Raw genomic sequence first — 57,671 nt, 5'->3', positions numbered from 1 at the left:
GGGCGGAACAAGAAGAAATCATTCGGAACTTTGAACGGCAATACGGTATCAAAGTACAGTGGTTTCAGGCGAGGCAATCTGAAACTAATACCCGCATTCGATCCGAGCAAGCTGCCGGCAGATATGTGGCAGACGTTTTGCAATCTGCAAAAGTAGTTGTTGACGGCCTCGCGGAAGAAGGCATCGTCTCAAGCCCGTCAGAAATTCCAAATCAACATCAGCTTCGTATTGCAGTTCAGCCTAAGCAGGGGCTTCCAACGCTGATGCTCACGCATGGTATTTTGGTCAATACTGATCTTGTCTCCGCCGATCATGTGCCGAAGAAGTGGTCTGACCTGCTTGATCCCTATTGGCGTGGCAAGGTCGTGATGGACGATCCCACAGCTGGAGGTGCAGCGATAGGTTTGTTCGAGGCCGCCTATGAGAAATTCGGTAAACAATTTTGGATCACCTTGGCCCAAAGCAAGCCAGATCTAACCGTAAACAATCGTGAGGCTGAGCGCCAAGTCGCCAGAGGTGAATATTCTGCATACTTCCCGCATATGCTTTCTTACGCACTCAAGCTTGATGGACTTCCGGTAAAGTGGGTGGTGCCAAGTGAGGGCGCAATTTTTGCACAGTTTGATGCTGCCGTTTTCAAAAATTCGCCGCATCCGAATGCTGCTTTGGTTTTTATCAACTATCTGCTCGACAAGAAGTCGCAGCTTGCATACGGAAATGGTGGATACGTGCCGGTAATCAATGGCTTGGAAAACGAGCTGAATCCGTCTGTTCGGGACTTAGTTCCCACGAAGTTTCTGGGAACAAGTACTCGTGAACGTTACCCCTTTATGATCTCCGAAGCGAAAGGACTCTTCGGGAAGTAAGCGAGACATTGCCTACCGAGTTATCTGAATTGATGGGTTAGCCCGTTGGAAGAGATATCTTTGGGCGTCGCAAGAAAAAAGTTGGCCGCTGATAAATGGCGACCAACTTTCTCTCGACTTGAGATCCGCCTCCCTGAGGCGGATCGTAAGCGCATAGCTGACGCCGTTCAAGGGCGATCATTCCACGGCATGAGAGCGTCGATCTCGCGGTTGGGCCATCCGTTGCCGATGCGCTCAAGAGTTTGGGTCAGCTAGGCATGTGGATCGACGCTGTTCATTTTGGCCGTGGCCAGAAGGCTGGCAATCGCCGCCCATGTGCGCCCGCCGCCATCGGAGCCGGCGAACAACGAGTTCTTGCGTGTGATCGTCTGAGGCCGGATCGCGCGATCACGCGTAAGCGGTAAGCTGACCGCGTCTGGCGCGGCATGACGGGATACACGATCTTTCCTGACACAGAAAAGGAGCTTTCGGTGTCAGTTTCTATGTCTGCGCCTATGCCTGATGATAGAAGTTTCCATGTCCTGGAAGCCATCCCCAACCGCCTGGAGGTTGCTCCCGACCGGCCCCGCCGGCGCTGGTCGACACAGGCCAAGACGGCTCTCATCGAGGAGATTCTTAAGCCTGGCGCCAATGCGTCGGCCATTGCACGGAAGGTCGGAATTGCACCGGCGCAACTGTTTGGCTGGCGCCGCACGGCGATGCAGGCTGGTGTCGTTCAAGGCGAACCCCAGGAGCGGCGGCTCGGATTTGTCGAAGTCACGCCAACGTCCGCCTCGATTATGGAGATCGTTGTCGCTGACGTGGTGGTTCGCGTTGCCGCTGATGTTGACCAGAACCACCTGGTCAGAATCCTCCGAGCGGTGCGTCAGGCATGATCCCGGCCGGCGTGAAGGTGTTCCTGGCCAGCCATCCGGTTGACTTGCGCAAAGGGCCAGACGGCGTGCTGGCGCTGGTGCGCGAGGCCGGATCCGATCCCTTCAGCGGCGCTCTTTACGTCTTTCGGGCCGAACGGGCGGATCGCGTCAAAATTGTCTGGTGGGATGGCACCGGCCTCGTCCTTTACAGCAAGCGCTTGGAGAAGGCGCACTTCTGCTGGCCGCGCATTGGTACGCATCTGGTTCAGCTCAATCATGCTCAGCTCCTCGCCCTGGTCGATGGCATTGACTGGACGCGGGTGCACGCTAGAGCATCGGCCTGAAAATTCGACTCCCGGGTTTTGGGCCGGCGCGATCCGTGATTCACTTCGTCGGACGGGAGGTGGATCATGGGTCATTGCTATTCTCTCGATCTTCGCGTGCGGGTGGCCGACTTCGTCGAGGCGGGCCATACCTGTCGGGCGGCAGCCGAGCACTTTGACGTCAGCGAGAGCTTCGCCATCAAGCTGATGCAGCGTCAGCGGCAGTCCGGCTCCCTCGCGCCGGCCCGCCAGGGTCGCCCGCCCGGAGGCGGCAAGCTGGTGCCCTATGAGAGCTTCCTGATCCAGACCGTCGAGGCAAGGCCGGCCATCACGATGCCTGAACTCGCGGCTCGGCTGCTGGAGGAACACGGAGTGATGGCGGCCCCCGCCATGCTCTCTCGCTTCCTGTGCCGATGCGGCTTCTCATATAAAAAAATGCCTGATGGCGGCGGAGTGCGCACGCGCCGACGTCCGGGATGAGCGTCGGGTCTGGCAGACCCACCGTCAGCCGCGCATGCGCCAACAGCCGCACCGCTTGGTGTTTCTGGATGAGACCTACGTCAACACCAAGATGACCCGCCTGCGGGGGCGCTCGCGCAAAGGCCAGCGGCTGCGCATGAGCGCTCCCTTTGGACACTGGAAAACGCATACCTTCCTGGCCGGGCTGCGCTGTCATGAGCTGAGTGCGCCCTGGATCATCGATGGCCCGATCACTCGATTGGCGTTCGAGGCTTACATCGAGACGCAGCTCGCGCCGACGCTGCACGAAGGTGACGTGGTGATCCTCGACAACCTGGCGGTTCACAAGAGTGAAAAGGCCGCGCAGTGTCTGAAGCGACGCGGAGCCTGGTTCCTGTTCTTGCCGGCTTATTCGTCCGATTTGAACCCAATTGAACAGGCCTTCGCCAAAATCAAAGCCCACCTGCGCAAGGCCGAGGCCCGAACGTTCGACGCGCTCTGGCGAGCGCTCGGGAGCATCTGCGATTTGTTTGAGCCGCAAGAATGTTGGAATTACCTCAAAGCCGCCGGCTATGCGTCCGTTTAACCGTCCGATGCTCTATGACGGTCAGGGCTCCGCAGTCGGTCGGATAGTTGTCCCTGCGGCATGACGAATCAGTGCTGGAGAGCCGCTTCGGCAGGCTCCTCGATCATGATCTGATGGGCGCAATGACGGCCTATGATTCCGCCCTTCTCGATGATATCGACACGCTCAAGGCGATGGTGCGGCCATGGCCGAGAAGACGGCGCTTCTGGAACAGCGCAATGCTCATCTTGAGCAGGTGAACCAAGGCGCCGAGGAGCGGATCGCGCGGCTGGTGGGGATCGTCAAGATGCTCGAGCGGGCCCGCTACGGCACCCGATCCGAGAGGCTCGGCAAGGATTGCCTGACGGACGACCAGTATGCCCTCGCGCTCGATGAGATCGAGACCGGCGTGGCCGACCTCGAGGCCGAGAGGGAGACGACAGCGGACGCCCGACGAAGAGGGCGCCGCGCCCGCGCAAGGGCTTTGCGGCGCATCTCGAACGGGTCGAGGTGGTGATCGAGCCGGACGATCCTGCGGGCTGCGACGGGCTGGAGCGGATCCGCATCGGTGAGGATGTCTGCGAGCGGCTGGATGTGACGCCGGCGAAGTTCCGGGTGAACGTCACGCGTCGGCCCAAATACGTCTACAAGGGCCGTGACGGCGTCATCCAGGCCCCGGCTCCTGCTCGGATCATCGCAAGCGGCGTCCCGACCGAGGCGCTTTTGGCCCAGATCGCGGTGGCGAAATACACCGATGGCCTGCCGCTGTACCGCATGAATCGGCCGCCTCCAGAAGGAAGGCGCCAATACTGAGCCGCGAGCTCGACCGTGTTCCATTGTGTCCGTCATACTGCCTTGATGCGTCACGCATCGCCTGGATTTAGTCAACCTTCCACGCGCGGTCGTAGGTTCGGCCCCCAGTACATGGGCCTATCCAACCCTTGCTGAACAGCTTGTGCGACGGCCGAAGCGCCCCCTGTCATCATTTACCTGTAAAACAAACACATCTGAACAGACCTCTGTCGTTAAGGATCGCGCCATGCTTGCGCTCACGGTCCGTCGTACAGTTTGAGCGACTAAGCCGATGAAATGTCTAGCGTTTTGCGGGGCCGTTTCCGCGTCCAATTGCTAACGCGTGGATCTAGTGCCTTGCCGCGCGACATGGGAAATCGCGCAGCAGTGCGTAATTTTGACTTGCGTCATTGGGCTTAATTGATATGGTTCATTCTCTAAATGACATAATTCATTTCTAACCGAGGGGACCTCGATGAACCGCTGGTATAACGCAATAGCTGCAGCCGTCCTGGGCGCGGCGACGTTGGTTGGCCCGGCTTCCGTGCCAGTACGGGCCGAAGATCCCTCCCTGGTGCTCGATCGCATCAAGTCGAGTGGGAAGCTCAAATTTCCAGTCATGGTTGCGGAGGAGCCGGGCTACATCAAAGATCCGCGCACCGGCGAATGGGGTGGCTTCTTCGTCGACTGGGGCAAGGACATTGCTGGACTGCTCGGCGTCAAGATCGAGTACGTGGAGACGACTTGGGGCAATCTCGCCGCCGACTTCCAGGCCGGCAAGGTTGACCTCGCAGTGGCGCTGAATCCCAATCCCCGTCGTGGTCTCGTCGTCGACTACGTGCCAGGCTCCATCGTCGACGGCATCTGGGCCCTGATCGCGCGTCAGGGCTACGCACCGAAGACCTGGCGCGAGATGGACACCAAGGAAGTCCGCATCGCCGTGCAGAAGGGTGGCACCATGCAGGTCATCGCCGAGTCGGTCATCCCCAACGCCACGATCGTCGTCGTTCCCACGCGCGACCAAGCGATCCTAGAGCTTCAATCAGGCAGGGTCGACGCCATCATCCTCGCCGACCAGGATGCCGCCCTGCTTGATTCCAAGGGCGTCGGGAAGGCCGTGGTGCCCATGCCGGTGTTGCGCAATCCCTCCACCATTGGCATCCGCCGTGAGCCGGGCAACGAGGGCTTTGCGAACTTCCTCGCCAACTGGATGTCGCAGCAGAATTCGCTGGGTCTCTCCTGCTCCCGCATCACGCGCTACATGCTCGAGCGCGGCATCGACATGAAGGTGGTCCCCCAGTCCGGCAAGTACTGCTGACCGTCATGCGCAAGAACCGTCGCTTCTCTGTCATCAACAGTCAGACCACCGGTCGCCCGACTTCTTCGATCAGGGTGGGGATTGCCCTGCGGCGCGGGCAATCCGTTCACGACCGGTGGTATGACTTCAGCGCCGTGGACGATGGATTGAGGACGCATCTGCTACTCGAGCCGCACGGGCAGGCCACCATGACGGTACCAAGGCCTGTGCCCTGCCACGCTGAGAACATTCTGGGTGTGCCCCTCGCAGTCACAGTCGCGTGCCCGGCTGAGGCCAAGGACGGCCAGCCCACCGTGAGCCGCGAAGTGCGTGGCATGACTCATGTCAGCGTCCTTTCCACCCTCGTGCTGGAAGCGGACGATCCGCTGCCCGCCGGCTTCCATCCCGGCTGAGGGAGAGCACCGTGAAATTCGACCCCTCCATTGTCTTCAGGAACTGGGACCTGCTGGCCTACGGCCTGCTCATCACCCTGCAATACACCGTCTATACCTGCGCGATCGGCCTCGTGATCGGCCTCTTCGTGGCGCTGCTCCAGCTCACTCCCTGGCGGCCATTGCGCTGGATCGGTCGCATCTGGGTGGAGTTCTTCCGCAACATCCCGCTGCTGGTGCTGCTCCTGTGGACCTACTACGCCATGCCGATCTTCCTCCAGATCCAGATCAGCAAGGAAATGGCTGGCATCCTCGGCCTCGGCTTCTATGCCAGCGGCTTCTATGCCGAGATCCTGCGCGCCGGTGTCCAGTCCATCGACCGTGGCCAGACCGATGCCGCCATGGTGCTGGGCATGAGCTACATCCAGCGCATGAAGCGGATCATCCTGCCGCAGGCGCTGCGCCGCATGGTACCGCCGTTGGTGGGCCAGACCATCATGCAGCTCAAGAACACCACGCTGCTCTCGGTGCTGACCATCCCCGATCTCCTTTACCAAGCAGGTTACATCTCCAGCACCACCTATCGGCCGATGGAGGTCTATACCGTGATCGGCATTCTCTTCGTCCTTATCCTGTTCCCCCTCAGCGCCCTTTCGCGGCGGTTCGAGCGCAAGGAGGCCGTATGATGACCGCAACATCCGAAGACGTCGTACTGAGCGTACGCGGCATCGAGAAGTCCTTCGGTTCCCAGCATGTGCTGCGTGGCGTTGATCTCGACGTGCATCGCGGCGAGGTAGTCTGCCTGATTGGCGCCAGCGGCTCGGGCAAGACCTCCCTACTCCGTTGCATGAACCTGTTGTTGGAGCCCGACCAGGGCGAGGCCGTCATTGAGGGCGCGCCGCTGTTCCGCCACACGAAGGCAGGGCGGCTGAAGCTGTCCAGCGCGCAAGTCAGCGCCGTGCGCATCAAGACTGGCATGGTGTTCCAGAACTTCAACCTTTTCCCCCACCGCACCGCGCTGGAGAACATCATCGAAGCCCCGCTCGTGGTGAAGAAAGAGCCCCGCGCCGCAGCCGAGGCGCGGGCGCGCGAACTCCTCGCCCGCATGGGACTTCCCGACGCCGGGCACAAATACCCATCACAGTTGTCGGGCGGCCAGCAGCAGCGCGTCGCGATCGCCCGTGCGCTCGCCATGCAGCCCACTATCATGCTGTTCGACGAGCCGACCTCGGCGCTGGACCCCGAACTGGTGGGCGAAGTGCTCTCCGCCATTCGCCAGCTCGCCGCTGAAGGCATGACCATGGTCATCGTCACGCATGAGATCGGCTTCGCCTATGAGCTGGCCGATCGGGTGGTCTTCATGGACCAGGGCGTGGTCGCCGCCAGCGGCCCTCCACGCGAACTCCTGCTGTCGGGTACCAACCCGCGGCTCGCGGCCTTCGTCAGCCGCTTCACGGAACAGGCTCGTCTCCTCAGCCCCCTCGTGGCTGCGGCGGCGGCACCTTCAACCACACCTCTAGCAAAAGGAATGTAGATCATGGCTAGCGTAAACTGGAGCGGGATCTTCCCAGTCCTCGTCACTCCCTTCGGCGCCGATGGCTCGATCAATGAGACCCGGTACAAGGAGCTGATCGACGACGCGATCGCCAATGGCGCGCAGGGCGTGGTGGCAGCCGGCAGCACCGGCGAATTCTATGCCCTTACCAAGGACGAGCGCGCCCGCCTCTACAAGCTGGCCGTCGACCACGCGGCGAGCCGCGTGCCCGTGCTGGCGGGCGTGGCCGACCTGCGGGTCGAGGACGTCCTGGAAGCGTGCCAGTCCGCCGTCGCGGCAGGTTGCGCAGGCGGGATGATCCTGCCGCCCATCTACGCCATGCCGAGCCCGCGAGAGATCGTGGCCTTCTTCGAGTATATCTCCCGCAACACCTCGCTGCCGCTGATGCTCTACAACAGCCCGCGCCGTGCCGGCGTCGACATCACCCCTGCGCTTGTGGAACAGCTTTCCGCCCTGCCGACCGTAGTTGCCATCAAGGACAGCTCCGGCGCCATTACCCAAGTGAACGAGCTCGTACAGCGCGTGGGTGACAGGCTCCGGGTGTTCGTCGGCTACGAGACCATGATCGTGCCCGCCCGCGCCGTCGGTGCCCATGGGGTCATCGCCATGGCGCACCAGATCGCCGGGCCCCTGATCCGCGACTACTGGGACAAGGCGCTCACCGGCGACAAGGCGGTGGAGGACCTCGGCCGCGACGTCTTCGCCTTCTACCGCTGCTTCCAGTCCGGGGCCTATTACGCGGCCATCAAGGAGACGATGAGCCAGCTTGGCCGTGACGCGGGTGGCCCGCGCCTGCCGCTCCTGCCGCTGGCCGACGAGCAGAAAGCCGCCATCGCCAAGATCATCGCCGACGCCGGTCTCGTCCGTTGGGCCAAGGGCTAAGGGAGAGGGCGCCCCATGCGGTCCAATCTCGTCATCCAAGGGATCGACGCCCACACCGAGGGGTGCCCCATCCGCGTCGTGACCTCAGGCGCGGGCTACCTCCCCGGCACCACGATGGTGGAGAAACGCGCCGCGTTGATGGCCCGCGACGAGTTCCGTCGCCTCGTGATCTTCGAGCCGCGTGGGAGCTTCAACATGTGCGCTGCCGTACTGGTCGAACCCACCAGCGAAGGCGCCGACATCGGCATGCTGATCATGGAGCCCGACACCTATCCGCCTATGTGCGGACACTGTGCCATCGGCGTCGCCACCATTGCGGTGGAGACCGGTCTCGTGCCGTCGCAGGAAGGTGAAAACATCGTCAGGCTCGACACGCCGGCTGGCGTCGTGCCGGCACGGGTGAGGGTGGAGCGCGGCCGAACCGTTTCGGTCACTTTGGAGATGCCGACCTCGTTCCTCTATCGGGACGACGTCGTGATCGAGACGCCGAACCGCGGCCCGATCAGGGGCGCCATCGCCTTCGGCGGCGATTTCTACTTCATCGCCGACGCAGGCCAGTTCGGCCTTTCCCTGAAGTCCGAGGAAGCCTGGGCCATCGTCGAAGCCGCCAACGAGATCCGCGCCGGCCTCTCGGCCGTCTCGGTAAAACATCCGGAACAGGCCCACATCAACGAGATCTACCAGATCGAGTTGACTGCACCGCCGCTGACCCCGGAGGGCGACGGCCGCAACGTGGTCATCTGCCCGCCCCAGGTGATCGACCGCTCTCCCTGCCGCACCGGCACGGCCTCGCGCATGGCCTATCTCGCGGCCACCGGGAAGCTCAAGGTCGGCGATACCTTCGCACATGAGGGCATCCTCTCCACCCGCATGATCGGCACGGTCGTCTCCGAGGCCGAGATGACCGGTGGCTACAAGGCCATCGAATGCACGGTTGCGGGCCGCGCCTACATCACCGGCTCGTTCCAGTATTACCTTGACCCAGAGGACCCGTTCCCGGCGGGCTTCCGCCTAACTGGCGTCTAAATGCACCTTCCACAGTCCAAGGATAAGATATGTACACCAAACTGGCTCTCCTCATCGACGGCGAATGGATCGAAGAAACCGCTGCGGGAAGCGAACCCGTTCTCAATCCCGCCACGGAACAGCCCCTCGGCACGCTGCCTCATGCCGGCAAGGCGGAGCTCGACCGCGCGCTCGCGGCCGCAAGCCGGGCCTTCGAGGGCTGGAAGCGCACCTCGCCTTATGAGCGTGGCCAGATCCTGCGCCGCGCGGCCGACCTGATGCGCCAGCGGCTCGACCACATTGCCACCGTGCTGACGCTGGAGGAGGGTAAGACCCTCGCGGAAGCGAAGGGCGAGATCACCGCTGCGGCCGAGTTCTTCGACTGGTTCGCCGAAGAGGGTAGGCGCAGCTATGGTCGGGTTATCCCGGCGCGCCTGCCCGACATGCGCCAGACCGTCACCCAGGAGCCGGTCGGCCCCGTCGCCTGCTTCACGCCGTGGAACTTCCCGGCCGTGACGCCGGCGCGCAAGATCGCCCCTGCTCTTGCGGCTGGCTGCACCTGTATCATCAAGCCCGCCGAGGAAACCCCTGGCACCACCCTGGAGATGGCGCGTGCGCTCACTGATGCCGGTCTGCCCAAGGGCGTGCTGAACGTGGTCTTCGGCGTTCCGCCGGAGGTCTCTGAATATCTCCTGCGCTCCCCGGTGATCCGCAAGATCTCGTTCACCGGATCGACTCCGGTGGGGCGTCACCTCGCTCGATTGGCAGGCGAGACCCTGACGCTGGCCACCATGGAACTCGGCGGCCATGCGCCGGTGATCGTGGCGAAGGATGCCGATATCGCGCGCGCGGCGGAACTCTCCATGAGCATCAAGCTGCGCAACACCGGCCAGGTCTGCACCTCGCCGACCCGCTTCTTCGTGGAACGTCCGGCCTACGAGGAGTACCTTGAGCACGCTCGCGCCTTCGTCGAGAAGCAGGTGGTGGGCGACGGGCTACAAGCGGGCACCACTGTGGGTCCGGTCGCCAACACGCGCCGCGTCGCCGCTATGGACGATCTGATCTCCGACGCCTTATCCCACAAGGCCCGGCTTGTTGCTGGTGGCGAGCGCCTGAAGGCACCGGGCCTGATGTACGGGCCGACCATCTTGGCCGACATGCCCGACCACGCGAAGGCCATGACGCATGAGCCATTTGGCCCGCTTGCGCTGGTGCAGCCCTTTGATGACATCGACCAGGCGCTCGCGCGAGCCAATGCGCTGCCCTATGGTTTGGCCGGATATGCTTTCACCCGCTCCGCCGCGACCGCCAATCGCATCTCGGAGGAGCTTGCGGTCGGCGTCATCGGCATCAATCAAATGGTTGTCACGATCCCGGAAACCCCCTTCGGCGGCATCGGTGACAGCGGCTGGGGCCGAGAAGGCGGTATCGAGGGGCTCGAGGCCTATACTGTCAAGAAGTACGTCGGCCACCTTCAGGTATAGCAGCGCTGTGTGGAACGACATGCAAAAGGGAAGGCAGGGTAACAGACGCGGACAGTCGGCCGGCGTCCCATTCCGGCAGTCCACATGCGAAGGCGGAGAATGATCCATTCTCCGCCTTCAACGAACCCTGCACCGCGCGGTTGGCCTGGAGTCCCTTGCAGACAGACGGGCGGGGCCACAGGTCGAAATCGCTTGAGATGTTGGCCCCAGGCGCAGGAAATCACGATGGCCACACTAGTCGATGACTTGGTCCTCCGCACCGATCGGGTGACCCGGCCCAGAGAGGAGATACCCCATGGCTGAACCGCGTACCGTCGCCGTCATCGGCGGTGGCGTCATCGGCGTCAGTTGCGCCCTCATGCTGGCGCGGGAAGGACACCGCGTCACCGTCATTGAGGAGGGGCGCATCGGCCATGGCTGCTCCTGGGGTAACGGCGCCCAGTACAATGTGGGCGCATCGTTCCCCATGGCCTATCCCGGCGTGATGTGGCGCGCGTTGCGCTGGCTCGCCGACGCGAACGGTCCAGTGCGCCTCGCCCCGCGTGAGCTGCCACGCACCCTTCCATGGCTGGTCCGCTTCCTGCGTACTGGCCGTCCGGGGGCCTGGGAGGCTGCGTATACGGCGCTGCACGCTCTCAACGCCCCCTGTGTCAAGCTCTATCAGGAGATGCTTGGCGATACCGAATGGAAACGGGTGTTCCGGCCGAACGGTGCCTTGCATGTTTGGCGCGACGGATCGCTCGGTGCGCTGGACGGTGTCATGGATAACCTACGGACTAGGTATGGCGTGGCCTTTGAGAGGCTTGACGCCGAGCAGGTGCGCGAGCTGGAGCTTGGCTTGTCCCCCGACTACCGGCGCGGGATCTTCTTTCCCGGCAGCGGTTCCGTGAGTTCACCAGTGGGGCTGGTGGAGAGCCTCATGCAACAGGCTGCTGCATTGGGCGTTGCAGTCGTGACGGCGGGGGTCAAGGCGATCGAGCCCGGCCCCAACGGAGTAACGCTACAGACAAGCACCGGGCCCCACCACTGCGATACGGTGGTCATTGCGGCCGGCATCGGCAGTCGCGACTTGGCGCGTTCCCTGGGGATTTCGCTGTCGCTGACCAGCGAGCGTGGCTATCACATCACCATGCCTGGCATTGCCGGCGCCATCAGCCGCCCCGTGACCGACGCCGCCTCTGCCTTCGTTGCCACGCCGCTGGACGAGGGGCTGCGCGTCGTCGGCATCGCCGAGTTTGATGCGCCTAACGTGCCGCCCGACAAGAGACAATGCGAAAAGCTGCTCGCCTGTGCGCGCACCATGCTGCGCGACAAGCCGGTCGGAGAGGTGAGCGAATGGATGGGTGTGCGGCCGTCGACGCCGGACAGCCTGCCGATCATCGGTCCGCATCCCAATCATGCCGACATCCTGTTTGCCACCGGCCATGGCCACATGGGCATCAGCGGTGCTCCCATGACGGCGGCCCTGATCAGCGACCTGGTCGCCGGTCGGGAGCCGCGGGTGTCGTGTGTTCCTTATCGCGTGCGATAACGACGGAGGGAGGAGCTTCAGTCGTGCGCCAACTCCAACGATAAATGTGGTTCATTTGAAGGTGACACAATTCAAATTGGCAAAGGAGAGTTCAATGAACTGCTCGACATCTGCGCCCATTGATGCCGCCATACATGTACCTCTCCGAGCTAGACCAGCCTCCGCGCCGGCGGGCGCCGAAGGACACCTTGTCGCTTTTGAGAGCTTCAAAGCAACCGGAAAGCTGAAACGTTCGGTCCTCGACAGCGGAACCCGAGCTACGAGCCTTCCTCATACAATCTCGCCACCGACTTTCAATGCCGGCAAGGACGGCCTCAAGGAGGCGCTCAACCCTGAGCCGCGACGAAACCTTCGTCAACTTGCCTAGGCGTCCATCATCATCTCAGTTCAATCGAGGCTTGTTCAATGACCAAAACCGATGTCGAAGGCGGCAAATGCTTCCCCAGTTTAAGCCTTATAGGTGCCGGAAGGCTTGGCTTGGCCCTGGAAAGTCGACTGAGGTTCAAGGGGGCCAATGTACCGCTTTGGAGCCGACGGTACGAGAGCGCCGCTCGGCCGTCACCGCCGAGCACTGGGGACGGCAACGTAGTTTCTTTCGAGACGGTCGCAAAGTCGGACGTTTTGCTTTCTGCTATTCCTAATCAAGCTCTACTCCGTCTCACTGCGCGTCAGCAATTGCGTACCTTTGACGGCGTCGTATTTGCGATGGGGATAGATACCTCCGTTCAATGTATCCGTGAGGTACTGTCACAAGCTTTGGTCATCCGGCTGAGCCCGGCCATTCCGGCAGGTGGCGGAGAGATCACTTCTGTCGGATTATTGGATGCAACGGCTTCGAATGACCCCCGGCTAGGTGTAGCAAAGGCAGCGTTAGAGTTGCTGGGGCCGGTGACTTGGATTGACGAAGAGGCCCTCTATGACCTTACGACGCTTCTTGCTGGCCCGCTTCTCACGCTCCTCAAGTCGGCCATTTCCCGAACGGTTGAGGCCAGCCTCGAGGCTCATCAGCTTCCGATTCAGGCCAAAGGTGAGCTAGAGCGCACAGTGTTCAAGGAATTGGTGCGCCGATCACTCGGCAGCAGCGAATCCACGCAACAAGCCGAAAAGGAGAGGGCGACGCCGGGTGGTGTAACAGAGATTGCACTTCGCCATAAAGAGCAGCTTAGTGGTCAGCTCCTGGGAATCGTAGAGTTGATGTTGGACCGCATGGCAAACTTGCGAGCTGAGCAGAGATCTCAATGAGGCCCGAAATTGGATATCAACCACATTCAGGTGCGATGACATCTTTGTGCGAGACATTGTAACTGTATCGATGAATGCGCTGCTAGCATGACAGGCGAACGTCCAATCCGCCCAGATGCCCGCGGCGCAATCCGCTTCATCATCTCTCCCTTTAGCAAAGGGAGAGATGATTGCCGAAATGCAGGTTTGACTTGAGCCTTCATCGGAGACGACAGAGCCCGGGCATTCAGACTGACAGGAGCCGGTCCCAATTGGTCTCGCTCCTTCCTGCGGCGCTGATCAGTGCGATGTAGACGCAGACGTTGCTTCTGGATTGAAAGCGGATCACGGCCTCTCGCCTGAGCTGATGGGTCGGAGCTGAAACCTAACAATGACCAGATCTATGTGGTGTCACCTCGTCGGCGCCGTGCCTCAAGGTTCGAGCATACCTCCGCTCTACGAAGGGCGGCGCTGCGTTTGATGGGCCTGGCGCGCCGCCGCCGAGCGTTGAAACGAGAAGCCCTCGCCCGCGCCCAACATCATTCTGCCGGACCTGCCAATTATCCAGGTGCGCAAATGGATAGGTATGCGGTCCTCGACGAAGGGCAGCCCACCAATCATTGACGCACGTCTCGACATGGCACCGCCCTGGTCTGTGGCGTCGTCGCGAGTCGGGCACCTTCGGCGTCCAGCGCTCCGAATTGCGTGCAATAAAGGCAGCAGACGCCGCAAGTTTAGCCTTGCGTTCATTTGCGCGATTGATATAGTTCATTCCCAAGTTGACATAAGTCATTACGACAGGGAGACTCAGTCTATGCGCACCAGCCGCCTTTTCTCCGTCATTGACTCTCACACGGCCGGTCACCCCACCCGCGTAGTCACGGCAGGCATCCCGCCGCTGCGTGGGCAATCCGTCCGCGAGCAGCGGGATGATTTCCGCGCCAATTATGACGGTTTGAGGACGCTTCTGCTTCACGAACCGCGTGGGCATGCGGCCATGGTAGCGGCGGTGCCCGTGCCCTCTCGCGAGGCGGATCGGGGGCTGTTCTTCGTTTTCTCGTATAGCTACGCCGATATGTGCGGCCATGCTACGATCGGCTATATCGCCAGTCTCGCGGCAATGGGCGCGCTGCCGTCAGGCTTCGAGAAAGACGGCATGTCCATCGAGACGCCAGCGGGCATCGTTCATGTGACAGGAACCTTTGAGGGTGACCGACTGACGTCCGTCGTGCTCCGCAATGTACCGGCCTATGTTGCGGCCTCCGACATTGTGCTTGAAGCCGAAGGGCTCGGCACGGTGACCTGCGACATCGCGTATGGTGGCATCGTGTATGCGCTGGTCGACGCCGACCAAGTCAATCTTCCCTTCGACATCGACCATGCCAGCCAGTGGTGTCGCGCGGGTATGGCCATCAAGGGAGCGCTCAATGGCCGAGGCGGCGAGCAACCGCAGGTCAGCAGTGTCCTGTTCCACCGCGCCGTCGAGGGTGGCGCCCGCCATCTCGTGGTTCTGGCCGGTAACAAGTTCGACCGTTCACCCTGCGGCACCGGCACCTCCGCGCGGCTGGCCCAACTCCATGCGCGCGGCAAGTTGGCGGTAGGCGCACCCTACCGCGCCGAGAATATTCTCGGTGTGCCCTTCGCGGCCAAGGTCATCGCCTTAGCCGAAGGCAAGGAGGGCCAACCCGCCGTGATCCCCGAGGTGCGTGGCATGGCTCATATCAGCGCATTTTCCACCCTCATGCTGGAGGCGGACGATCCTCTGCCCGCTGGTTTCCTTCCAGGCTGATGGAGAGTCCCATGAAGTTCGACCCGTCCGATGACGATAGGAATTGGGACATCAATGATGCCGAGCCTTCCTTTTGTGAGGGACATGTTTCCTTCGTGATGCCCCGCGCAACGTCTCATCGTCGCTTTTCTCTGCGCCCGCCGGCGCACCATTTGAGGTATCGTCATGTCTAGCTACTTGTTCAAGAACGCCCGTATTGTCGACGGCAGCGCGGCTGAGCCGACCGAGCCCATGCAGGTGCTCGTCGAGGGCGGCCAGATCCGCGACGTCGGTAGGGAGGTCACCGCCTCCGCGGAGCAGACGATTGATCTCGCTGGCAAAGTGCTGATGCCCGGCCTGATTGATTGCCACGTTCATACGATTGCTGCGGGCGCGTCGTTCGGACGGAATGCCGAGCTGCCGGACTCCTTGGTAGCTGCACGATCCTCTCGCGTCTTGCGAGGTATGCTGATGAGAGGCTTCACGACCGTGCGTGACGCCGGAGGCGCTGACTTCGGGATCAAGTGTGCTGTCGAGGAGGGGACTTTCTTAGGCCCGCGTCTCGTCATTTCCGGTAAGGCGCTAAGCCAAACAGGCGGCCACTGTGATTTCCGCGGACGCTTCAACAGCCGCCCCGAGATCCGTTCAGGTTTCCCTCTCGGTGCCCTGGGTCGGATTTGCGACGGCGTATCCGAGATTCGTCTGGCTGCCCGCGAGGAGATCAAGGGCGGCGCCGATTTCATCAAGATCATGGCGAACGGAGGGGCCGCTTCACCAACGGATCCGATTCACTTTCTTGGCTTCTCCCGTGAGGAATTGCTGGCAGTCGTTGAGGAGGCGAAAAACGCTGGAACGTATGTGGCTGCCCACCTTTACACGGACGCCGCAATCCGACGCGCCGCAGAGGCAGGTATTCATTCCCTGGAGCACTGCAATCTGATTCAGCCCGAAACGGCCAGGTTCGCGGCAAGCCAGGGCGCGATAGCGGTTCCGACCCTCGTCACGTTCGATAAGCTCTTGGCCGAGGGAGCCAGCAATGGCTATCCGGCTGACGCACTCGCCAAGGTCGAGGTTGTCCAAGCGGCCGGGACTGAATCGCTTTCCATCATGAGGGAGGCCGGATTGCCAATGGCTTACGGCTCCGATCTTCTCGGTGACATGCATCGCCACCAATCGGAAGAGTTCGTCATTCGCGGACGGGTTCTTCCCGCCCACGAAGTCATCGCTGCCGCCACCTCGGTGGCTGCCAAGCTGTGCCAGATGGAAGGCAAGATTGGAACCGTCGCCCCCGGTGCCTTTGCCGATCTGATCGTGATCGACGGTAACCCACTCGACGACCTGTCGCTTCTGACCCACCAGGGCGGGCACATGCCGCTGATCATGCGGGAGGGGGTGATTGTCAAGAATGAGAGCCTGAACTGAGGCTGGGCGAACCATTACCGACGCGCAAAACAACCAATAAGGAAGAGGGAAGTTACCATGATGAACCGCAGACAACTCCTGGCAACCATGGCGAGCACCACTCTCCTCGCCACCGCTCGCGAGGGCTTCGCCCAGGGAGCCCCGACCTTCCGCATTGCCGCTCTCAATCCGATTACGGGATCGGGCGCTGCTTACGGAGCAGGTATGCAGAAGATGATCCTGGCCGCGGTGGAAGAGGTCAATGCCGCCGGCGGTGCTGGGGGGAGGAAGATCGAAGTGGTGGCCGAGGATACCCAAAGCCAACCTCAGGCGGGCGTCCTCGCGGCCAAGAAACTCATCGAGATCGATAAGGTCCAAGGGCTCATCGGCATTTGGTCCTCCGGTGTTGCGCTCGCGACAATTCCATTGGCGAATGACGCCAATATCCTGTTTATGTGTACCTCCGGAGCCCCGGAGATAACGAATCCTCAGGTCAATTCAAAGGGCCTCGTATACCGGTTCAATACAACGGGCGACGGATACGGCCGCGCGTTCGCTGAAGCCTGTGCGCGGGAGGGCTTCAAGCGCCCCGCTACGATGGCCTTCAACAATGCCTCTGGCATTGGCATTGTCGATGGGTTCCGCAAAGCCTGGGAGAAGAACGGCGGCAAGGTTGTCGAGGCCGTCGTCTACGAGCCAAACCAGCCCAGCTATCGTTCTGAGTTGCAGAAGGTGCTTGCTGCCAAGCCCGACGTCATCGTGACCGGATCCTATCTGCCCGACACCACCATCATCTTGCGGGAGTGGTTCCAGACGGGCGACACGCAAAAGTGGATGCTCCCCGGACAGGCGGCCAACCCGGACCTGATCAAGGCGATCGGCCCCGAGGCGAGCGAGGGCCTGTTCGTGGTGAACTCAATCTCCAATGAGATGTCGACTGCGTACGCGAAGTTCGATGCTGCATACCGCAAGGCCATGAACCAACCAGGGACCTCCAACATCTATGCCGCCATGGCCTGGGACATGGTCATCGTTCTCGCCCTCGCGATGGAAGCCGCCGGACCCAACGCTAATGTCGCGGCGATCAATGCGAAGATCCGGGAAATCGCCAACCCGCCCGGGAAGCAGGTTTCGAGCTTCGCCGAGGGCAAAGAGGCCTTGAAAGCCGGGAAGGTGAACTACGATGGTGCCTCGTCCGCCGTCGACTTCAATCAGGCCGGAGATGTTCTTCCTGACTTCGATCTCTCTGTGATCTCGAAGGGCGTGATCACTCGGAAGAACATCATCAAGATCTGAACTCCACAAGGCTGGGGCGTGGCAGCCCAGGCTGCCTGCCCTCCACTGAGGGAATTAGCATGACAGCTTATGCTGAACTTATGATCGGCGGCCTCATGTCTGGCCTTGTCGTTGGATTGGCCGCACTTGCCATTACGTTGGTATTTGGCATCGCGCGGTTTGCTAACGCTGCCACGGGCGACACGATGACGGCAGGGGCCTATGTGGCGTTGTCCGTATCGGGAGCCACAGGGTCGGTCATTGTGGGTGGCCTGGTCGGCGCCCTTGCGGGCGCTGCCATCGGCGTGGTCGTCTATTTCTTGATATTCCGGAAGCTGGCTGGCAGATCATCGGTGGCGAACCTTCTTGCGTCCATAGGTGTCGCCTTCATCATCCGCGCGATCGTAGGTGTGATTTTCGAGCATCAGCAGCAAGTGTTTCAACTCCCGCTCGTTCGACCGTGGCGTATTCTCGACATCCGCGTCCAGCCGAGCGACCTCAATCTGGCGATCGTCGCGGTCCTGACTTTGGCTACGGTCTTCCTGATCCTGTATGCGACGCCCGTCGGCCGACGCATGCGTGCCGTGGCCGATGACCCGGGTCTGGCACGAATTTCCGGTATTTCTCCAACCCGCGTGATGATCGCCCTCTGGGCATTGGCCGGATCCGTTTCGGCCGTTGCAGGCGTGATGTACGGCATCAAGACCGTCGTCACCCCTGAAATGGGATGGGACATGTTGCTGCCGGCCTTCGCGGCCGCGATCCTAGGTGGCATCGGGCATCCAGTCGGCGCGATCTGCGCAGGAATCCTCCTCGGCACCATACAGGAGATGGCTACGCCATTCGTTGGATTCACCTACAAGCTCGCAATCTCCTTCGTGGTGCTGCTGATTGTGTTGCTCGTCCGTCCAAGCGGATTGTTCGGCCGAAATGAGGGAGCCCGCTGATGGAAGCTTACCTTGTCGCGATGGCGATCATAACCGCTATCTACGTCCTTCTGGCACTCGGCTTGAACCTGCAATACGGTCTCACCGGGCTTACCAATTTCGGCCATGTCGGATTTTTCTGCATCGGTGCCTACACGGCAGCCCTGATGGGACAGATCGGGATCCCTTGGCCGATCTCATTTCTGGCGGGTGCCGCTCTTGCGGCGCTCGCAGCTTGGCCGCTCGGATTGGTCAGTCTAAAACTGCGGGACGATTACTTCGCTATCGTGTCGCTTGGCTTCTCGGAAATCGTCAGGATCGTCGTCACGAGTGAGCAGTGGTTGACGAAAGGCGTCCAGGGCATAACGGGCATCCCCAAGCTGCTGGGCTTCCTGGGAACCGGACTGACGCAATCTCTCGCGGTGTTGGCTCTGCTCATCGCCGTCAATGTGCTGGCAGGTCTCGCGAACCGCCGCATCGTGCGCTCCCCCTTCGGACGCATGATAGAAGCGATCCGCGACAATGAGGAAGCCGTGAAGGCCCTCGGAAAAGATCCGGCCGGCTTCAAGATCCAGGTCCTGATGCTCGGAGCAGCGCTCGCTGGCGTCGCTGGAGGATTCTACGCCCATTACATCGGCTACATCGTGCCTGAGCAGTTCATCCCGCTCATAACCTTCTATGTCTGGATGGCGATTATCATCGGCGGCGTTGGACGAATCTCAGGTGCCTTCGCCGGGACGCTGATCCTCATGATCTTCCTGGAAGGATCTCGGTTTCTCCGCGGCGTCATACCGTTTGTCTCCGAAGTCGAGATGGCGAGCATTCGCCTTGGTATCATCGGTCTCGCGCTGGTGCTCTTCACGCTCTACCGCCCTCAAGGCCTGATGGGAGATTATACGAAGCGATGATCCTTACAATCGAAGGTCTCACAAAGGTCTACGGCGCGCTGCGAGTGGTAGACGACGTATCGTTCACTGTGCCGAGCGGCGACATCGTCGGCGTCATCGGCCCGAATGGGGCGGGAAAATCGACCTTGTTCTCATTGGTGACCGGGTTTCTGGACGCGGCGAAAGGACAGGTAAACCTGGACCGGAAGCCGATTGGAAGTCTGTCCCCGGTCGAACGGGCTCGCAGTGGCATGGTGAGGACATTCCAAGTGCCTCGAGAGTTCAGCCATCTCACCGTTTGGCAAAATCTCATGGCGGCGACGCCGAAGCAGAGCGGCGAAAGCCTCACCAATTTGTTCTTCCGTCCGGGGCGAATCCGCGAGGAGGAAGACATGAATTCCCAGAAGGTCGATGCGATGCTCGACTTTCTTCGGCTGTCACACGTTGCGCATACGCCGGCAGGGCGCCTCTCCGGGGGACAAAAGAAGTTGGTGGAACTCGGGCGGGCGCTGATGACGGGCGCTAGGCTGATCCTGTTGGATGAGCCATTCGCAGGCGTCAATCCCGTGCTGATCGAGGAGATCGCAGAGCGCATTCGGGAGTTGAATGCACAGGGTATCGGCTTTCTCATCATCGAGCATGATCTCGGTGCGCTCACACGCCTCGTCTCGACATTGCACGTGATGGACCGTGGGCGCCTCATTGCCTCGGGCGTGCCCGCAGAAGTGTTGGCGAACAAGCAGGTGCGCGAAGCTTATCTCGGAGGTACATCATGACAATCCTGTCCATTGAAGGCCTCAAGGGTGGCTATAGCGAGGTCGATATCCTGAACGGGATTGACCTGGTTCTCAGGGAAGGCCAAATCCTGACGGTCGCCGGCACGAATGGAGCCGGTAAGTCGACCCTTGCGAAAGCGGTCGTCGGACTGTTGCCGCGCGTCAGCGGGTCCGTCCGACTTGCGGGAAAGGACATCACGTCCCTGGCGCCCGAAAAGCGCGCGCAAAACGGTATCGGCTACGTCCCGCAGGTCGCCAATGTATTCCCCTCCCTCACGATTGCCGAAAACCTCGAGGTCGTGGAGGGTGTGCAGGACCGCAAGGCCCGGATCTCCGAGATGTTTCGGCTCTTCCCGGCTCTGGCCGAGCGCAAGCGCGCGCGGGCGGGGCGTCTCTCGGGCGGCGAGCGGCAGCAGTTGGCCTATGCCCGTGCGCTCATGACGCGTCCCCGCGTCGTGGTGCTGGATGAGCCGACTGCGGCGCTTTCACCTGCGCTCGTCGCAGACAGCTTCGCTCGCATCGCGAGCCTGGCATCCGACGGCACCAGCATTCTGCTGATCGAACAGCGCGCCCGTCAGGCGCTGGCAATCTCCAACCAGGGAGCGATCATGGATGGTGGACGAGTTGCCATGGAAGGTCCGGCAGCGGAGTTGCTCAACAACGAGAAGGCTGCCGATCTGTATCTCGGGCACTATTCCACATGAAACCGCTCCAGCGTCAGGTTTGATCACGATCGGGATTTGGCCGGGGATCACTCTTCACCTTGCGTAGGTGCAATGGAGTTGCTATAGACCAATTACGATAATGACATAATTCATTCCGTGCTTGATGGTGACTCGCCGGCATTTGTGCACAGATCCTGCAGGTGGCACTGACGCCCGCATGAAACTCGGTCCTGTGGTCGGCGACATGGAATGAAATGAGTTGGCGAGGAGCCGGTAACTGATGGACGCGGATAGGGTTAAGTTTTCAAGTTGGCTCCCAGGGCAGTTGTCACCCGAGGGACCGCGTTATCTGGCACTGGTGAATGCCCTTGAGCATGATGTCAACGAGGGGCGGCTGCCCGACGGGTCCCGACTGCCGGCACACCGAGAGTTAGCCCAGCAGCTGGGGCTATCAGTTGGCACCGTAGCCAAGGCCTATCAGGAGGCCGAGCAGCGCGGCATCATCAGCGGACGTGTGGGGCATGGTACCTTCGTGCGCCGGCGCGGCCCGGGCCGCGATGAGGCGTCGGCTCGTCGGGAGGCAGTGAACATGGCGTTGAACGTGCCGGCTCATGGGCGCGAGACCGAGATCCTGTCGGGGCTGCTGGCCGAGGTGTCGGAAGTCCGTGAACTCGCGCCCCTCCTGGACTACCATCCTCATGGAGGCATCCGGCAGCATCGCGAGGTCATTGCCGCCTCTGTCTCCGGCGGGTCGTTTACCGTGGATCCCACCCGGCTCTTCCTGTGCAACGGCGCCCAGCACGCGATCGACATCGCGCTTCGTCTGGTGGCGAGGCCTGGCGACGCCGTCCTCGTGGATTCCCTGACCTATTCCGGGTTCAAGGCGATCGCAGCCGCCAACCATCTCTCGCTCGTTCCCGTGGCGATGGATGGCGAGGGCGCCGATCCCGATGCGCTGGAGACAGCCTGCCGGACGTCTGGCGCCAAGGTGTTCTACTGCATGCCGACCTTGCAGAGCCCCACGGCCCGCACCATGAGCCTTGCCCGCCGGCGCCGCATCGCCGAACTGGCCGACGAACTCGATCTCACGATCATCGAGGACGATGTCTATGGCTTCTTCCTGCCGGAGCGGCCGGTGTCGCTCACAGAACTCGCACCCGAGCGCAGCTTTTACGTCACGTCCTACTCCAAATGTGTCGCGCCGGGTTTCCGTCTTGGCACGCTGACCGTGCCTGCGGGCTTCACCGATAAGACCGAACTTCTGCTGCATGCCTCGTCCTGGTTCGTCGCTCCCGTCCTCAGCGAGATGGCGGTGCGGCTGATCGAGAGCGGCAGGTTGGATGAACTTGTCCGTGAGCGCCGACAGCAGGCGATCGAGCGATATCGTGTGTTTTCCGGTATCTTCCCCGCAGCAGAGAGGCTGAAATTTCCTCCCTTCTACGGCTGGTTGCCATTGCCCCCGGACTGGACGGCAGTCGGCTTCGCTTCTGCCACGCGCAGGCATAACATCCTCGTCACGCCTCCCATCGCATCTACGGTGGATGACACCGATCCTGGCGCAATTCGCATTTGCCTGGGCGGGGCGAAGGACCTCACCGAACTCTCAAGTGCACTCTACACCCTCAACGAGATCATTGCTCGCCCACCTATGAACGTGTTTTCGGTCGCCTAGAAGCCTGAGCATCAGGGAAAGTTCGTCGACCACGCTGCTTGACGTATCTGTGAGCATCCGCGTCTGAACGCAAGAACGACATGAACTGCATTGACTGCTCCTGTACACGTGATGAGCAACGGATGATGTGTTTCGCCATTGGCGTGACCTCAGCCACGCCACTCCCCTCGGAGGTCAGTCATCAACGTTTGTGATCACTCTGCATTCGTACGAAGGAAAGGGACGATGACATTCAACGGCGAGGAGATCGCCTGCCCTAAATGGCTCCCGGTCTTCTTGTCGGGGATTGGCCTTGCAAGCCTTGCTCTGTCTCTCTTTTTCTGGTGACTAGCTCATCTCTTTAGGACTACCGGCAGCGTACGAGCACTCCGCCAGTCGGCGATCGCCGACGAAACCTGCCGCTCTAGGTCTCCGCATTCTCCTTCACGGTGACGGAGATAGGTGGTGATGAATGCTGTCGGTTAGTTCCCAAGGCCCTTAAGAGGATACCATCAGTCGACGATTTGTTTCGCGCCTAACAGGAGCCAATAGGATGTCACGCTGGGTCTACACCTTCGGGGATGGCAAGGCCGAGGGCCAGGCGGGGATGAAGAACCTGCTCGGCGGCAAGGGGGCCAACCTGGCCGAGATGTCGAACCTGGGCCTGCCGGTGCCTCCGGGCTTCACCATCACCACGGAAGTCTGCACCTATTATTACGACCACGGCCGCGCTTATCCGCAGGAGCTGAAGTCCCAGGTCGAGAAGGCTCTCGACTATATCGGCCGCCTCACCGGCCGCACCTTCGGCGACGCCGCCAATCCGCTCCTGGTCTCCGTCCGCTCCGGCGCCCGCGCCTCCATGCCCGGCATGATGGACACGGTGCTCAATCTCGGCCTCAACGACGTCACCGTCGAGGCCTTGGCCAAGGGCGCCGGCGACGAGCGCTTCGCCTACGATTCCTATCGCCGCTTCATCACCATGTATTCCAACGTGGTGCTCGACATCGAGCATCACCATTTCGAAGAGATCCTCGACGAGTACAAGGACCGCAAGGGCTATAGCCTCGACACCGACATGAGCGCGGCGGACTGGAAGGCCGTTCTCCCGCGCTACAAGGCGCTGGTCGAGAAGGAGCTCGGAAAGCCCTTCCCGCAGGAGCCGCAGGAGCAGCTCTGGGGCGCCATCGGCGCCGTGTTCGGTTCCTGGATGAACAGCCGCGCCATCAAGTACCGCGAGCTGCACGCGATTCCGGCGAGCTGGGGCACGGCGGTGAACGTGCAGGCCATGGTTTTCGGCAACATGGGCGAGACCTCCGCCACGGGCGTGGCCTTCACCCGCAATCCGTCGACCGGCGAGAAGGAGCTCTACGGCGAGTTCCTGATCAATGCGCAGGGCGAGGACGTGGTGGCGGGCATCCGCACGCCGCAGGACATCACGGAGGCCGCGCGCATCGCGTCCGGCTCCGACAAGCCCTCGATGGAAGGCGCGATGGCCGAGGCCTATGGCGAGCTCGTGCGCATCTACGGCATTCTCGAGAAACATTACCGTGACATGCAGGACATGGAGTTCACGGTCGAGAAGACCAAGCTCTGGATGCTCCAGACCCGCAACGGCAAGCGCACGGCGAAAGCCGCGTTGCGCATCGCGGTGGAGCTTGCAAGCGAAGGCTTGATCACGCAGGAAGAGGCGATCACCCGCGTCGAGCCGGCGGCCCTCGATCAGCTGCTGCATCCGACCATCGATCCCAAGGCCGAGCGCAAGATCCTCGCCACCGGCCTGCCGGCTTCCCCGGGCGCTGCTTCGGGCGAGATCGTGTTCAACTCGGACGATGCGGAAGCCGCCAAGAAGGCCGGCCACAAGGTCATCCTGGTGCGTGTCGAGACGAGCCCCGAGGACATCCACGGCATGCATGCGGCCGAGGGCATTCTGACCACCCGCGGCGGCATGACCTCGCACGCGGCGGTGGTCGCGCGCGGCATGGGCAAGCCCTGCGTCTCGGGCGCGGGCCAGATCCGCGTCGATTATGCGACGCAGACGTTGACCGTCGCAGGTCAGACGCTGAAGAAAGGCGAGATCCTCACCATCGATGGATCCAACGGTCAGGTGCTGCTCGGACAGGTGCAGATGCTGCAGCCGGAGCTGTCGGGCGAGTTCGCAACCCTCATGGGCTGGGCCGACAAGGTGCGCCGCATGAAGGTGCGCGCCAATGCGGAGACGCCGCTCGATGCCGAGACCGCGCGTAATTTCGGCGCCGAGGGCATTGGGTCTCGAAATTTGAGGAAGTCAGATGCCTAAGCGTTCCAGCGAGAATCGCATGGAACGCCCCCGCGCCAGATACGATTTCATTAAACTGAACTTGAAGGGATGGCGATTGGACGGTTCGACGAGCCGGCTTTCCCCGCCGCCTGAACGCGTCCGCTGAATTGGAGTCCAACCAAATCCCGCCGCCCTTTTGGGGCAGCGCAAGATGTGTTCCTGATTGAGAGCTAAGGTAGAACGGACAGGGAACCTGGTCCAGGACTGGGGTATGTTACTGTACGGGCGGCTATGCGGCACGTGACAGAGAAGTCTGGCTCTCCTCGGTGCCAAATTGCTCGCACATGTGCTTAGCCCATTGCGGAAGCTCAGTTCATATATTCGCGATTTAACGCCGGAATGGATCGTAGGATCATTCCTGCCGTGATGTCCTTCAGGCTAGGGACAAGCTGGTTTAAGATCTGAGATGAAATGGGACAATTGCTCGCTCTCAGCTTGAGCGATAGTGGCGATATTGTTGATGTCGAGTGCGATGCATGCTGAAGTGGTGTAGTGGCCGGCGTGGACGAAGGCCCGGAAGACTGATGGAACATTTTCAGCCGCAGGTATTTCCGGACCCCGTATCTTCGAATTCGGCATACAACATTGTGATTGTTCGGAACGCATCTGAACCCATGCCAATTGGAAAGGCTCCTGTGGAACCTATCGCATTCTTTAATGAAGTGGCTGAGGCGCTAAAGTCGTAGGCATGCTTGAGGATACAATGGAATGGGGCTCTATTTTCACCAGTTTACCATCGGCGACAGGTACACCTCAAGGTCAAGGAGAATGACCGAAGCGGACTTAGATACATTCAATGAGTTTGCTCGCGACAACCACCCTTTGCACAGCGATGCGGAGTTTGCCAAGTCATCAATTTTCGGGCAGCGAGTGTTTCATGCTTCAGCCGCAATAGCACTCGTTGATGGCTTTATCGGCGAGATGGGCATAACGCGCCTTACCGGGCTGGCAATTTTGGGAGTTGAATGGAGTGCCAAAACAGCGATTGTTATTGGCGACTTGGTAAAGCTTACCGCGTTAGTAGAGGGCAAGCGACTTACAGCTGCTGGAGGTCGTGGTGTCGTGCATTTACAGGTAGCTCTCAGCAACGAGCGGAGTGATATCATTGGTGACGGTCGGTGGACTATGCTTGTAGCAGATCGAGACAATGTTTAACTGATGCCCCAGCATACTGTGGCTGAATTAACGCGGTGAATTCCGGGTGCTGTGAATGCCTGCACCCGGCGGGACAATCAAGTGTACACTTCGGGCTATGTCAGCTATCGGCGACAGCGAAAGCGGGTGGCCACATGCGCGGCTTGTGCCGGCTGCCTCACTTGTACGCTACCATCAGCTGTGGCCGGGCCAACGTGGTTGGACAGATGTCCGACCGTGTCCACCGCCAGGTGCAACTTGAGCCCCTCACTGCACTTCGCGCGAAATGGCAAGGGCAAATTCCGCTCCAGGGGTTTGGAGCGCGAGGTAGGGTTTTCGAGCAAGGCCGGAGGAGTTCACCTGCAGCGCAATTGGCACACTAGTCTACATTGTAATCCGGCGCTCAGTTTGACAAACTTCAAATACATGGGTCAGGAAGACCAGTAAGCCCTCCTATGCAAGGGACGTGCGCAATGTTCTCGTTCCAGCCAAAGGTTACTTCTGAAAATGGTGTTCAATGCGTCACCTAAACTGGCTATAACGTCTTTCGTCGGAAGTCGTGGCTAAGGTATGATGTACTGTGCTAGTTGGGGCGCACGATTAGCGGTGACCGTGCGCGGACTGTTCGCCGTCACTGTAGTCCGGAGCTCTGGTCGAGACCACCATGTCAGATCCACAGCACGTGTTGCGATCACGTGAGGATGGGTTCTTAGTGATCCTCGTTGTGCAATGCTCCCCCTCACCGCAACTTCAGAACGTGCCTCAGATGGCTGACTGATCAGTAACAACTCCGGAGGCACTGTGAGGTCCCCGGCCTACAATAGGAGACATTATCTTGCTGGTCTTGAATTCAGTGCTTGACTGGAGTCTCGCAACACCGACCAAGGGAGCTCTATTCTACCGAGGGGAGTGGATCTCCTATTCCGAGCTTTGGACAGCCATTGAGCAAGCGGCGAAGCATCTTATCGCATTGGGAGTTCGTCCGTCGGATCGAGTTGTCATATATGCAGCGAACTCAGCCGAATATTTAGTTGCGGCTCTAGGCGTCTGGAGAGCAAGTGGAATCGTTGCAACCGCTTACCATTCTTTCACTCAGGCGGAATTGCACTATGTGGATCAAAACGCGAATCCAAAGTTGATTCTGGCGGATCGCGCCCGACTGCCACTTGCTAAACAATCGATGCCAAAGGCAACGGCGCTCGCGATTGAGGACCTGCGATTATTTCGCGACACAGAGGCTGTTTTGCCGCCTTTATCAGGGATGGACCCTGATAAGCCAGCATTAATCTGTTATACTTCCGGTACGACATCGCAGCCGAAACCTGTCACGCACTCGCACCGAAATCTTTACACTGGGGCTAGAAGGTCGGGTGATATTTGGAGGCTTACTGAAGATGATGTCGCGATCGTCGTCGCTCCGTTGGCATGGTTATGGGGCCTTATGTCTACCTCGCTGAACATGTTGGTGCGTGGTGGTCAACTCATTATCCAGGAGCGTTATCGCACTGAGGATACATTTGATGCGCTGGTTCGGCACGAAGTCACCGTTTTCATTGGTGTGACCACGATGTTCGTGATGCTGAAGGGGTATATGGAAGCACTGCCAGATCGACCTCAGCTGAAGCTAAGATTCTGCATCTCAGGTGGAGAGCCTCGAAATGAGCCAGCATTCGAAGCATGGCAGCGGCTTACAGGCTGTCCCGTTTACGACAGTTATGGATCATCCGAAATTCTGACGCTCGTGACGTACGATCCTGGCACTGACCCTGTCCCACTCAAGGGTTCGGCGGGACGACTGGTTGAAGGCGTGGAAATTAGGCTTGTAGACGCGGCAGGATGCATTGTCCGGGAAGGGAACGTCGGAACGGTTCTCGCCCGAGGCATGGTCGACATGCTTGGCTACTGGAACGAGCCTGAACTTACTGCCGCAGCATATAGTGATGACGGATGGTTCCGCATGCGCGATCTCATGCGGATTGATGCAGATGGGTACGCATTCCTCCAAGGGCGGGACTCTGATCTCATTATTCGCGGCGGCGCCAATATCTCTCCGATTGAGGTCGAGAGTGCGCTGTTGGCCCATCCCGCTGTCGAAGAGGTTGCGGTCGTTGGTCAGCCTGATGCTACCTATGGCCAAGAAATTATCGCTGTCGTAAAATTTGCTGAAGGCCAGGAATTGTCCGAAGATGAACTCCGGCACCATTGTTCAACCTTAATCTCCGGCTACAAGGTTCCACAGCGTTTCCTTCCTGTTCGGGACTTTCCCCGCAACGAAAACGGTAAGATACTAAAACGCAGTTTGTCTCAAATTATTCAACGGTGCGAGGTTAGCTCAGCGGATCCTGACGAGCGTACTTGAAAGCGGAAGTGTTGGCCACGCAGAAGGCCTTCGAGTACGGTAAGGAGTGCTCGTTAGTAGAAACAGCTAGATGTTTGATCCCAGAGTTTGATGGTGCGATATTATCCCTGGAATGGAGGGACGCGCTATGGGCCAAGTTCTCCATGGGAGCGCCACAACGACAGAGCGGCTGTCTTGGAGATCAAGTGCTTTGTTGGCGCCATGGCGTGAGATCCCGTACGATAGCATTCAGGACGGTAAGCAGCTTTCGTAGGACCGCAACGAGAGCAACCTTCTTGGGCCGTCCGCGGATGATGAGGCGGTTGTAGAAGGCTCTGAAGACAGGATTGCACCGGATGGCAGTCAGTGCTGCCATGTAGAGAACGTTGCGCACTGACGTTCTCCCTCCGGCAATGGCCCTGTGTCCTCTCATGAGACCGGAGTCTCGGTTCACGGGGCAACGCCGACGAGAGCAGCAATCTGGTGGCGGTCCACGGTGCCAAGTTCTGGCACTTCAGCAAGAAGCGTCCGAGCGGGGACATCGCCAATCCCGGGAACTGACTTGAGGAGCGCCTCAGTTTTGCACCAGACTGGGGAACTCTTGATGGCCGCGCCGATGTCGCGGTCGATCTCGTCGAGTTCCTTTTCCAGGAAGGCGACATGGCGGTTGAGCCTCTTGGCGAGACGCTTGTTAGTGGTTCTCTGGCGGCGGTTCGTCTCCATGCCGATCATCGCGATAACCTGCCGGCGCCTGCTCACGAACTCGGCTAAGCGAGCCCGCTCCGGGTCCAGCAGAGGCCTTGCCTCAGGCCTGATCCGCTCGGCGAAGAGGGCAATTGCCTCGGCATCAAGTGCATCGGTCTTGGCCAGGCGGCCCATGGCCCGAGCAAAGGCGCGGATCTGGCGTGGGTTGACGACGCAGAGCGGCAGCTCAACGCCAGCAAGTGCCGCGGCCACGGTCGTCTCGAAGCCGCCGGTCGCCTCCAGAACCACGAGGGCGACGGGCAACTCGATGAGGCGGCTGATGAGGTCATCCAGCCCCTTTCCGTCTCGCGAGACACAGAATGCCTTGCCTGTTGGTCTCAGGTGGACGTCGAGGCGGTCCTTGGAAACGTCAATGCCGACGAAGACTGATGAAGACTCGTCCATGACCCTACCTTGTGAATACGGGCTTAGGCCCAAGCGGCTGTCCGGGTTCGGGACTGTGAAAGTGGGGGCCGCACCAAGCTCTGTCACGGGCTTATGAGCCCTAGGCAAACGCGGGCTGACCCCCACCTTCAGCCTCGCCGGCTTCGTCTCGGCGGGCAATAGAGAGATACAAGGCGATCCGTCGAGCGATACAACATAGTCAAGCGAGCCTGAGAGCCCTGGCCGAGCGCCATGGCATCAACCCGAAGACCGTGGCCAAGTGGAAGAAGCGGGACACCACCGCCGGCATACCCTGCTGCCACTGGATGACTGCCTGTATGCCTTGCAAGCCACCATCCCGCGCCTGACGCGTTCATCCCTGCATCGTTGTCTGCAGCGCCATGGCATCAGCCGCCTGCCCGAGGTGGCCGGCGACAAGCCGGCCAAGAAGAAGTTCAAGAACTATCCCATCGGCTATTTCCACATCGACATTGCGGAAGTGCGCACTGAGGAGGGAAGGCTCTATCTGCTGGTTGCGATTGATCGCACCAGCAAGTTTGCCTTTGTGGAGTTGCACGAGAAGGTGACCACCGGGATTGCCGGCGACTTCCTGCGCGCGCTGATCAAGGCCGTGCCTTACAAGGTGCACACGGTCCTGACTGACCATGGCATTCACTTCACCACGCCCAGCAACACGGCTTCGGCAGTCCCGCTGATCAAGAAAGCGATGAAACGCGGCGAGCTCTTCCGGGCCCATGCCTTTGAGTATGCCTGTGCTCAGAACGATCAAGCCAAGGCATCCCTGGACGAATGGGCAGGTTGAGCGGATGAACCGCACCCTCAAGGATGCGACGGTCAAGCGCTACTACTACGACAGCCATGACCAGCTCCGGCAGCATCTGGCTGACTTCGTGAGCGCCTACAACTTCGCCCGAAGGCTCAAGACCCTGAAGGGCCTCACCCCCTACGAGTTCATCTGCAAAACCTGGCTCAAGGAGCCCAAACGCTTCAACTTTGACCCGGTCCATCAAATGCCGGGATTGAACATCTAGAATGAATATAGGATAAACACCGAGCACATCCCTCGCTCCCGAATACTGCCGCTCAGAGGATTGAAGCTGGGCGTCGCTGCTCAACCGGATTCCTAGACCAGAGATGCCTTTGTTTCAGCACGCCTTCTGAAGGATACCGGCGCCCTGTTACAATCGTTTACCCAAACTATGTCCCAAAGCCTCACTCGCGCCGCATAACGTACCCTTCGGCAAATATCTTGATGAATTGATCTGCGATATCGTGAGCAGAGTGCCCACGCTTTGGATCAAACCAGTTTACCATCCAGTTGCAGGCTCCGAGGATTGCGTTCACTGCGATCTCGGGTGATAGCGGCTTAAATTCCCCGCGCTCCACGCCTTGCTGGTAAACCGACTTAAAAAACCAGTTATAGCGGACGATAATACCTCTAACATCAGTCTGCCGATCGGCCGGGAGCTCTGAAATGTCCCTGAAGAAGACTGTTGTCCATTCTTTATTCTCCGCGAGAAAAAGAACATGCATTCTGATGAGGCTCGACATTTGGACTGCGCTTGACTTCGGCATCTCAAAGATTTTCTTCGCTTCGGTCATGTAGCGGTCGCTAATATATTCATACACTCCCCACAAAAGATCATCTTTGCTATTATAGTAGTAGTAAATACTTGACTTTCCGTAACCAAGTTCGGCGGCAATTTCTTCCAATGAGACCGCTCGAAATCCTCGATCCGCGAATAATTTCGTTGCGCTTGCGAGAATTTCTTCCCGAACCATGTTGTGCTTTCTGGCTCGGATCGCATTCGACTTTAGGCGTGGGTCATCAGGCGAACCTACACGCGGCGTCGTCTTTAGCTTCGGCATTGCTGATCCTCAATCCATTTGGACTGTCTGTTTACAGCAAAGGACGCAAAATTCGATTCTCGTCCGATGCTTTAGGCTTTCGAGATTAGGCATCTTTCCACGCGAAACCAGTTTTTCCCCTGGGTACCTGGTGCTCCAACTCCAGCGCTTGCAGGGGCCCACTTTGTAACAGCACAGCCTGACAATTGTTGCAGGAACCGCGCTCACTGGGCGGGAACGCCGGTGGTCTGTAGAGACCGAGCATACGACGGCGCCGGTAACAATACGACGCCTGGTTGGACAGCCCTGACGCTTTGGCTAGTCGGTTCAATCGGCGCTCGAACGCTTCTCGGGTCCACTCCAAAGGCCTTGGCGACCCACGATTCATTTTTTCGACTTGACAGACGAAACACCGACCATAGAGACTATGATCATAACAAAAGGGAACAGCCGCATCGGGTATTGACGATGTTGGGGCATGCGCCTGCCCCGTGGCGCTGATACTCGGGCGCGAGCCTCGAAATGCACCTTTATTACGTCGCGTCTTGGGACTGGAGGAGTGTTAGCACATGCGCCACAAGAAAATCCCTGACTTATCCGACTTCGATCTCAAGCTGCTACGCATTTTCGCGTCCGTCGCCGATGCGGGCGGGTTCAGTGCCGCCGAAGTCGCGTTGAATAAAAGTAAGTCATCAATCAGTGTTGATATCGCATCTCTGGAAGTTCGGTTAGGGGTTAAGCTTTGCCGTCGCGGTCGCGGCGGGTTCGCACTAACCGCCGAAGGGGAACAGATCCTGTCGCTGGCTCGGGATTTATTCGAGAACCTGGAAAATTTTCGCGAAAACGCAAGTAGAGTAGCGATGAGACTGACCGGCGAGCTTGTGGTCGCAATGGACGACAATTTCCCATTCGCAAAGCGAGCCGAACTGGTCAATACCATAAAATCCTTTCATACTGAGCATCCCGAGGTGTTTCTGACGATCCGCACGACCTCACCCGAACGAGTGGCTCAGATGATCCTCGACGGCACGGCTGATGTGGGCGTCAGCGCATGCGCGCCCGATATTGCCGGCACGAAGAGTTACCCGCTCTTTCAAGAGCCGATGGTTCTTTGCTGCGGTCGCGAGCATCCGCTCTTTTTGAAATCCGACAGCGAGATAGACGCCGAGACACTCCGCAGCTATGACTGCATCGACATCGTAACAAGGCAACACTCTCGGTGTCGTGGAATCATTGACCAATTGAATGTCCGGGCGCGTGCTGCCACAATGCACGCTCGTCTCATTCTGATTTTAACGGGCGCCTATATCGGATTCCTTCCCCGCGAATTCGCCTCAGAATACATAGCAAAAAGCCAGTTGAAGATTGTACACGAGAAGGACATGTCCTTCACGAACGTCTGCTCGGCAATAGTGCGGAATGAGGTCTCCCAGAGCAGCAGCCGAGAACTCTTCCTAGACCTCATCAGGCACCGCTTGACAAGCTTGGCTTCGCCAACGCGGCCTAATAACGTGGTTAGATGTCAACCGGACGCGAGGGCTCGCAGATCCGGAAGCACTGCTTTGATTGCTGCTGAATAGCGATTCACTGCTTCGTCGATCTCCTCCTCTGAGATAGTAAGGGGAGGAGAGAATGAGTTTACGTCAATATACGGAAGGGCCCTTGTCAAGACGCCGTACTCAGCGGCTTTCTTGGCGACCACCCGATGAGGACCGCAGCCGTTCCTGAAGTTCCTTCGAGTAGACTTATCAGCGACAAATTCCACGGCAGCCATCAATCCTGTGCCGCGCACATCACCAACGAAATCGAGATCGCTGACGTGTTCTCGCAGCCTAGCGAGAAGGTAATCGCCTCGGAGAGCCGATAACGATACGAGCTTTTCTCGTTCGATGATGTCAAGATTAGAATGTGCAACCGCGGCTCCGACAGGATGCCCACCATATGTGAACCCGTGCATGACCACACCGTTCCGCTCAGAGGCGGCCTCAAGCATATCCCAAATTCCTTGCGAAACGACCACTGCAGAAACCGGAAAGTAGGCGCTTGTGAGACCTTTAGCCATGGTCATGATGTCCGGCGAGCAGCTATATTTTTTGCTGCCAAACCATTCCCCGGTCCTGCCAAAGCCCGTAATAACTTCATCAGCGATCAGAAGAATGTCATAATGATCCAGCAGTCGACGGAGCTTTAGGAAATAGCCGGCAGGCGGGATAGCTACGCCTCCAGTCCCTATCAAAGGCTCTGCTATGAATCCCGCGATCGTGTCAGCGCCTTCTTGCTCGATCGTTAATTCTATTTCAGCAATCAACCGGTCCGTAAAATCAGCTTCGCTCTCTCCCTCATCCGCTTGGGAGTAGTAGTGAGGAAACGATACATGGACAACGCCATCAATCGGCATATCAAAAGCGTGATGATAAGCTGGGATACCGGTCAGGCTACCTGAGGCCAAGGTTACCCCGTGATAGCCGCCTAACCGGGATATGATCTTCTTCTTTTTTTCCTTTCCTCTCAAATTGTTGTAATATCGCACGAGCTTGAAAGCTGTGTCGTTAGCTTCTGAGCCCGATGTACCAAAAAACACCTTCGACATACTCTCGGCGCCTCCCTGATCACGGGCTAGGCCTAGGAGTCGGTCGGCCAAAGTGATTGACAGTTCGTTAGAGGCGGATCCGAACAAATGGTAATAACTCAGGTTGAGCATCGCCTCCTTGGCAGCTTCTGCGATCTCCTCCCGGCCATAGCCAACGTTCACACACCACAAGCCGGCGCCCATATCCACCAATCTTCTGCCATCATGAGTCTGGATCCAAACCCCATGTGCCCTGGAGTAAATAGCCGGCCCGTTCCGCAGATGATCGGCTATTGAGGTCATTGGATGGAATAAGCTTTGGCGGTCCATGTCCTCGAAAGCAATGTTGCGCATGCTCTGAAGTTCCGATGAGATTGCTAGCACCGTCGGACAAGGATTGCCTGTCGATATCAAATCGCCAGCTAATCCGCTTGAGTGCGGCCATGTGGAGGTCCGTAAGGGTATCTTCCTGTTGGCGAACTTAAATACCCCCGCCCGGACGTGAACTTTTATATTTCGAGATCCAATCCCGCTCAGAACTGCTCTAGGATTTGAGGAGTGCCACCCCAAATCCCGATCAGGCTACGTCGTCCTTGGTCTGGACAGAACGTCACCGAGTTCACGCGAAAATGCTCTGCTTACTGATGCACGCTGACATGCATCCGTTGCTCCAAAAGCTTACTTAGCGACATCGTGCTCCACGAAGACCGGATCCGAGGCTAGTATCCGCAATCACGCGATTTAGGCTCACACGGTACCAGAGGTGGAAGGAAGACATGAGAACAGAAATCTGTAAGCAACTTGGAATCGAGTTCCCGATTTTCGCCTTCAGCCACTGCCGGGATGTTGTGGTGGAGGCCAGCAAGGCGGGCGCGTTCGGCGTGCTTGGCGCTGTCGGATTTACGCCCGAACAGTTTGCTCGGGAGTTAGACCGGCTGGACGAAGCGGTTGGGGATCGCCCCTATGGCGTCGACGTTGTCATCCCAGCCAACGACATACCCGGCGCTGAGAAGGATCCTGAGACTCTTCGCCAGGAGCTGTTCGATAGCATCCCCCAGGAGCATAGGGAATTTGCCAAGAAGGTCCTGGCGGAAAGCGGCGTTCCGGAACTTCCGCCGGGAGTTAAGCATGAGGGCGAGTACCTGCTGCGCTCGACGGCGGCGACCGCGCGGCGGCACGTCGAGATCGCCCTCCAGCACCCAAACGTGAAGCTGATCGCCAACGCGCTCGGCGCCCCGCCGGCTGATCTCATTCAGCAGATCAAAGCCAGTGGACGGCTCGTCGCTGGTCTGTCTGGGAAACCCGAGCACGCGCGAAGACATGCCGCGGCGGGTGTGGACATTATCGTGGCGCAAGGTACCGAAGGGGGAGGGCATACGGGCGAAATCGGGTCCGTGGTGCTCTGGCCGGAAGTTGTCGAAGCAGTTAAGCCCATCCCGGTCCTAGCAGCTGGCGGCGTTGGAACCGGTGCCCAGATTGCCGCTGCTCTGGTCCTGGGGGCACAGGGTGTATGGTGCGGCTCCATTTGGCTAACGACGACCGAGTCCGACCTCACTGAGGCCGCGAAGGAACTCCTCATAAACGCTAAGTCGTCGGACACTGTCCGCTCTCGCTCGCAAACTGGGAAGCCTTCACGGATGCTTCGAAATCGATGGACGGAAGCGTGGGAAGGGCCCGATGCACCGAAGACGTTGCCGTTGCCGCTGCAGGACATGATTTCCGCCGAATGCTCGACACGTGCAAAGGCGTACCCTCAGAAAGCCCGTGAGGTTACGATCAACCCAGTTGGGCAAATTGTAGGCCATATGAACGGTAGTATGCGAACCCGAGACGTAGTCGCAACCTTGGTCGAGGAGTATCTCGAGGCAGCAGAACGTCTGAACAAAATATTGGAAGCGGGTCTTTATGAGTGATCCATTGCTCCCGACGACTTCCGGACCCGCGACTGGGTTCGAAACGGCAGCGTCGCCGTTCTTCGAGGATCTTTACGTCGGCTATTCTATGATGACCGGATCCTGGCCGGTCACCACAGACGATATTGTAAGCTTCGCGCGCGACTGGGATCCCCAGCCATTTCACCTGGACGAGCGAGCTGCGAAGGACAGCTTCTTCGGTCAGCTTATTGGAAGTGGGGTCCATACCTATGCCATAACGATGAGATTATGCGTTGATGCCGGAATATTCACTGGCAACGCAGTCGCCGGCCTCGGTTTCGACCGACTACGTTTCAAAGCACCCGTATATCCAGGAAACGTTTTGTCGGTTCAGCTGGCCGTCGAGAGCCTGCGCGCTTCGATGAGCAAGCCAGGCCTTGGGGTGGTCAACTGGAACGTCAATACGTCCGACGAGAGCGGACGCTCCGTTCTATCGGTTGTGGTAAGCAATCTGTTCCGCCGCAAGCCCCAATAGAATTGACTCAACTCTCAGCGGCCCGAAATCCAAACGCCGAGCAGAATCATCCCAGCAGCTGCAAGCTGGGCGGGATAGAGCGGCTCTGAGAGTAACAGCATCGCCTGAATTCCGGCAGCCACAGGAACGAGATATGACATTAGCCCCACCCGCACCACTCCGACAGCGCGCGTCAGGTGAGCATGGAGCATATAGCCCAGGACACTTGGCACCAAAGCAACGAACGCTGTCAGGGAAAAGAAGCCAGCTGTAAGGTTGCTCAGGCCGCCAAGTCGTCCTGTAGCCAGCACGTAGCAGAACAGAACCGCCGTGCAGACCCACGACGCAAGCCAAAGTCGCGTGGATAAAGCGAGGGTTGGCCGCTTTCCTGCGATATACACAGAATAGAAAGCCCAGTTAAACACCGCCGTCACAGCAAAGACATCACCTTCGCGGATAGCAAATTCCGGAATTATGCCCCTACTATAACCGAGCGCAGTTATGACGCCCAACGTCGAAATTAGCAAGCCGACTAGCTGCCACAGCTTGATCCTTTCGGCACCTGTGATCGCTGCCATTATGTAGATCACCGCCGGTGTTGACGAATATATGATCGTGAGGTTTAGCGCTGTGGTGGTTAGGCCAGCAAGAAAGGTAAGGACGCTAGGAAGCAGTAGGCCGAACACGGCATATAGAGCAATATTGTACAGGTCAGCTGCCGATAGACTTAGGCGCTTGCTGCTGGCGAAAAGGACAAATGGCGACAGGCCAAGCCCGACAAAGGCCCATCTGCACAGCGTCATCAGGAAGGGGTCGTAGAGCTGACCCGATAGACGCGCCGCGATGATGTTCGTTGAGAAGACTGTTGAACACAGAAGGATCAGCAAGAAGCTCAGACTTGGCGAGTAGCGTGGAACCACCCTCGGACCCTTCTGTGTTTGACTGTTCAGCATCCGCTGAATGATGGGCGAAGATCGATGGTCTGCGTACGACGATCGTGGCACGAGGCAGTGCTGCCGGGTGTCAGGAGATATTCCATCCCCCGGACACCTGCAAACAGTGACCAGTCACATAAGATGAATTCGGACTACAAAGGAACGCGACTGCCTCTGCAACTTCCTCCGGCTCGCCATCGCGACGGAGTGCAATCTGCTCAAGTGTCTTATCTCGATTTCGATCGTCCAGAGCTTTCAAACTGTCGGTTCTGGTGCGCCCGGGAGCGACAGCGTTGACACGGACCCCGTTAGGCCCCAGCTCGCCCGCTGCCTGGCGCATAAGTCCAAGAACGGCGGCTTTGCTCGCAGAATAGAAAGTTGAGACGTCAGGGATATGCCTTAATCCCGCCACTGACGAAATAATGACGATTGAGCCGCCTCCTCTCCGAATCATGCCCGGCACCACGGCGCGCATTCCATAGGCGACGCCAAACACGTTGACGGCAAAGGTCTGCTGCCAGAGTTCATCATCCGCGTCTACGAAGGCGACCGGCCGGCCGTTTCGCTTGGGCGATATCCCTGCATTACAGATGAACGCGTTGATTGGACCCAAACGAGATTCGACCTCCTCAACTACACCAGGCCAACTATGCTGATCTTCAACATTCTGGCGGAGGCCGATCACACGCCCGCCGTTTTCGACGAGAGAACGCTCAGCTTGCTCGACTGTGTCAGCATTCTGGCCCGTGAAGGCCACGTTCCAGCCCCGCTTGACCAGGCACTGGACAATGCTCCGACCAATACCTCGAGTTCCACCGGTAACGAGCGCAATCTTTGACTGGTCCTTCATTGGAACTCCAAATGCTTGGTTCAGTACGAACGGGGGAGACCGAGCACAGTCTGTGCAAGATAATTCAGTGTCATTTCCTGACTGACTGGTGCAGTACGCAGAAGCCGCGCCTCTCGAAAATACCTTTCGACGTGGTATTCTCTGGCGAAACCCATGCCACCGTGCGCCTGCAGCGCTGCGTCAGCTGCTGCATAACAGGCCTCCGCAGAAAGGTACTTCGCCATGTTTGACGCCGCGCCCGCGTCCTTTCCTTGATCGATTCGGCGGGTAGCATCCATGACGCAAAGCCAGGAGGCTGAAAGCATCGCACCGGCTCGCGCAAGAGGATGGCTTATAGCCTGATTTGCACCTATAGGGCGGCTAAACACTTGGCGCGCTTGCGCGTATTCCACTCCCCGCTTCAGAGCCGCGCGGCCGAGCCCCACGATTTCCGCTGCCATAAGGGTGCGCTCACTGTTGAGCGATTTTAGCACGTGATAGAAGCCTCGGCCTTCTTCGCCGATGAGTCGATCTCGTGTAACTGGCAGATCACTGAAAAAAAGCTCGCAACTGGCCAGCGCATTGTGCGGCATCTTTGAAATCGGACGTTTTTCAACGAAGCGGTCATCCAAGTCGGCGAAAAATAGGGAAAGTCCATCAAAACGACCTGACTTTGCTGGACCAGTTCGGGCCAGCAGAATGCAGGATTGCGCCTGTAGTGACTGCGTAATCCAAATCTTCTGACCGGAAAGGCTCCATCCATCTTTGTTGGGGACAGCTCGCGTCGTGATTTTTGAGGTGTCGCTGCCCGCATCCGGTTCGGTTACAGCAAAGCAAATCGTACGTTCACCCGAGCAGATCTCGGGGAGGAATCGGCGCTTCAATTCGTCAGAGCCGTATGTCACCAATGATGCCGTTGCGAACATCGGCATGTGCAGAGGAATGCAGCCATTGATCCCGGCTCCGGAGGCGGCGACCTCATGGAGCACCGCTGCGGCCTGGGTGTGGCCGAGCTCGGACCCGCCGTACTGGCTACTTATCGTTAAACCCAGCCAACCTCCCGACGCTAACGCGCTTACGAACTCCGACGGATATCGTTTCTCCTCGTCGCATTTCGACCAATAGGGGTCATCAAAATCCTGACATAGGTCTCGAATGGCAGTCACGATTGCCAATGTCGTTTCGTCATACGCAGAATCGACGATTTCACGATCGGAGGGCAGCACGTCGGTATCCCTATTCGGGTAAGCGGATTAGTATAGGCATTCCAGGCGACCGGTTGCGTTTGCGCTTTACTGAAATGAACTTTCTATTCTTCGAAATGAAGTAGTCCTGATTTTGGGGGAAGCTGCGATTGTTCAATGACGACAGTCTACTCAGTGAATCCCGGGAGCCTCCTGATGAGCGCCATATCCACCCTCGTAGCCCGCCATAAAGGCGCAGTGCCCCGCGGGGTCGCGACCAAAGATATTTATGTCGCGAGGGCCGAGAATGCCGAGCTTTGGGATGTGAACGACAAGCGCTACATCGACTTCGCGGCCGGCATCGCCGTGCTGAACACTGGACACCGCCATCCCAAAGTGGTCGCTGCGGTGCGGTCCCAGACGGAGGCCTTCACTCATACGTGCTTCCACGTTGCACCGTACGAGAGCTACATTGGTCTCGCCGAGCGACTGAACCGGATGGCACCGGGCAGCTTCGACAAGAAGACGATGCTTGTCACCACCGGCGCTGAGGCTGTGGAGAACGCGGTTAAAATTGCGCGCAGCGCCACCGGACGACCGGCTGTCGTTGCCTTCAGCGGCGGCTTCCACGGCCGCACGATGATGGGCATGGCCCTTACCGGCAAGGTCACCCCCTATAAGAAGGGGTTCGGGCCGTTCCCCGCCGACGTGTACCATGCGCCCTATCCGAAGACCTATCATGGCATTGACGTCGAGCGAGCCTTGTCCGGAGTGAGGGACCTCTTCCTGTCCGATGTGGATCCAACGCGCGTGGCCGCTCTTATCGTCGAACCGGTGCAGGGAGAGGGGGGCTTCTACATCGCGCCTCCGGAGTTCCTACGCGGCCTGCGCGCCATCTGCGACCAGCACGGCATCCTGCTGATCGCGGATGAAATCCAGACCGGCATCGCCCGCACCGGCAAAATGTTTGCGATCGAGCATGCGGACGTCGTGCCGGACCTCATCACCATGGCGAAGGGGCTGGGCGGCGGCTTTCCGCTCGCAGCCGTGACAGGACGGGCGGACGTGATGGATGCCGCCGGGCCAGGCGGGCTCGGAAGCACCTACGGCGGCTCGCCGATCGGCGTCGCAGCTGCCCATGCGGTCCTCAACGTGATCGAGTCGGAGAACCTGTGCGACCGCGCGATCGCGCTTGGCAATCTCTTCCGCGAACGGCTGGACAGTCTTGCGCAGCGCAACGAGTTCTCCTGCATTGGCGATGTGCGCAACCTTGGCGCGATGATTGCGGTCGAACTCGTAAAGGATCGCCACACGCGAGAGCCGGATGCTGCGCTTACAACCGCTCTCGTGGCGAAGGCGCAGGAGAGGGGCCTAATCCTTCTCTCCTGTGGTGTCGATGCGAACATTATCCGCATCCTGACGCCACTGACGATCCCGTTCGAGCAGGTGCGCGAGGGGCTCGACATCCTAGAAAGGGCCCTCGGTGAGGTCGTTGGCCCCGTGCTCACTAGCGAGGCACCTCAGCCCGTGGGCCGTATCATAGAAGAAAGGCCTAGCCTAGCTGTTACGTAGCGGAGTGAATAACCTGATTACTTGATCAATCAAAGATTGCGGTTGCGTCTTTGCGGCGATCCCGGTCACCGAGGAGATCGGCTTCGTTCGCTCAATCGCCTTCGTGGGGTTCCACTTCTGGCAAACCCGTCGGGCCGCCACGCCCGCTATTGGCTGATGTCTTGTCTTCTCGTTGGCTCGACGGTTGCGCCCTGATCGGGCATCGCAGAATCTTTCCGGCATCCGACACTACGCCACTTCGGAGGCAGGCGGAGCGAGGATTCCAGAGCGCATGGAAGTGCCTAGTAGATAAAATCATACAGAAGAGTCCGACCTTGGCTCGTCGGGACGCGGCTTGGGCCAGCGAGCAAGGGTGTTTGCAATGATGGCCGCGAGTTGATCCTGAATGCCAAAAAGTTCGACATTGTAGGCAAGCTTCACTCCATCCTCAGGGTTCCGCTTGGCTACCGCCATCCAGTCGCAAACCATCTCGACCAAATCAAACAGGTCCATTCCCGCGATGCCTTGCGAGCCATAGTGTTCGGGATGATGAGAGTTGCAGCGGTAGTGGTGGTCGAACGCCGGCCCAAGACTTCAGCATAAGCGGGAGAGCCATAGGAAACCCCGCGCAGGAGCGGAGTGGCTTCATCGAAGGCTGGCTTTTCCGCCGCATCGAACTTGCTGGCGTCATGGACCTGCCCGCGTCTCAGCATTTCGGTCACAAACGTATCCAGATTAACACGGACCTCAAGAATGTGCTGCAAGGTGTCTGCGCGGCTATCGAAAGGGTCAGCCATGACGGTCTCCCTAGAGGCGTGCAGGACCATCGTAGCTGGTGTCAAACGTGGGTACCAAGTGTTAGATTTTAATCACTAGCCGGCCTTGGTTGGCCGGAAATAATCTTCTTCGAAGCTGACGTATTCTTAGCCAAGCAGTGCGATATGAGCCAGGAGATTACCGGGTAGGCACTCGCCACTAGAGCGGAGTTATTCAACAACTTGACTGAGATAAACCGTGTTCCAGAGGACTTTGGCGGTGATCGCCCGCTTGAGCCCGGAGGCGAGCTAGCGCTGATTCTTCCGTGGTAAATCCACGGCTCATGTATACGGCTAACTTGACCCTTTCCTCACGATGCTTCCCATCACCTCACCATTCCAAAGGCGGACCTAGACGCCCGATACGAAGTGGATCAGGCTGCTGGTTGGAGGATGCAACGTAATAAAGGCTTTTTTCGAGCCCGTTTGTGCGTACCTGTCGAAGGAACCGGCTCATTCCCCGGATATCAGTGGATACTGCTCAGCCGGCCTCAACTCAATTGGGAGCACTCACGGCTTCGGCGCGCAGGTGCTGTCTACCTCCTTCGCGTCGAACCTGCCTTTCGCCAGAAACAGCCAGCATTAGCATTGGAATACCCTAACTTAGCGCTGCTTAGGAATGTAGGACCGGATAGTGACGATGTGAGCACCTCGCCGTGTCCCAGGCGATCGCCCGCACTAAGACAAATACACTATCTGCTACCTAAGCTCAGATACGAAAAATCTAATATAAGGCGGGACTGGCTCGTAGGATGATTACTGCGAGGGCGCTCCCCGAACCAGAGGGATGAGATGAGAACATTTAGCTGTTTGGTCTCCGTTTGCACGATCCATGAGACAACTACAATGGCCAGCTATGTAAGGCCGGCCTCTAGCTCCACGGAGTCTAGCAGAAGGGATGTGACTGATAAGTCGGGCACAGGCCATGAGTGACATTGAGCGACTGCTTCGTCTCGACGGACGAGTTGCAGCTATTACTGGCGGCGCGCAAGGTATCGGGCTCGCAATTGCACGACGGCTAGCCCAGGCTGGAGCCAAGATCGCTCTCGGTGATTTGAGCGGAGCCTCGGCGCAACAAGCAGCTGAGACCCTTGCAACTGAGTTAGGGGAGCACGCGATCGGCTTGGCTCTCGATGTCAGAGACGAGAAGTCAGTAGTCTCCTTTGCGGATCAAGTCGAGGCAACCCTTGGGCCCATCGCAATTTGGGTGAACAACGCTGGCATTTACCCAATTCGTCATCTGGTAGACATGGACGCTGCAGAGTGGGATCTCGTAAACGACGTCAATCTTCGTGGCACGTTCCTTGGCGCTCGTGAGGCAGCGCGCCGCATGATCCGCTCCGAAGCAATGCCTGGAAGAGTGATACTCAATATCGCGTCGGTGTCGAGCTGCCGGGGGCGCCCTGGGCTCGCACATTACGTAGCAAGTAAGCACGGCGCGCTCGGATTGACACGAAGCCTCGCTGTAGAATTGGGCCCTCGTGGGATCCGCGTTCTGGCCGTCGCGCCTACGCTCGTCGTGACGCCCGGCCTTACAGAGCGAAAGGAATCGGGGGGGCGCGATGTAGAGAATCTCGAAGTATCTGTAGCCAACGGACTGCCACTCGGCCGCATTGCGCAACCCGACGACGTTGCAAACGCTGCACTCTTCTGCGTCAGTGACATGGCTTCACTTGTCACAGGATCTACAGTCTTCGTAGACGCCGGTGCCACGGCTTGATCATACTGCTGCGTGCTGGACTTGTTTAACTTGGAAAGCGACCGCAGACTCGAATGGTCGCTCCGCAAAAGCAAAGAGGGATAAAATGAAGAAATCAAGTTGTTTGCTCTCAGTCTGCGCCATTCTGTCGGCATCGCTAATTGCCAGTTCTGCGCAAGCCAAGGTAACGCTGCGAGCATTAACCTGCTACCCGTCGAATGCGCCGCAGGAAGTCGACTACAAGCTGTTTCTTAAAATGGTCAATGAAACCGGCGGAGGCGTCGTCCAAATCCAACCCATCGGCGGTCCGGAGGTAATCCCTGCAACGGAATCGGGGACGGCCCTCTCCAATGGCCTGTTCGATGTGCTGTTTTGCCCGCCTTCCTATTATGCCGGACGCTTTCCGGAGGCTTGGGCGTTCGCTGCCAAGCTGCTGCCAGCGGACGAAGTGCGTCGACGCGGCGGAGTAGAAATCTACGATAAGCCTCTCAATGAGAAGATGAATGCGAAATTCATTGCCTTCGCGGATGGCGCTGCAGGATTGACGACCTTTTCATCGAGGAAGATTGCTCTTCGTGAAGACGGCCTTCCAGACCTGACGGGGCACCGTCTGAGAACTGCCATCACCTATACGCCACTTTTTAAGGCCTTGGGAGGCACCCCTATCACCATGCCGCCGGGCGACGTGTATACGGGACTCGAGCGTGGCCTTATTGATGGAACAGGCTTTAATATCCTCGGGGTAGATACACTTGGGTGGGACAAGTTCTTGAAGTACATCGTACTGCCTCCAATGCAGAAAGGCAGCACTATCGTCTCCATGAACCTCAAAAAGTACAATTCGCTCTCTGATGAAGAAAAGGCGGCCCTTCGGGATGTGGCACCGAAATATGAGGCTGCCCTTGAGAAGCAAATTGCAACGCTCGAGCGAGAGGCGGCGGACAAATACCGCAAGAACGGCATGACTATTGTGCAATTGTCTCCTGAGGCCGGACAGAAGTTCCAGAGCTTATGGCTTGAGGAATACTGGAAGGTGGTGGAATCAACCAAGGGATTAACTTCAGACCTTGGTGCAATTCGCAAGAGCTTTGCCGGACCCTGACGGGACGCATAAGCTGCACCGGAGCTCGCCTCGAAAAGCGGCGAGTTCCTTCCAACGTAAGTTCCTCCAAAGGGATGAGGTACTTGAACTACTTTCAACTATTTGCTCAATCGGCTGCAACGCACCCGGAATGCCTTGCTATCGTCGACGATGCGCGCGAGTTCACATATGCGCAAATGATGCGGGAGTCATCGCGGACCGCCGCATGGCTGCGTCAGCTGGGTCTTCGCAGCGGGGACAGCCTTATCGTCTTTGCGGCTAACCGTGCGGAGCACATATTCCTGCACTTGGCCTGTGCCCAGATTGGGGTAGTGTTCACACCAGTGCATGCTTCCTTCCGTGCTCGTGAAGTGGGTTATGTCCTCCAGTCGTCCAGGCCAAAGGTTGCCTTCGTCGATGCTGCTACGATCGATATCCTGACCGAAGCGATACAGCAGTCAGACGTTTCTCCTAAGCTTGTTTCCTTTGACCCTTTACTAGAGCGCCCTGAAGTGGGCTCATTTCTCGACGGATTTCCCGAGCAGCAGCAGGTTACGTCCGAAGACCTGCCGAGCGGGACCCCGCTAACAATCCTCTATACCTCCGGAACGACCTCGATGCCGAAGCCCGTTCTGCGATCGCACGGGGCGGATACATGGAGTGTGCAGAACTATGTGAGGGGATGGAATTTCGAGGCTGGCGATCGAGTTTATGTGCCCCTGTCGCTCGCCTGGGCCTGGGGCCTTACCGTCATGAGCATGTCTGCTCTCGCTTCCGGAGCAACGCTTTTCCTGGACAAGAGCTTCAATCCGGTTCGTGCTCTTGCTGCAATCGAAAAGCATAGAATTACAACATTTGCCGGATCAATGTCGATGTACGGCATGTTACTTGACGTTTTGCAGCGAGAGCAGTTCCAAACGAGCAGTTTGAAGAAGATGTTTGTTGGGGGAGAGCCCCGGAATGAGGCAATGGTTGCAGCGGCCGAGGCGCACTTCGGTCAAAGACTTTATGAAGGTTACGCACTCAGCGAATGCTTCCCGCATTTGGTTACCAGTCCGGAGCACGATGTGAATGCCCCGGTAGGAAGCCTTGGTCGGCGGGTCGCTCCTGAGGCACAAATCAAGCTGGTTGATCCAAACGGGGTTGAGGTAGGGAGAGGAGAAGTCGGCCAAGCTCTCATCAAGAGCCCAGGGTGCATGACTGAGTACCTGAATGAGCCCGACATGACCGCGGAACGATTGACGCCGGAGGGCTGGCTTCGGACTGGAGATCTTCTGCGCGAAGATGAGAACGGATACTTTTTCTTCGCAGGTCGCTCAACAGACATGATTGTCCGCGGCGGCGCGAACATCTCTCCCTTGGAGATTGAAGCAGCGCTTCTTGAGCATCCTACGGTCAAAGATGTTGCCGTGGTAGGAATACCGGATCCGGTGAAGGGCGAGCAGATTGTCGCGCTTACTGTGTTGCGAGAGAACGAGATTGTATCTGAGCAGACGCTCCTTGCATTTCTCGAGGGCGCTCTCGCGCGATACAAAGTTCCCCAACGTCTCATCATTCTTGAGGACATTCCTGTCGCCGCTTCAGGGAAGAGAAGCCGGAAAGCGTTGCGGGAACTCGCCATTCAGATTCTTCAAAAGACAGAGGCCAGAAAACATGCAGACTGAACTTTGCAAAGCTCTTGGAATTGACTTTCCGATATTTGCCTTCAGCCACTGCCGGGACGTGGTGGTGGAAGCCAGCAAGGCAGGGGCCTTCGGTGTGCTTGGCGCGGTCGGATTTACGCCCGAACAGTTTGCCCGGGAGCTCGACCGGCTGGACGAAGCGGTTGGGGATCGACCCTATGGCGTCGATGTTGTCATCCCAGCCCACGACGTGCCCGGCGCTGAGAAAGATCCAGAAACCCTCCGACAGGAGCTGTTCAATAGCATCCCTCAGGAACACCGACAGTTCGCCAAGAAGGTTTTGGCGGAGAGCGGCGTTCCCGAGCTTCCGGAGGGGGTCAAGCACGAAGGCGAGTATCTTCTGCGTTCTACAGCAGCAACCGCGCGACGGCACGTGGAGATTGCTCTCCGGCATCCGAACGTGAAACTGATTGCCAACGCACTCGGCGCGCCACCACCAGATCTCGTTCAGCAAATCAAAGCCAGCGGGCGTTTGGTAGCAGGTCTGTGTGGCGATGCACTGCAAGCCAAGAAGCACGCGGATCAGGGCGTAGACATCATTGTTGCTCAGGGATCGGAGGGCGGCGGGCACACCGGCGAAATAGGTTCGATGGTGCTCTGGCCCGAGGTTATAGATCTAGTCCATCCAAAGCCGGTACTCGCCGCGGGAGGCATAGGAAATGGACGACAGATAGCAGCCGCGATCAGCATGGGGGCTGAAGGTGTATGGACAGGATCGCTTTGGCTCACGACCACCGAGTCTGATCTAACCGATGTGCAGAAGGAGTTACTTTTAGCGGCTCGTTCAAGGGATACGGTTCGCTCCCGTTCCCTGACGGGAAAGCCTTGTCGCATGCTACGTAACAAGTGGACGGAGGCATGGGACTCGCGGGAATCTCCTGGCACGCTTCCACTCCCTCTACAGGACCTCGTGGCAGCGGAGGCAACGTCTCGGGCCAAAGCGTATCCCCAAAAAGCGAGAGACGTCACGATCAATCCCGTCGGCCAAATCGTAGGTTCGCTTCATGAAATCCGGCGAACTCGGGACGTCGTCCGAACACTAGCAGAAGAGTACCTTGACGCTGTCGAACGGTTGAACCGAGTTACGGGCTTTGAGTGAAGGCCAGACTCTGAGAAGTGGACTTGCAGGAGGGTGCCTGCCCTCCACCGCAAAGCCACGGCTATATGCTCGTCACCAGCCATGAATGATCTAGCCGTGGTTCTTTAGGCCTTTAGGCGCGTGAATTTGACCAATTCCTGTGCGCCCGTCGGAGACGGGCGCACAACCAATGTGGCACAAAGCGCAGGGTGAGACTATGGATGAAGATCTGGCAAGGGCAGCCTTCGATCGGGCGATAACATCGTACGAGCCCGAATTCGGAGTCTTCTTTCTTGCACGTTTTCTCGACCTCCACATTGACTACCCTGACGAGCGGTGCGTGATCGAATTTCCTGTGCATGACTTCCTTTTCAACCCGCAGGGGTCACTACATGGAGGCATCATCGCCACGGTGATGGATATTTCCATGGGGCACCTCCTGCGGCACCATTACGGGCAAGGTGGCTCGACTCTACAGCTAAACATCCAGTATGTCCGTGCGCTGCGGAAGGGAACGGCTCGATGTGAAGCTAGCTTTGTCCATCGTGGCCGCAGCATCGCTTTCCTGCAGACTAAGCTATATGACGCGCCCCTCCGGATCGCCGCATCCGCCACCTCTACATGGAAAGTTCCGATGCCCGCGGGTGAGCGGAACTGACGTCGGCCCCTGCTGCGCCGCGTGCGTCTTGATAGGAACACGCATATGTCGAAGCTCAGTTCATTTCTGCGCGGCCTCAAGGTCATTGATGTCTCGCAGTATCTCCCCGGCCCATTCGCGAGCCTCTTGCTCGCTGATATGGGTGCCTGCGTTCTGAAGATCGAGCCACCTACGGGAGACGAAGCCAGGCGCTTCGGCGCTTGCTTTCCCGATGGCACCCCGGCCTTCCACGAGGCTGTCAACTCCGGCAAGTTCATCGCCTTGCTCGACCTCAAGTCGGAGGATGGCAGAGCCTGCTTTCTCGAATTGGCGGCAAAAGCCGATGTCATGATCGAGGGTTACAGGCCCGGTGTGATGAAAAAGCTGGGATTGGACTATCCGGCTATTCGAGAACGCAATCCCGATATCATCTATTGCTCCATAAGCGGATACGGGCAAGATCGAACGAACCGAGCCGGGCATGACGGGAACTACCTCGCCGAGGCTGGAGTGCTCGACCGAAATGGGAGCAGCGAGCCGGTCCTGTTCGATCCGCCCCCTGCGGATCTCGCGGGCAGCTTCTTTGCGGCAACAGCAATTCTCGGCGCCCTTCACGGACGCAACCGCGGACTAGGCGGTTGCCACATAGATCTGGCGCTGGCCGACTGCGTCCATCCACTACAGATCAGGGAACTGGCCGAGTATGCCGTAAGTGGGACCAGCCCTCGCCGAGGCCACTCCATCTCCAGCGATAGCCTTGCACGCAACCGCGTCTATTTGACTGGAGCAGGCTACCACGTCGCCTTTTGTGCGCTCGAGCCAAAATTCTGGGAAAAATTCTGTGAGAGGGCTGGACGTCCGGCCTGGATTACCCGGCTGTCCGACCCGGTCCCGCAGCAGGCTCTTGCCCATGAGATTGGCAGCTTTCTGCTCGGCCTGTCGGCAGCAGAGCTGGCGCCCTTGCTGGATGATCCCGATCTATGCATGTCCCGCGTCTACACCCTGGAAGAGGCCGTTGACCGTGCCTCCGCAAGCGGGCGGGGATTGCTCCTGGAGAAGGAGGGCAGGGTCCAAGCCCTCTTTCCGGCTCAGCTGGATGGCCAAGCTCCAGCGCCCCGGGTCGCACCTTTATCCATCTCGGATCTCCACGGGGTCGGATGGGAGAGTTTGATCTCCTCGTCCTAAAGTTTGCATTGGCAGATCATGATTTGTCCGCAGGCCAAACCGGTCCAGTCTTCTGACAACGCGGGGCTCCAAAACGATGGATGCCCCTGAGCCGTAAACCACGGGGTAATTGCAATGACGGGCATACAGAAACTGTCAAATGTGGCGGCGATTGTGGGAGCCTATGAGCATCCCACTCGCTATGCCCCAGATAAAAGCGAATGGCAGTTGTTGGGCGAGGCCTCTCGAGGCGCCATCCTCGACGCAGGCCTATCAAAGGATCACATCGACGCGTTGTTTGTGCCGGCGACAGCGTCCGAAGGAGGCTATCTTGGCACTTGTGCCTCCGTCATGGCTGCGGATTACCTCAATCTGAATCCGAAATTCATCGAGGAGACGGATATCGGCGGGGCTTCGCTCGGCTACTATGTGAACCGTGCGATTGCCGGAATTCATGCTGGCCTATTTAAATGCGCTCTGATCGCCTACGGCGCCAATACTCGCTCCCGTAAGATCAATGTCGGGACAGTTTCCTATAATCAACTGAGCCAAGTCGAACTGCTTCCCATTCCTGATTCGTTTGAACAGATCTACGGGACGACGGTAATCTCGTTCATGGGCATGCTGACCCAGCGTTACATGCATGATTACGGCGTCACCTCCGAGCAGCTCGCAGCTGTGGCCGTTACCTTTCGGCAGCATGCAAATCTCAACCCGGATGCTGCCCGCCGCGATCTGATCAGCATCGAGGATGTGATCAACTCGCCAATCATTGCCTCCCCGCTCCATCGGCTGGATTGCTGCATTGTGAGTGATGGAGCAGGCGCGATCATCGTAGCCGACAAGGACATTGTCAAAGAATCGGCAAAGCAGCCGGTCTGGATACGGGGGTTCGGCGAGTCTATCATGCACCATGGCGGCGGCCTGACCGACTGGTCTGAAGAAACCCGCGCGATGGTCAAGCGGGCCTGCGACCAAGCGTACCAGATGTCGGGTACGACGTCGGCCGACATGGATGTTGCACAAATCTACGACGCATTCTCTTACAATGCTGTAATTGATCTCGAGGGGGCAGGGTTCTGCGGACCGGGAGAAGGAGCGGCATTCTCTGCCGACGGCAACTTACGCCTCGAGGACGGCAGTATTCCGACCAACACTGATGGTGGCGGGTTGTCGTCTAACCACCCCGGACGTCGGGGCATTTTCCTGTTCATCGAGGCAGTAAGGCAATTGCGCGGTGAAGCGACGGGACGCCAGGTCAAGGACGCCAAGGTGGCGCTCTGCACTGCCACTGGCGCAGCATTCCTCGCGCGCCGCGGATCGGCCGCACACATTCTGGGAGTATGATCATGAACGTAGAAAGCCAGGAAAGTTGGACAGGTTTGCTCCCGACGCTGTGCCCTGAGACACAGCCGTTTTGGGACGCCTGCAATCAAAACAAATTTATCGTCCAGAAGTGTCAAGCCTGCGGCAACCCACAGTATCACTATCGCGCGTTCTGCTGTCACTGCTGGTCCGAGGCCGTCGAAGATCGGGCTATTGAAGGCACCGGGACAGTCTGGACCTTTTCTGTCGTCAATCGCAACCTGACCCCCGCCTTCGCTTCTTGGGGACGATACGTCGTTGGTGTTGTCGAGGTACCGGAGGGAGTGAAAATCGTTACGAAGATTGAGACCCCTGATCCAGACTCCGTACGCATCGGAACACCCGTTAGGCTGGCCTTTGCACGAGCGGAGAACGGCCAGAACATCCCCTTCTTCCGAACAGTGTCCTAGGCGGTGATCAGGATCGACTGCGGCTCAAAGGCAAGATGATGAGCCAGACCGGTCGGTGAGCGCCAGAGTTGTGCATACTGAACTTTGCTCCTCATCGGCCATTCCGTGCTTGGACGGATGATCGTTTTGAATCCACGTAAGTTGAATTAGCAAAACAGCAGTCGGTCCGAGCAATCCGGCCTCATAAGATAACCGCAACCCGAAACCGGCTGAAACAGCCACGATCAAATTGAATGTGAGATGAGGTTGTCCATGATCATCGATCCCCACGTCCACGTACTTGACTACGGGCACTGGCCAAACGAGTGGTGGGACTTTGTCGCAGCCGATTGGGCATCCAAAGAGCCCGGGCGTACTCCGGAGATGGTGCGGGATCGCATCGAGGCCGGACTCGTCGATCCCGATGGTTCACGCCTGATCGAGCATATGGACGAGGCCGGTATCGACCTCTCGGTTATCCTGCCCATCGATTGGGGACCTGATTTCCACGCTGAAAGGTCCATTGAAGAAATCAATGAACATGCGCTGGTATGTGCTCGGCGGTATCCGAAGCGGTTGCGAGCCTTCGCTGGGATCGATCCGCGACGAGACCACGCGGCCGAGCGCCTCGACCGGTGGCTATCCAGCGGGGATTACAAGGGCCTGAAACTTTACCCGAACTGCGGCTTCTATCCTGACGACACCCGGGCAAGGACTCTCTATGAAGTGTGCTTGGCTCACGATGTGCCGGTGCTTTTTCATACGGGGGATCCGCTACCGGTGCTGAGCCGTGAATACGGACGCCCGAAGCATTTTTGGAACGTCGTCCGCGACTTCCCATCTCTGAAACTTATCCTAGCGCACGCTGGGGCGCCTCACGAGTTTGATGAAGCGCTCGCCGTCGCGACTGCGTCAAATGCCGCAATCCTGGAAATGTCAGTCTGGCTATGGGATGACTCCAATGACACGGCTGAACTCAACACCGCTCAGATGGTAACGCGCGCGAGGGATCAAATCGGGATCGAACGGGTCATGTTTGGAACTGACCATGTTTCCGGCAAGCGCATCAGGGAGCCCGGTTTCCTACCCAAGGTAACCGATATGTTTAACAGGCTTCCAGAGACGGCACGCAGGATTGGGCTAAGCATATCGCCAGAGGAGCATGATGCTTTCATGGGCGGAAACGCCGCGCGTCTGCTAAAGCTTACGTAATGCCTTTGCGGCGATCAACGATGGTTCATCGCCCTTCCACCCGGGAGTTCCGAGTATGATTGAAACCGTCAAACCTACTCATCCCCTATGGCGCGCCTTTGATTGGGTGGTGAACGCATGTGCGGCGCTCGCCTGTCTGGCAATCTTCAGCGTGTTCACTAGTGTAATCTTTGACGTCGTAATGCGCTACTCGGTAAGTTCACCTCCGCCATGGCCAGTTCCGGTTACCGAGTACGCTTTGCATATAGCAGTTATGTTTGGCGCACCATACGTGCTGCAACATCGCGGCCACGTCGTAGTTGACGCATTCCTACGTATACTTCCAGCTCGCTGGCAAGCAATCCTCCTGACTGTTTCGAAGCTTCTTTGCGTTGCCGGCTGTACGGCTTTTGCGCTGCTGGCTTGGCGTATCACATGGGTTAGCGTTGTCATGGGGTACGATGACGTTCGCGCAATATCAGTGCCTGAGTCTGTCCTTTACGGTCCGATGGCGATTTCCTTCACGCTCATGTCGTTGGAGTTCTTTCGCTCTCTCTTCGACGCTTCTCCCGAAGCGCTCGGCGCCGCTGCGGACGTGTGATGTCCTCTGCCGATTTGGCCGCTGCTTCCTAACTTGGATTTAAAGACCATGGACTGGCTCTACACTTTCATAGCCTTGATCGGATCCGTGATTGCCTTGGGGGCAATTGGCGTCCCAGTCGCGTTTGCGTTTCTCCTGGTCAATTTTGGAGCCGCGTTCCTTCTCATGGGCGGACTGGCGGGTGTCCAACAGGTTGTTTCGAACGCCTCGTCATCGATATCGATCTTCTCCCTCGTTCCCGTTCCGATGTTCATGTTGATGGGCGAGCTTTTCTTCAGGACTGGCCTTGCACCCCGTGTTTTCGACGCTCTAGACAAGCTTCTTGGACGCATTCCGGGTCGCCTTTCGTTTCTCACAGTCGGCGGGGGCACTTTGTTCGCAGCTCTTTCAGGATCGAGTTTAGCGAACACTGCAATGATGGGTTCCTTGCTCGTTCCAAACATGGTCGCCCGTCAATACAAGCCCAAAATGATTATGGGTCCTATCATGGGCGCGGGCGCCTTGGCTGTGCTCATTCCGCCCTCTGGTCTTACCGTACTATATGGAAGCCTATCAAATATCGACATCGGCAGTCTTCTGATCGCAGGTGTAGGGCCTGGTCTGCTGATGGCTGTGCTCTACTGCGTCGTGATCATTCTTCAAATGTGGTTCGATCCAGAGGCTGCTCCCGCCTACGCCGAAGCTCGTGAACCACTCGCTTCGCGTCTCTGGTTTGCAGCGCAAAACGTTCTTCCGATGGGAGTAGTGATATTTGCAGTAATCGGTCTCATATTGCTGGGAGTAGCCACTCCTACAGAGGCCTCGGCCTTCGGCGCGCTGTCGGTAATCGGGTTGGCCGCCGTGTATCGCCGACTAACGATTAACGTCGTGGTGAAGTCGCTCATGGGTGCCATGCGGTCCACGTCGATGCTACTTCTGATCCTCCTGAGTTCGACCACCTTCGCCCAGGTTATGGCATTCTCGGGAGCAAGCAGCCAGATGGTGAGCTTCGCAATGTCGTTTGATCTCGCGCCGTTCACGATCCTCATTATGATGTTGTTGGTCCTATTGATACTGGGCATGTTTATGGACCAAATTTCGATGATGATGCTGACTTTGCCGATCTATCTACCGATAGCCAACACCCTCGGTTTCGATATGATATGGTTTGGTATGATGCAACTCATCGTAATCGAATTGGGAATGTTGACCCCTCCATTCGGCTTGCTTCTGTTCGTGATGATGGGGTCCGCCCCTGCAGGAACTACATTTGGCAGTGTAGTGAAGTCAGTCGTGCCGTACGTGGTGGTTCAGATAATCGTCGTAGCCCTGATCATGTTTATTCCCCCGATTGCGACAGGCTTGCCCAGCCTCATGCGCTAAGCAGGCCGTATACCTTCGTCAACCCTCGACTGTTTTTTACAGCTGAGTTGCGCGATGAACGGAAGAAAACCCATCAAAGAGCCACCAATGAACAACAATGTGGTCGCCGTAATTGGCTGCGGCCTGATCGGCCAGAGCTGGTCCGCGCTTTTTGCCTGCTACGGCTATGACGTGAAGGCTTGGGATCCGGCCCCAAACTGGGTCCCTGAGTTTCAGGCTGCCGTCGACAAGGCGCGCGAACAAGTGCGTGCCTTGCATGGCGGCTCGAACGCAGAAGGCACGATTACAGCCGCGAGTAGCCTCGAAGAGGCCGTTGGCTGCGCATTCTGGATTCAGGAAAATGCGCCGGAGTCCGTGCCGCTTAAGATCGATCTGTACAGCCGGATCGAGGCTGCCGCCAAACCTGAAACAGTGATTGCCAGCAGCACCTCGTCGCTGACGTGGTCGGAACTGTCAACACATTTTTCGCATCGCGACCGTTTCGTCACTGCGCACCCTTTTAACCCACCGCACCTGATGCCGCTTGTGGAACTTTACGCGCCCGACGCTTCCACGCGATTGAGGGCTGAAGGCTTCTACAACGGGTTGGAGCGGAAAGCCGTTGTACTGTCCCAGGATGCCGTCGGCCATATCGCTAACAGACTCGCATCAGCGCTTTGGCGCGAAGCAGTGAACATCGTTGACCAAGGGATCGCGGACGTGAGCGCGGTAGATACAGCCCTCGTCCACGGACCGGGCCTCCGCTGGTCCGTGGTCGGCGCTCATATGGCCTACCATCTTGGCGGCGGCGCGGGAGGGATTGAGCATTATCTGAAGCATCTGGGGCCCAGCCAGGAGCGACGCTGGTCAACTCTTGGAAATCCGAAGCTTACCCCCGAACTGTGTCGTCGTATCGTCGATGGTGTCATGGAGGAAGCAGCGGGCCAGTCCGTCTCGGAACTCGAAGCCTCGCGTGACGCGGGCTTGATGCGGGCATTGGCTGCCCGGGCCGGAGGTAGGTCGTGATCGCGTCCCGGGTTGCCATGATTCATGCATTGGAAGAGTCCGTCGCCCCAGCGCGCGCAGCCTTCGCCCAAATGTGGCCCGAAGCATACTGCTTCGACCTTCTGGACACGTCGCTCGCTGTCGACCGCGCAGAAGCTGGAGCGCTCGACAATGCGATGATCGGCCGCTTCCGGATGCTTGCCGACTACGCGGCGTCGTCGTACGGGCGTGGCGGCCGGACCGCGGCAATCCTGTTCACATGCTCTGCCTTCGGTCCAGCCATCGACGCGGTCAAGACCAACACCGCCATTCCCGTTCTGCGCCCGAACGAAGCGGCATTTTCGGAGGCGCTGGACCTCGGATCACGCTTCCTGATCGCGGTCACATTCGGACCGTCGCGCGAGTCGCTGGAAGCTGAGTTGCGCGCGATGGCGCGCGCTGTTGGCAAGACCATTCAGATTGAGACGATAATGATCGAAGGTGCGCTTGCGGCATTGAAGGCTGGCGACGGAGATCGCCACGACACGCTCGCCGCGGCGACTATCGAGCAGCACGCCGCTACTGTCGACGTTGTTATTCTTGGCCAATTCTCGCTTGCACGCGCGAAGGCCGCCATCGAACGACGCATCGGGTCAGTAACGGTGATCACCACGCCACACAGTGCTGTCAAGGCAATCCGCAGGTTGACCGACGGTGCTAGGTCAACCATTCGACAAATCGGGGGGACACAGGACGCATGACCATGTCTTCTGTTGCTGTCATCCAGGACTTCAGATTGATCTTCGGTGTGAAGTTCAATGCCCATATGGCTGCTCTCAATTCGTTCGGTTCCAGAACGATCCTACTCGGTCTCTCCCTTACTTAACTTCAAACTCATCTCGCCACTACTCGGTGTCTAACGCGCAGAGATAACAAAGCCGTCGAACCCCGCTCTGTGGCATTTAAGGCACCCCCTTTTTGTCACTTCGCGACCTGGCCAGAATTCGAGGAATGACATGTTAAATCGCAATCTTATTGCTGGAGAGTGGACTGCGGGGAGTTTCGCAAGCCGTAACACCAGTCCGAGCGACATCTCCGACCTGATTGGCGAGTATGCTTCAGCCGATGCCCAGGACGTCGACCGCGCGATTGAGGCGGCGGCGGCGGCCTTCCCAGGTTGGTCACGCGCCACGCCAGAGTTCCGCTCGGACATCCTGGATAGGGTGGGCACAGAGATCCTAGCTCGGCAGGAGGAGATCGGGCGGATCTTGGCACGCGAGGAAGGGAAGACGTTACCTGAAGCAATCGCTGAGGCTTCCCGCGCCGGCCGCATCTTCCGCTACTTCGCTGGCGAAGCGTTACGCCTCGAGGGCGAGCGCCTCGACTCCATTCGCGCCGGCATTGAGGTCGAAATTATCCGTGAGCCCGAGGGAGTTATCGGGATCATTACGCCCTGGAACTTTCCAATTGCCATCCCCGCATGGAAAATCGCGCCGGCCTTGGCCTATGGTAATACTGTGGTGTTCAAGCCCGCGGACCTTGTACCAGGCTGCGCATGGATTATCGCCGACGTGCTTCATCGTGCAGGCATCCCGTCCGGTGTCTTTAACCTCGTAATGGGTAAGGGCTCGATCGTCGGTGAAGTGATCGTCAGGTCACCGCGTGTACGCGCGGTCAGCTTTACGGGTTCCGTCCCGACAGGTAGGCGTATTGGTGTTGAGTGTATGGAGCGCGGCAAGAAAGTCCAGCTTGAACTGGGCGGCAAGAACCCGCTGATCGTCGCCGCTGACGCTGACTTAGACGTCGCCGTCAACGTTGCCCTCAACGGCTCTTACTTTTCTACGGGACAACGCTGTACTGCGTCCAGCCGCCTGATCGTGGATGACGCCATTCATGACAAGTTCGTGGAGCACTTGGTCGAGGCGATGGGACGTCTGAAGGTCGACAACTCATTGAACCCAGGAACGGACGTCGGGCCGGTGGCCAGCCAGTCGCAACTTGAGCAAGACCTCAAGTACATCGACATTGGGCGGGCCGAAGGCGCCAGGCTCGCCTTTGGCGGCGAACTGATCAAGGCTGAGACCGAGGGTTATTTCCTCAAGCCGGCTCTGTTCGTCGATTCCACGAACGAGATGCGTATAAATCGTGAGGAGATCTTCGGCCCGGTCGCGTCGGTGATCCGAGTGAAGAACTACGAGGAGGCCGTTGCCGTTGCCAACGACACTGAGTTCGGTCTCGCGTCTGGCATTAGCACAACGTCGCTCAAGCTTGCTTCGGATTTCAAGCGCCGATCCCAAGCCGGCATGGTGATGGTCAACGTTCCCACTGCAGGGGTTGACTACCATGTGCCCTTTGGTGGCCGGAAAGCCTCCTCCTATGGGCCACGGGAGCAGGGCAAGCACGCGCGCGAATTCTATACGAGCTTGAAAACAGTCTATGTCCAATCCTGACAATTAGAGAGCAAAAACTGGTCAGGCTGAATGCAGAGTCGCGCTTGCCGGCAAGGCGATTCTGAGTTCGCTCCCAAGCTGAGACAGCGGTGAGTGGTCTCATCACACTGTGTTGACGATCTCATCGACGAGATGTTGGGGATCGAGACGTTTGTCTTTTTCATCAACCACGATAAGCTGGCTTACCTCAGCCACTTACGTAAACGCCTCGCCGGTGTGCCACTCCACACAACTGCAGTTCGGAATTCCGGCGCTACTGCTAGGGCCTCAAGGCGGCGAAAGATGCGATCTAAATTATTGAGTCGTCCGTGAAGAATCCCGATCTCATTGGGACGATTGGGAGATCCGGCGAGTTGAAGAATTCGACTTTGCAGGAT

Annotated in this window: 46 protein-coding genes and 6 pseudogenes (1 of these 52 running past the window's edge); 44 read left to right on the top strand and 8 right to left on the bottom strand. The window is 58.5% G+C overall.

The annotated features are described in order from the left end of the window. Positions 1-866 carry the 3' portion of an ABC transporter substrate-binding protein gene (locus tag JKL46_RS20210; protein WP_201836551.1) on the top strand. 136 nt of this gene lie to the left of the window's left edge, so only the last 866 of its 1,002 coding nucleotides appear in the window; its start codon lies beyond the left edge, outside the window; the stop codon is at positions 864-866. Positions 867-1,033: 167 nt separating this feature from the next. Here the strand turns inward: JKL46_RS20210 and JKL46_RS20205 are convergent. Beyond that, positions 1,034-1,255 (bottom strand): annotated as a pseudogene (locus JKL46_RS20205) (transposase domain-containing protein); the annotation flags it as partial. Between the two features lie 36 nt (positions 1,256-1,291). On the opposite strand from JKL46_RS20205, the gene JKL46_RS20200 reads away from it, so the two are divergent. The 24 genes and pseudogenes from JKL46_RS20200 to JKL46_RS20085 all read left to right on the top strand — a co-directional run bounded on the left by JKL46_RS20200 (position 1,292) and on the right by JKL46_RS20085 (position 28,385). Beyond that, positions 1,292-1,741, top strand: a complete 450-nt coding sequence (locus JKL46_RS20200) for a transposase (protein ID WP_246529422.1) — start codon at positions 1,292-1,294, stop codon at positions 1,739-1,741. Continuing rightward, a complete protein-coding gene (tnpB, locus tag JKL46_RS20195; protein ID WP_201836548.1) occupies positions 1,738-2,064 on the top strand; it encodes an IS66 family insertion sequence element accessory protein TnpB in 327 nt (108 codons plus the stop codon). The genes JKL46_RS20200 and tnpB overlap by 4 nt, the downstream gene beginning before the upstream one ends. A 66-nt stretch (positions 2,065-2,130) precedes the next feature. Beyond that, positions 2,131-3,088 (top strand): IS630 family transposase gene (locus tag JKL46_RS20190; protein WP_281399906.1). Its coding sequence is split into 2 segments (ribosomal slippage): positions 2,131-2,472 and positions 2,474-3,088, totalling 957 coding nucleotides; the frame shifts between segments, so codons are not numbered across the junction. Between the two features lie 122 nt (positions 3,089-3,210). Continuing rightward, positions 3,211-3,841, top strand: a pseudogene (locus JKL46_RS20185) (transposase domain-containing protein); the annotation flags it as partial. 493 nt (positions 3,842-4,334) lie between these two features. Then, positions 4,335-5,177, top strand: coding sequence for a transporter substrate-binding domain-containing protein (locus JKL46_RS20180; RefSeq protein WP_201836546.1), 843 nt, complete (start codon positions 4,335-4,337; stop codon positions 5,175-5,177). 5 nt (positions 5,178-5,182) lie between these two features. Next, a complete protein-coding gene (locus JKL46_RS20175; RefSeq protein WP_201836538.1) occupies positions 5,183-5,569 on the top strand; it encodes a proline racemase family protein in 387 nt (128 codons plus the stop codon). An 11-nt stretch (positions 5,570-5,580) separates the two neighbouring features. Beyond that, entirely contained in the window at positions 5,581-6,234 is a 654-nt protein-coding gene (locus tag JKL46_RS20170; RefSeq protein ID WP_201836536.1) for an ABC transporter permease subunit, read from the top strand. Further along, entirely contained in the window at positions 6,234-7,082 is an 849-nt protein-coding gene (locus tag JKL46_RS20165) for an amino acid ABC transporter ATP-binding protein (RefSeq protein WP_201836584.1), read from the top strand. The genes JKL46_RS20170 and JKL46_RS20165 overlap by 1 nt, the downstream gene beginning before the upstream one ends. 3 nt (positions 7,083-7,085) lie before the next feature. Continuing rightward, entirely contained in the window at positions 7,086-7,985 is a 900-nt protein-coding gene (locus JKL46_RS20160) for a dihydrodipicolinate synthase family protein (protein ID WP_201836535.1), read from the top strand. A gap of 15 nt (positions 7,986-8,000) precedes the next feature. Then, on the top strand, positions 8,001-9,011 hold the full coding sequence (locus JKL46_RS20155; RefSeq protein ID WP_201836533.1) for a proline racemase family protein: 1,011 nt from the start codon (positions 8,001-8,003) through the stop codon (positions 9,009-9,011). Between the two features lie 29 nt (positions 9,012-9,040). After that, positions 9,041-10,474 carry an NAD-dependent succinate-semialdehyde dehydrogenase gene (locus JKL46_RS20150; protein ID WP_201836530.1) on the top strand — a complete coding sequence of 478 codons (1,434 nt, stop codon included), beginning with the start codon at positions 9,041-9,043 and terminating at the stop codon, positions 10,472-10,474. Between the two features lie 295 nt (positions 10,475-10,769). Beyond that, complete coding sequence (locus tag JKL46_RS20145; RefSeq protein ID WP_201836529.1) at positions 10,770-12,005, top strand: NAD(P)/FAD-dependent oxidoreductase; 1,236 nt, start codon at positions 10,770-10,772, stop codon at positions 12,003-12,005. 405 nt (positions 12,006-12,410) lie between these two features. After that, positions 12,411-13,247: a hypothetical protein gene (locus JKL46_RS20140; RefSeq protein ID WP_201836528.1), complete on the top strand. Its 837-nt coding sequence runs from the start codon at positions 12,411-12,413 to the stop codon at positions 13,245-13,247. A gap of 793 nt (positions 13,248-14,040) precedes the next feature. Then, complete coding sequence (locus JKL46_RS20135; RefSeq protein ID WP_201836527.1) at positions 14,041-15,015, top strand: proline racemase family protein; 975 nt, start codon at positions 14,041-14,043, stop codon at positions 15,013-15,015. 165 nt (positions 15,016-15,180) lie between these two features. Continuing rightward, entirely contained in the window at positions 15,181-16,416 is a 1,236-nt protein-coding gene (locus JKL46_RS20130) for a metal-dependent hydrolase family protein (protein ID WP_201836522.1), read from the top strand. A 57-nt stretch (positions 16,417-16,473) separates the two neighbouring features. Then, a complete protein-coding gene (locus JKL46_RS20125) occupies positions 16,474-17,691 on the top strand; it encodes an ABC transporter substrate-binding protein (RefSeq protein WP_201836514.1) in 1,218 nt (405 codons plus the stop codon). A gap of 59 nt (positions 17,692-17,750) precedes the next feature. Beyond that, entirely contained in the window at positions 17,751-18,617 is an 867-nt protein-coding gene (locus JKL46_RS20120) for a branched-chain amino acid ABC transporter permease (protein WP_201836512.1), read from the top strand. After that, positions 18,617-19,504, top strand: coding sequence for a branched-chain amino acid ABC transporter permease (locus JKL46_RS20115; protein WP_201836510.1), 888 nt, complete (start codon positions 18,617-18,619; stop codon positions 19,502-19,504). The genes JKL46_RS20120 and JKL46_RS20115 overlap by 1 nt, the downstream gene beginning before the upstream one ends. Continuing rightward, positions 19,501-20,259, top strand: a complete 759-nt coding sequence (locus JKL46_RS20110) for an ABC transporter ATP-binding protein (RefSeq protein ID WP_201836508.1) — start codon at positions 19,501-19,503, stop codon at positions 20,257-20,259. Before JKL46_RS20115 ends, JKL46_RS20110 begins: the two co-directional genes overlap by 4 nt. Next, complete coding sequence (locus JKL46_RS20105; protein ID WP_201836506.1) at positions 20,256-20,963, top strand: ABC transporter ATP-binding protein; 708 nt, start codon at positions 20,256-20,258, stop codon at positions 20,961-20,963. Before JKL46_RS20110 ends, JKL46_RS20105 begins: the two co-directional genes overlap by 4 nt. A 241-nt stretch (positions 20,964-21,204) precedes the next feature. Then, the gene (locus tag JKL46_RS20100; protein ID WP_201836504.1) at positions 21,205-22,596 is read left to right on the top strand and encodes an aminotransferase-like domain-containing protein; all 1,392 of its coding nucleotides are present in this window, start codon (positions 21,205-21,207) and stop codon (positions 22,594-22,596) included. Positions 22,597-23,128: 532 nt separating this feature from the next. Then, positions 23,129-24,841: pseudogene (gene ppdK, locus JKL46_RS20095) on the top strand (pyruvate, phosphate dikinase); the annotation flags it as partial. A 759-nt stretch (positions 24,842-25,600) separates the two neighbouring features. Then, complete coding sequence (locus JKL46_RS20090) at positions 25,601-26,047, top strand: MaoC/PaaZ C-terminal domain-containing protein (protein ID WP_201836502.1); 447 nt, start codon at positions 25,601-25,603, stop codon at positions 26,045-26,047. 814 nt (positions 26,048-26,861) lie between these two features. Beyond that, positions 26,862-28,385: a class I adenylate-forming enzyme family protein gene (locus JKL46_RS20085; protein WP_201836500.1), complete on the top strand. Its 1,524-nt coding sequence runs from the start codon at positions 26,862-26,864 to the stop codon at positions 28,383-28,385. Positions 28,386-28,566: 181 nt separating this feature from the next. Here JKL46_RS20085 and JKL46_RS20080 read toward each other — a convergent pair. Further along, a pseudogene (locus tag JKL46_RS20080) lies at positions 28,567-29,513 on the bottom strand (IS110 family RNA-guided transposase). Between the two features lie 158 nt (positions 29,514-29,671). Here JKL46_RS20080 and JKL46_RS20075 point away from each other — a divergent pair. Beyond that, positions 29,672-30,544: pseudogene (locus JKL46_RS20075) on the top strand (integrase core domain-containing protein). Positions 30,545-30,725: 181 nt separating this feature from the next. Here the strand turns inward: JKL46_RS20075 and JKL46_RS20070 are convergent. Further along, positions 30,726-31,382: a TetR/AcrR family transcriptional regulator gene (locus JKL46_RS20070; RefSeq protein WP_201836497.1), complete on the bottom strand. Its 657-nt coding sequence runs from the start codon at positions 31,380-31,382 to the stop codon at positions 30,726-30,728. A 548-nt stretch (positions 31,383-31,930) separates the two neighbouring features. On the opposite strand from JKL46_RS20070, the gene JKL46_RS20065 reads away from it, so the two are divergent. Then, positions 31,931-32,941 (top strand): LysR family transcriptional regulator, encoded by a 1,011-nt coding sequence (locus JKL46_RS20065; protein ID WP_201836495.1) that lies wholly within the window; start codon positions 31,931-31,933, stop codon positions 32,939-32,941. On the opposite strand, the gene JKL46_RS20060 is transcribed toward JKL46_RS20065, so the two are convergent. After that, on the bottom strand, positions 32,884-34,284 hold the full coding sequence (locus tag JKL46_RS20060; protein ID WP_201836492.1) for an aminotransferase family protein: 1,401 nt from the start codon (positions 34,282-34,284) through the stop codon (positions 32,884-32,886). The two genes, JKL46_RS20065 and JKL46_RS20060, sit on opposite strands and share 58 nt — an antisense overlap. A gap of 422 nt (positions 34,285-34,706) precedes the next feature. On the opposite strand from JKL46_RS20060, the gene JKL46_RS20055 reads away from it, so the two are divergent. Beyond that, the gene (locus JKL46_RS20055; RefSeq protein WP_201836489.1) at positions 34,707-35,843 is read left to right on the top strand and encodes a nitronate monooxygenase; all 1,137 of its coding nucleotides are present in this window, start codon (positions 34,707-34,709) and stop codon (positions 35,841-35,843) included. After that, entirely contained in the window at positions 35,836-36,339 is a 504-nt protein-coding gene (locus tag JKL46_RS20050) for a MaoC/PaaZ C-terminal domain-containing protein (RefSeq protein WP_201836486.1), read from the top strand. The genes JKL46_RS20055 and JKL46_RS20050 overlap by 8 nt, the downstream gene beginning before the upstream one ends. Positions 36,340-36,353: 14 nt before the next feature. On the opposite strand, the gene JKL46_RS20045 is transcribed toward JKL46_RS20050, so the two are convergent. From JKL46_RS20045 to JKL46_RS20035, 3 genes are all read right to left on the bottom strand, one after another. Continuing rightward, positions 36,354-37,205 (bottom strand): DMT family transporter, encoded by an 852-nt coding sequence (locus tag JKL46_RS20045; protein ID WP_201836483.1) that lies wholly within the window; start codon positions 37,203-37,205, stop codon positions 36,354-36,356. Positions 37,206-37,341: 136 nt separating this feature from the next. Continuing rightward, positions 37,342-38,103 carry an SDR family NAD(P)-dependent oxidoreductase gene (locus JKL46_RS20040; protein ID WP_201836481.1) on the bottom strand — a complete coding sequence of 254 codons (762 nt, stop codon included), beginning with the start codon at positions 38,101-38,103 and terminating at the stop codon, positions 37,342-37,344. A gap of 20 nt (positions 38,104-38,123) precedes the next feature. Then, positions 38,124-39,308 carry an acyl-CoA dehydrogenase family protein gene (locus JKL46_RS20035; RefSeq protein ID WP_201836478.1) on the bottom strand — a complete coding sequence of 395 codons (1,185 nt, stop codon included), beginning with the start codon at positions 39,306-39,308 and terminating at the stop codon, positions 38,124-38,126. 174 nt (positions 39,309-39,482) lie between these two features. Here JKL46_RS20035 and gabT point away from each other — a divergent pair, with 174 nt between their 5' ends. Further along, positions 39,483-40,838: a 4-aminobutyrate--2-oxoglutarate transaminase gene (gene gabT, locus JKL46_RS20030; protein WP_201836475.1), complete on the top strand. Its 1,356-nt coding sequence runs from the start codon at positions 39,483-39,485 to the stop codon at positions 40,836-40,838. A 294-nt stretch (positions 40,839-41,132) separates the two neighbouring features. Here the strand turns inward: gabT and JKL46_RS20025 are convergent. Further along, positions 41,133-41,614, bottom strand: a pseudogene (locus JKL46_RS20025) (DUF5662 family protein). 943 nt (positions 41,615-42,557) lie between these two features. Between JKL46_RS20025 and JKL46_RS36895 the strand changes: the two are divergent. The 14 genes from JKL46_RS36895 (at position 42,558) to JKL46_RS19955 (ending at position 57,294) form a co-directional block, all read left to right on the top strand. Beyond that, positions 42,558-43,352 carry an SDR family NAD(P)-dependent oxidoreductase gene (locus JKL46_RS36895; RefSeq protein WP_201836470.1) on the top strand — a complete coding sequence of 265 codons (795 nt, stop codon included), beginning with the start codon at positions 42,558-42,560 and terminating at the stop codon, positions 43,350-43,352. 85 nt (positions 43,353-43,437) lie between these two features. Continuing rightward, positions 43,438-44,433 carry a TRAP transporter substrate-binding protein DctP gene (gene dctP / locus JKL46_RS20015; RefSeq protein WP_201836467.1) on the top strand — a complete coding sequence of 332 codons (996 nt, stop codon included), beginning with the start codon at positions 43,438-43,440 and terminating at the stop codon, positions 44,431-44,433. A gap of 83 nt (positions 44,434-44,516) precedes the next feature. Continuing rightward, positions 44,517-46,076, top strand: coding sequence for a class I adenylate-forming enzyme family protein (locus tag JKL46_RS20010; RefSeq protein ID WP_201836452.1), 1,560 nt, complete (start codon positions 44,517-44,519; stop codon positions 46,074-46,076). Then, entirely contained in the window at positions 46,066-47,193 is a 1,128-nt protein-coding gene (locus JKL46_RS20005; protein ID WP_201836449.1) for an NAD(P)H-dependent flavin oxidoreductase, read from the top strand. The genes JKL46_RS20010 and JKL46_RS20005 overlap by 11 nt, the downstream gene beginning before the upstream one ends. Before the next feature lie 196 nt (positions 47,194-47,389). Continuing rightward, positions 47,390-47,830, top strand: coding sequence for a PaaI family thioesterase (locus tag JKL46_RS20000; protein ID WP_201836446.1), 441 nt, complete (start codon positions 47,390-47,392; stop codon positions 47,828-47,830). Between the two features lie 45 nt (positions 47,831-47,875). Further along, entirely contained in the window at positions 47,876-48,994 is a 1,119-nt protein-coding gene (locus JKL46_RS19995; protein WP_201836443.1) for a CaiB/BaiF CoA transferase family protein, read from the top strand. A 114-nt stretch (positions 48,995-49,108) separates the two neighbouring features. Beyond that, complete coding sequence (locus tag JKL46_RS19990) at positions 49,109-50,320, top strand: thiolase C-terminal domain-containing protein (protein ID WP_201836441.1); 1,212 nt, start codon at positions 49,109-49,111, stop codon at positions 50,318-50,320. 2 nt (positions 50,321-50,322) lie between these two features. Further along, positions 50,323-50,748, top strand: coding sequence for a Zn-ribbon domain-containing OB-fold protein (locus JKL46_RS19985; RefSeq protein WP_201836438.1), 426 nt, complete (start codon positions 50,323-50,325; stop codon positions 50,746-50,748). 252 nt (positions 50,749-51,000) lie between these two features. After that, positions 51,001-51,939, top strand: coding sequence for an amidohydrolase family protein (locus tag JKL46_RS19980; protein WP_201836424.1), 939 nt, complete (start codon positions 51,001-51,003; stop codon positions 51,937-51,939). Between the two features lie 55 nt (positions 51,940-51,994). Further along, entirely contained in the window at positions 51,995-52,519 is a 525-nt protein-coding gene (locus JKL46_RS19975; protein ID WP_201836420.1) for a TRAP transporter small permease, read from the top strand. Between the two features lie 48 nt (positions 52,520-52,567). Continuing rightward, a complete protein-coding gene (locus JKL46_RS19970) occupies positions 52,568-53,881 on the top strand; it encodes a TRAP transporter large permease (protein ID WP_201836417.1) in 1,314 nt (437 codons plus the stop codon). Between the two features lie 87 nt (positions 53,882-53,968). Then, positions 53,969-54,886 (top strand): 3-hydroxyacyl-CoA dehydrogenase NAD-binding domain-containing protein, encoded by a 918-nt coding sequence (locus tag JKL46_RS19965; RefSeq protein ID WP_201836414.1) that lies wholly within the window; start codon positions 53,969-53,971, stop codon positions 54,884-54,886. After that, positions 54,883-55,605, top strand: coding sequence for an aspartate/glutamate racemase family protein (locus JKL46_RS19960; RefSeq protein WP_201836411.1), 723 nt, complete (start codon positions 54,883-54,885; stop codon positions 55,603-55,605). Before JKL46_RS19965 ends, JKL46_RS19960 begins: the two co-directional genes overlap by 4 nt. Before the next feature lie 255 nt (positions 55,606-55,860). Beyond that, positions 55,861-57,294 (top strand): aldehyde dehydrogenase family protein, encoded by a 1,434-nt coding sequence (locus tag JKL46_RS19955; RefSeq protein WP_201836409.1) that lies wholly within the window; start codon positions 55,861-55,863, stop codon positions 57,292-57,294. Positions 57,295-57,671 lie beyond the last annotated feature (377 nt).

This window comes from Microvirga zambiensis WSM3693 (assembly GCF_016735695.1).
Lineage (GTDB): Bacteria > Pseudomonadota > Alphaproteobacteria > Rhizobiales > Beijerinckiaceae > Microvirga > Microvirga zambiensis.
Note: the sequence above shows the minus strand (reverse complement) of the source record. Positions and strands in the feature narration are given on the sequence as shown.

Bases quoted from the DNA above. Each gene is read 5' to 3' on its own strand.
- JKL46_RS20200 (WP_246529422.1), top strand. From the start codon at position 1,292: ATGACGGGATACACGATCTTTCCTGACACAGAAAAGGAGCTTTCGGTG.
- tnpB (WP_201836548.1), top strand. From the start codon at position 1,738: ATGATCCCGGCCGGCGTGAAGGTGTTCCTGGCCAGCCATCCGGTTGAC.
- JKL46_RS20180 (WP_201836546.1), top strand. From the start codon at position 4,335: ATGAACCGCTGGTATAACGCAATAGCTGCAGCCGTCCTGGGCGCGGCG.
- JKL46_RS20175 (WP_201836538.1), top strand. From the start codon at position 5,183: ATGCGCAAGAACCGTCGCTTCTCTGTCATCAACAGTCAGACCACCGGT.
- JKL46_RS20165 (WP_201836584.1), top strand. From the start codon at position 6,234: ATGACCGCAACATCCGAAGACGTCGTACTGAGCGTACGCGGCATCGAG.
- JKL46_RS20160 (WP_201836535.1), top strand. From the start codon at position 7,086: ATGGCTAGCGTAAACTGGAGCGGGATCTTCCCAGTCCTCGTCACTCCC.
- JKL46_RS20155 (WP_201836533.1), top strand. From the start codon at position 8,001: ATGCGGTCCAATCTCGTCATCCAAGGGATCGACGCCCACACCGAGGGG.
- JKL46_RS20150 (WP_201836530.1), top strand. From the start codon at position 9,041: ATGTACACCAAACTGGCTCTCCTCATCGACGGCGAATGGATCGAAGAA.
- JKL46_RS20145 (WP_201836529.1), top strand. From the start codon at position 10,770: ATGGCTGAACCGCGTACCGTCGCCGTCATCGGCGGTGGCGTCATCGGC.
- JKL46_RS20140 (WP_201836528.1), top strand. From the start codon at position 12,411: ATGACCAAAACCGATGTCGAAGGCGGCAAATGCTTCCCCAGTTTAAGC.
- JKL46_RS20135 (WP_201836527.1), top strand. From the start codon at position 14,041: ATGCGCACCAGCCGCCTTTTCTCCGTCATTGACTCTCACACGGCCGGT.
- JKL46_RS20130 (WP_201836522.1), top strand. From the start codon at position 15,181: ATGTCTAGCTACTTGTTCAAGAACGCCCGTATTGTCGACGGCAGCGCG.
- JKL46_RS20125 (WP_201836514.1), top strand. From the start codon at position 16,474: ATGATGAACCGCAGACAACTCCTGGCAACCATGGCGAGCACCACTCTC.
- JKL46_RS20120 (WP_201836512.1), top strand. From the start codon at position 17,751: ATGACAGCTTATGCTGAACTTATGATCGGCGGCCTCATGTCTGGCCTT.
- JKL46_RS20115 (WP_201836510.1), top strand. From the start codon at position 18,617: ATGGAAGCTTACCTTGTCGCGATGGCGATCATAACCGCTATCTACGTC.
- JKL46_RS20110 (WP_201836508.1), top strand. From the start codon at position 19,501: ATGATCCTTACAATCGAAGGTCTCACAAAGGTCTACGGCGCGCTGCGA.
- JKL46_RS20105 (WP_201836506.1), top strand. From the start codon at position 20,256: ATGACAATCCTGTCCATTGAAGGCCTCAAGGGTGGCTATAGCGAGGTC.
- JKL46_RS20100 (WP_201836504.1), top strand. From the start codon at position 21,205: ATGGACGCGGATAGGGTTAAGTTTTCAAGTTGGCTCCCAGGGCAGTTG.
- JKL46_RS20090 (WP_201836502.1), top strand. From the start codon at position 25,601: ATGGGGCTCTATTTTCACCAGTTTACCATCGGCGACAGGTACACCTCA.
- JKL46_RS20070 (WP_201836497.1), bottom strand. From the start codon at position 31,382: ATGCCGAAGCTAAAGACGACGCCGCGTGTAGGTTCGCCTGATGACCCA.
- JKL46_RS20065 (WP_201836495.1), top strand. From the start codon at position 31,931: ATGCGCCACAAGAAAATCCCTGACTTATCCGACTTCGATCTCAAGCTG.
- JKL46_RS20060 (WP_201836492.1), bottom strand. From the start codon at position 34,284: ATGCGCAACATTGCTTTCGAGGACATGGACCGCCAAAGCTTATTCCAT.
- JKL46_RS20055 (WP_201836489.1), top strand. From the start codon at position 34,707: ATGAGAACAGAAATCTGTAAGCAACTTGGAATCGAGTTCCCGATTTTC.
- JKL46_RS20050 (WP_201836486.1), top strand. From the start codon at position 35,836: ATGAGTGATCCATTGCTCCCGACGACTTCCGGACCCGCGACTGGGTTC.
- JKL46_RS20040 (WP_201836481.1), bottom strand. From the start codon at position 38,103: ATGAAGGACCAGTCAAAGATTGCGCTCGTTACCGGTGGAACTCGAGGT.
- gabT (WP_201836475.1), top strand. From the start codon at position 39,483: ATGAGCGCCATATCCACCCTCGTAGCCCGCCATAAAGGCGCAGTGCCC.
- JKL46_RS36895 (WP_201836470.1), top strand. From the start codon at position 42,558: ATGAGTGACATTGAGCGACTGCTTCGTCTCGACGGACGAGTTGCAGCT.
- dctP (WP_201836467.1), top strand. From the start codon at position 43,438: ATGAAGAAATCAAGTTGTTTGCTCTCAGTCTGCGCCATTCTGTCGGCA.
- JKL46_RS20005 (WP_201836449.1), top strand. From the start codon at position 46,066: ATGCAGACTGAACTTTGCAAAGCTCTTGGAATTGACTTTCCGATATTT.
- JKL46_RS20000 (WP_201836446.1), top strand. From the start codon at position 47,390: ATGGATGAAGATCTGGCAAGGGCAGCCTTCGATCGGGCGATAACATCG.
- JKL46_RS19995 (WP_201836443.1), top strand. From the start codon at position 47,876: ATGTCGAAGCTCAGTTCATTTCTGCGCGGCCTCAAGGTCATTGATGTC.
- JKL46_RS19990 (WP_201836441.1), top strand. From the start codon at position 49,109: ATGACGGGCATACAGAAACTGTCAAATGTGGCGGCGATTGTGGGAGCC.
- JKL46_RS19985 (WP_201836438.1), top strand. From the start codon at position 50,323: ATGAACGTAGAAAGCCAGGAAAGTTGGACAGGTTTGCTCCCGACGCTG.
- JKL46_RS19980 (WP_201836424.1), top strand. From the start codon at position 51,001: ATGATCATCGATCCCCACGTCCACGTACTTGACTACGGGCACTGGCCA.
- JKL46_RS19975 (WP_201836420.1), top strand. From the start codon at position 51,995: ATGATTGAAACCGTCAAACCTACTCATCCCCTATGGCGCGCCTTTGAT.
- JKL46_RS19970 (WP_201836417.1), top strand. From the start codon at position 52,568: ATGGACTGGCTCTACACTTTCATAGCCTTGATCGGATCCGTGATTGCC.
- JKL46_RS19965 (WP_201836414.1), top strand. From the start codon at position 53,969: ATGAACAACAATGTGGTCGCCGTAATTGGCTGCGGCCTGATCGGCCAG.
- JKL46_RS19955 (WP_201836409.1), top strand. From the start codon at position 55,861: ATGTTAAATCGCAATCTTATTGCTGGAGAGTGGACTGCGGGGAGTTTC.